The sequence below is a fragment of the Aeribacillus sp. SP014 genome, from assembly GCF_054055575.1.
In genome coordinates, this window is sequence record NZ_JBSRXI010000001.1 from 1681100 (window position 1) to 1738770 (window position 57671).

A 57671-nucleotide genomic window follows, 5' to 3' on the forward strand; every position below is an offset into this window, starting at 1 on the left:
GAATTTTCTTGGCCATATCTGGATCGATCATGCAGGGAATGACGAGGAACTATCTTGCCTCCCCTTCGATTTTGGGAGTTTCTGACGGATCGGTTTTCGCTATTACACTTTGCATGATTTTCATGCCGGATGCATCATCTTTGAGCATGATAATATTTTCACTACTCGGTTCAGCCATTGCTGTTGGCTTCGTCTTCGGCGTGGCGTCGCTTATGCCAAACGGAATGTCACCCGTTCGAATGGCGATCATCGGAACTATTATTGGAACGTTTCTCAGCAGTATTTCCGCTGCCTTGTCAACGTATTTTCAAGTATCGCAAAACATCAGTTTTTGGTATAATGCCCGGCTGCATCAGATGGATCCCTTTCTAATAAAACTTGCGATTCCTTTTGCAATTGTCGGGATCATAATGGCTCTTTATATTTCCAAATCGCTCACAATTCTTTCTTTAGGTGAAGAAGTTTCTGTGAGTTTAGGACAGAAAACGGTGTTGGTCAAAGCGTTAGCAATGGCCAGCACCGTCATTTTGACTGGTATTTCTGTTGCCTTGGCAGGAAATATTGGATTTGTTGGTTTAATCATTCCGCACATAACCCGATTTTTAATTGGAATCGATTATAGGTGGGTTATTCCTTGCGCCGGAGTACTTGGAGGTATTTTTTTAGCACTGTCCGATATTTTAAGCAGATTTTTGAATTACCCGTTTGAAACTCCTATTGGAGTTGTCACTTCCCTAATCGGAGTTCCTTTCTTCCTCTATTTAATTTACAAGAGAGGAGGAGGAACATATGCATAAACAAATGGCGAGACGATTTTGGACAGTGATGCTGATCAGTATAGTCTTTATTTTTGCTGCAATATATGTCAGCTTAACAAACGGTGAATTTGATATTAAAGTTATCGATATAGTAAAGACTTTGTTGCGGGTTGATCCCAATTCTGAGCATGATTTGGTCATATTTGAATTTCGCTTGCCCCGTATTTTAATAGCTTCATTGATTGGATTTGGTTTCGCAGTGGCGGGTGCAACCTTACAGGGGATCAGCAGAAATGGACTTGCAGACCCTGGCGTTTTAGGAATCAATTCAGGGGCAGGAGCCGCTATCGTTATTTTTATGCTCTTTTTTGAAGGGCAAATAACGGGAAGCGGATGGCTGTCAACTTTGGCAATGCCGCTGTTTGGTTGGATAGGCGGACTGGCTTCAGCACTATTGATTTATTTATTCTCATGGCGAAATGGAAAACTAGATTCCGAACGAGCGATTTTGGTTGGAATTGCAATAGGATTTGGGTTTGGGGCCTTGTCTATGTTTTTATCCTTGAAAATGAACCCTCAGGATTTTGAAATGGCGACAGTTTGGCTGAATGGAAGTATATGGAATGCTAATTGGAAATACATTGTCTCTATTTTGCCTTGGCTCGTCATATTAGTTCCTATTATTATAAAAAAATCGTATATACTCGACTTGCTTCAATTAGGAGAAGATAGAGCAATAGGACTGGGAATTCGTACGGAAAAAGAAAAAAATGTGTTCCTTTTATGCAGTATCGGAATTGTGAGCGCTTGTGTCTCTGTGGCAGGAAACATTGTATTTGTCGGTTTGATAGCACCGCACATCGCCAAGCGTTTGGTCGGAATCCATCATTTTTGGCTAATTCCCGTCAGCGGAACGGTCGGCATGCTTATGGTCATTGTCTCCGATTATATTGCCAGAACTGTTTTTTCTCCAGCTGAATTGCCAGTCGGGATTGTCATTTCCATCATCGGTGTTCCTTATTTCATTTATTTATTATTTAAAGATAGTAAAAAATGAAACGTGGAATTGTGTAAATGATTCATAAGTTCAAAGGTCATCCCGCATCATCTGACCTAATTATTTTCATATAGATGAGAATCATCGTTCGGCACCATTTTGGCATTACTAAGCGATGTCTTAAATACTAGGTAAAGTCTTATGAACCATAGAAGGTGATCCATTCAAAAAATCGGCTACCCATCAGGTTGTTTTAATGAAGGAAGAGCCCGTTTTGCCCGTCAGAGAATAGAGTACCAGTTGCGAATACATATGTTTGTCGGCTTTGGAAAAGAGGTTGAAATGTTCATTTGGAGGGTTGTAATTTTTGCCCCGATGATATCAATCAATGATATGGAGGCGTTTAACCATGCATAGGAAAAAAGATAAACAAGCTGATGTGATGGACAAAGATACTGCTGGCCGAGAAGTTAGCATTCCGAGTACTGAACAATTTTTAATACGTTCAAAAGAAAATCGGCAATACAAAATTTTGCTTGGTATACCTGATGTGCCTCCTCCTCCTTCAGGCTTTCCAGTTATTTATTTCTTGGATGCTAATGCTATATTCGGAACAATGTTTGAGGCAGTCCGTATCCAATCAAGGCGGCCCGAAAGGACAGGAATCGTTCCAGCACTAGTAGTCGGCATCGGTTACCATATCGAAAAACCGTTTTCTCCTGAACGCTATTATGATTTTACACTGACTCCGCCAGCTTCGGAATTGTATTCGAGACGAGAGGGGACAGACAGACCAGAATATGGCGGAGCGGAACAGTTTTTGCAATTTATTGATGGGGAGCTTAAACCGCTGATCGAAAGCAGGTTCAAAATTGATAAAGACAGACAAGCGATTTTTGGTCATTCACTCGGCGGCCTCTTCGTATTACAAACATTGTTTACAAAGCCGTACGCCTTCAATACGTATATCGCAGGCAGCCCGTCCATTCATTGGAATAAATCGCTTCTACTTGATGCAGAGCAAAAATTTATCTCTAGTCTAGAAAATGATAAGCATCATATACGATTATTAATCACTGTAGGAGAATTGGAAAAATTCCATAAAAGCGGCATGAATGCGAACGCTAAAGAGCTTGCAGAACGACTATTACGACTCGGTCAAAACAATTTTCACGTGGAATTTAAAGAATTTGAGGATGAAGGCCATGTGTCCGTGCTGCCGGCGTTGATTAACCGTGCTGTGAGGTTTGCACTAAGCGAAAAGCAGGGCCCATAATCTGTCAAGGCTCTTATCATGCTTAATAAAGAGAGCGAACTTTTTTCAAAAATTTGAACTGAACCCAAAAAGTTAGACACGGAAATTTAGGCAACTGTTTGGGCATGAATTCGGTATTACACCGGACTCATGCCTTTTAATTTTGCCTTATATGTGATTCAGGATGGAATTTTTGGAAGAAACTCATCAATTTTTTGAAGTGGGAATGTCGAGAAATAAATGGACATTTCAAAAATATGTGATTTTGAATTATTTTTGTTCGAAATAATATTTACAAAAATAGCGAATATATGTATGATAGGAAAATAAAAATAGTAATCATTACGATTTAGGAAGGTGAGAAAATGTTTCGATATTTTAAAAGCATATTAATACTTTTAACAACAATTTTTTTGCTTGTCGGATGCTCACAGTCTTCCTCAAAAGAAAAGGAGAAGAGCAGTAAAGAATTAACATTGCTTTTTAACTTTCCAACCAACACGCTCGATCCGCATTTAGACACGAACTATACGATAGTTCGTGCGGGAGTAGGAGAGACGCTTGTCAAAATTAGTGAACAGCAAAAAATTGAACCTTGGCTAGCAGAAGAATGGAAAAGTAAAGATGGGAAAAACTGGACGTTTAAAATTAGAGAAGGTGTTACATTCCATAATGGGAAAAAAGTTGATGCTCAAGCGGTGAAGGCCTCGTTAGAAAGAGCAATCAACGATAGTCCATCTGTTCAAGCGGCATTAAAAATCAGCAAAATGAAAGCCGATGGTCAATTGTTAACGATTCAAACGGAAGAAGTATTCCCGCAATTTCCTTCAGAGCTCGTACATCCAAATACAGCGATCGTCGATGTTGATGAAAAAGATATTGATAAAAGGCCAATCGGTACGGGGCCATTTAAAATTTCTTCTTTTGAGCCTGGGGTAGAGCTGAAGGTCGAACGATTTGAAAAGTATTGGGATGGCAAAGCAAAGCTTGAAAAAGCAACATTTGCTTTCAATGAGGATGCCAATGCACGGAAAATGGCGCTTCAATCAGGAGATGCGGACATTATTTTTAGACCGCCGGTAGAAAATCTTGAAAAATTAAAAGAAGAAAATGTAAAAATAGAATCAGTTCCAAGTTTGCGTACACATCAGCTGTTTTATAATATGAAGAGCTCCTATATGAAAGATGAAAATGTGCGGAAGGCGATGGATGCTTTAATAGATCGGAAGGAAATTGTTGAACATATTTTAAATGGACATGCCGTTGAAGCGAAAGGTCCTTTTTTGGCTGGTTCTCCGTTTGCGCCATCCTATGAAGAAAAGGAAAGCGGAATAGAGGCGGCGAAACAGTATTTTAGTAATGCAGGCTTTCAAGTAGAAGACGGAAAAGTTACGAAAGACGGAAAGGCCGTTCGGCTTAAAGTGCTAACATACGCATCGCGTCCTGAACTTCCTTTAATTGTACAAATTCTCCAATCAAAGGCGAAGGAACTTGGCATAGAGATGTCGATTCAGCAAGTGGAAAATATTGATGAGTATTTAGCGGCCAATGATGATTGGGATTTTGCTACATACAGCAGTGTGACGGCTCCGCGCGGAGATGCGGCATACTTTTTGAATGCGACATACATGCCGAACGGAGCGCTGAACTACGCGAGTATTAACCATCCAGAATTAACAGCTAGCATTCAACAATTGAACCAAACGGTAGACGTGAACGAACGGAACAATTTGGCGAAGAAAGCATTAAAAATCATTGATCAGAAGACTCTCCATTCCTTTATCGTACATCCAAATATTATTGTTGCCTATCGTGACGGAGTAAAAAATTGGGTAACTAGTAAAAGCGAGTATTATATGTTAACAAAAGATTTGGATGTGGAAGGGTAAATGATTCAAGTAGCGAAACGATTCATAGAGTTCATCATATTTTTACTTCTGCTGTCTTTCATTAGTTTTATATTTATAAAACTAGCACCTGGCGATCCTGTCAAACAGATGCTTCAAGTAGATGAAGTGTCCGTTACGAAAGAACAAATTGAAGCGCTAAGAGAAGAACTGAAGTTACATGAACCTATATACGTTCAATATTGGTATTGGTTGAAACGATTTTTCGAGTTTGATTTAGGCCATTCCTATATAACAAAGCAGCCGGTAGTTTCTGAGTTGTTATCAAGGTTTCCTGCGACCATTACGCTCACATGCACTTCTTTAATCGTAATGATTCTGATTTCTATTCCTTTAGGCACTCTATCTGCACTCTATAAAAATAAATGGGTGGACTATATATGCCGTTTGTTTGCACTAGTCGGTTCATCCATCCCCAGCTTTTGGCTGGGGCTCCTTTTCATTGAATTATTTGCCGTTCAATTAGGGATATTGCCAAGCATGGGAAAGGGAACGATTCAACACGTCATCCTGCCATCCCTTACGTTAGGAATCGCGATGTCAGCTGTTTATGTCAGATTGCTGCGTTCCAGTTTACTAGAAAGCTTGAATGAGGACTATGTGAAAGCGGCAAGGGCAAGAGGGATTAGCGAAAAACGGATATTTTTATTCCACGTTTTCCGCCGTTCTTTAATTCCTGTCATAACGATTTTTGGTATGAGTCTTGGGAGTTTAATAAGCGGCACAGTTGTCATTGAAGTACTGTTTGCATACCCGGGAATTGGAAAAATGGTGGTAGATGCAATTATTCGCCGGGATTACCCGGTCATTCAAGGGTATGTATTGTTTATTACGATTTTGATTGTCTTGATTAATATCTTCGTTGATATTTGCTGCCGTTATTTAAACCCTGAGATACGTTTAAAAGGAGTAGAGAGACGTTGAAAATGTTTAGACAAATGTATTGGACGCACTCACGAACGCTTCTTTTTATACTATTTGCCTTTTTTCTTGTCATCTTGACAGCTCCGCTGCTTGCTCCATATGATCCGTTGCAAATCAATATGAATGAACGTCTGCTGAAACCAAGTGCGGAGCATTTTTTCGGAACGGATTATTTGGGGCGAGACTTATTTTCTCGCATCCTAGCGGGAGGGCAAGTAACGGTCGGAACGAGTATTCTCGTATTGGGCATTGTTTTGTTGATCGGCGTTCCGTTAGGCATGTTTTCAGGATTTGTCGGAGGCCGTTTCGATCGTTATTTGATGAGAATCATAGACGCTTTTCTAGCTTTCCCTGATTTTATTGTCGCAATTGTACTGAGCGGTATTTTAGGCCCCGGTATGTTAAATTTAATTTTTGCAATCGTTGTAGCGAAATGGGGAAGCTATGTGCGGCTTGTCCGCAGCACGGTGTTATCTGAGAGAGAAAAAGATTACATTTTAATGGCGGTTGTCAATGGTTTAAGCACATTTCAAATTATTCGTAAGCATTTGCTGCCCCATGTCGTGGGAAATGTGTTCGTTTTAGCGACGTTGGATCTTGGAAAAATTATTTTGTTGATCGCTTCCTTATCTTACATCGGCTTAGGAGCGCAGCCGCCAACTCCTGAATGGGGGGCGATGTTGAACGAAAGTACACCATATTTTCACACCTCGCCATATTTAATGTTTATTCCTGGAATTGCCATTATGTTTACTGTTCTAGTTTCTAATTTAGCTGGTGATGTATTGCGAGACCGTTTTGATGTAAAAGGATAAAGGGGAGATGGTATGTCATTATTAACTATTGATCAAATGCAAATTAATTTTCGAAATAAGCCGATTGTTGAAAATGTGAATATAACTGCCAGAAAAGGAGAATGGTTTACATTAATTGGAGAAAGCGGCAGCGGCAAAAGCATCACAGCTTCTGCGATTGGAGGGCTTCTGCCGAAAGAAATGTGGATAGCCGCCGGGCATATTCAGTTTGACAACAAGGATATGACTCATTTATCGAAAAAAGAATTTCAGAATTTACGGGGAAAAGAAATATCTTATGTCTTCCAAGACTATCAAAGCTCGTTTACTCCTTTTATAAAAATCGGTAAGCAAATGGATGAAATGATCCAAGCTCATAGTTCTTTAACTAAAAACGAAAGAAAAGAAATCGCTTTTCAAGCATTGGAAGACGTACAACTCCCTGCAAAACGCGTCTACAATAGTTACCCTTTTCAATTAAGTGGCGGACAGCTGCAGCGTGCATCCATTGCTATGGCCATTATGCTGAATCCGAAATTGCTTATTGCTGATGAGCCTACCACTGCGCTTGACAGTATGACAGCAGCACATGTGTTAGAGGTCATCGCGAATATCAAAGAGAAAATCAATTGTGCAATATTATTTATTACACATGATTTGAGGCTTGCTAGGAAATATTCCGATACTGTTGCAGTAATGAAGAAAGGGGAGATTGTCGAAACAGGGACGAAAACAAATGTTATTCACCATCCTCGTCATCCTTATACCAAGCAATTATTGAGTGCCGCTCCAACCTTGCCGAATAAAATGCATGAAGTGATCACGTGAAGGCCGAGCGGTCATTCAGCGTTGTACCAGCGATTAGGCGTATTGCCTCGCCTGTTAAACTGGATTTTGCAATGGAAAGGAATATGTCATAATGGCAGATCTATTATTGGCCAAAAATATCAAAAAAATTTATGCTTCAGGTCATCAAGCAGTCAACGGGGTGTCGATATCGATACAAAAAGGCGAATGCGTCGGGCTTGTCGGTGAAAGCGGCAGCGGGAAAAGTACATTGGCGCGCTGCTTGCTTATGTTAGAAAAAATAAGCGAAGGCGAAATTTTTTTACATGACCAACCATTGCATAAAATGACTAAAAGAGAAATTCGAAAAATTCGCCATTGTATGCAAGCGGTGTTTCAAAATCCGGCAGCGGCTTTAAATCCAAAACGAAAGATCATCGATTCTGTCATGGAGGCATTAGATACACATCGTAATATCTGCCCCATTTATTTGCAGGATGTAAGAGAGCACCGTGAATTATGCGCAAAGCGGCTGCTAGAGATGGTTGGGATGGCGGACCGCTATCTTTATCGCTATCCCCACGAGTTAAGCGGAGGGCAAAAACAACGTGTTGCCATTGCTCGTGCGATTAGCATCCAGCCGTCTTTGATCATTTTAGATGAACCGACAGCAAGCTTAGATGTCTATACACAAGGGCAAATATTAACTCTTTTAAAGGAGCTGCAAAAACAATTGGAATTATCCTATCTATTTATTTCCCATGATCTCCCGTCGGTTCATTTTTTAAGCGAGCGCATTTTGGTAATGAAAGATGGGGCTTTTATTGACTGCTTTCAAAAGAATGATATATTCTCTCAAGCCCGCCACCCATATACAAAAATGCTCATTCACTTGTTTGAAGGTTAAGGGGGATAATAATGACTCACCGAACTTATCTATCTTTGGCGATTCCGCTTATCATTTCAACGATCACCACCCCGTTATTAGGAGCTGTCGATACGGCAGTAGTGGGACAGCTTCCTGATCCAGCGTATATTGGCGGCGTAGCTGTAGGGACGATGATTTTTAATACGATGTATTGGTTGTTTGGCTTTTTGCGGGTCAGTACGTCCGGCTTTGCCGCACAAGCTTATGGTGCGCAAGATGCCAAGCAATGTTTTTTATATTTCGTAAGACCGTTCCTCATTGCGTTAGCCGTCGGCATTCTATTTATCCTCGTTCAATGGCCGATGAAACATATCGCATTAACGCTTATTCATCCGGATGAGAAAGTCATGACTTTCACGGACGAATATTTTTCGATCCGCATTTGGGGAGCCCCGTTTACGCTGGCGAATTACGTCATTCTAGGATGGCTCATGGGAATGTCTCGTGTTAAAATTTCGCTATTTTTACAAGTATTTATGAATCTATTAAATGTTGTACTTGATTTGTTGTTTGTGAACGTTTTTCATCAAGATGTGAATGGTGTAGCTGCCGCTACATTGATTTCAGAAGTGGCTGCATTTCTCATTGGAATGTATATCGTGTTAAAGTCTTCCGATCTTCGCCTTTTCTCCATTCCTAGCAGCGAGCTGTGGAATGCAGGAGAATTTAAGAAGATGATGGCGGTCAATCGGGATTTGCTTATTCGCACGATTTGTTTGTTAACCGTGTTTAATCTTTTTACAGCGAGAGGTGCCTCTTTTGGTACCGAAATACTGGCAGCCAATGCCGTTCTCATTCAAATTCATTACATCATGGCGTACTTTTTAGACGGATTTGCCAATGCCAGCAGTATTCTCGTCGGAAAAGCTGTCGGTGCAAAGGATGAAGCTTTGTATAAACGCACTTTATCGTTGACAGGGCAATGGGCGATAATTTCCCCCTTGTTTATGATGCTTATTTATATACTGTTTAAAGATTCGATCATTCCTGTTTTTACGAAAAATCAGAATGTGATCGAACTGGCCAGCTCCTACAGTATTTGGGTCACGATATTTCCACTTGCGGCAAGCTTCGGTTTAATTCTCTACGGTGTTTTTACAGGAGCGACCATGACCAATCCGATTCGCAATTCCATGCTGATTTCTCTTGCAGTATATATTGTTTGTCTTTTCATTTTGATTCCGATGTATTATAACCACGGTTTGTGGCTTGCTTTTATTGTTTTCAGCCTCAGTCGGTCCGTGTTTTTAGCTATGTATGTTCCAGTATTAAACAGAACTTTATTCCAAAAATGAGGTGCCGTTGATGCTAAGTGCTGAGTCTATCAAACGATTGGAAACATAAAGATATGCCTTAACTTACAGATCACGATGCACTGTATATGCGGGATTTTTCATTTAGCAAAGAAACATAGCAATTATTTTTGATCATCTCGTGCATCATGATACTAGCGGAAAATGAAGGATGTTATAATACTTCAGTCATTATCAATTTTTGAAAAGGGAGCATGAATGAGTTGGAAATAAATCATCGTTGTTGAAACAGTAGAATCCAACCAAAAAGATTTCCGTGTAAAAATGTTGGAAAAGAATCATCATTGTTGGAACGGCAAGCAATGTCGGGGAATTGGCATTATGTAGGAGAGTTAAAAATGTGTGACAAAAAAGCAAGCAAGAGACCGACTTTCCCGTGGAATGTAGGTGATGATTCGTCAAAGATCTGCTGCAAAAAATTTACCTGAATTGATCGGTGTGATCAATGAAAAAAATAGCCACCGTGTTTATTTTTCGAGGATAAATGATTTACATGCGGTCCTGATTTATTGGCCCGCCTTTTCATACGGCGGTGCTTCATACCCGGAATTTGCGAAACATTTGTGAATGCTTGTGAGAGGAGAAAAACAGATGAATAAAGCATTGCCCATCATGATTCAAGGTACGCATTCCGATGCGGGAAAAAGCGTGATTGCGACAGGTTTTTGCCGAATTTTTGCGCAGGACGGATATCGGACGGCGCCGTTTAAATCACAAAATATGTCACTCAATTCGTATATTACCGTTGACGGCAAGGAAATCGGCCGCGCCCAAGGAGTGCAGGCGGAGGCGGCAAGAACGGTCGCAACGGCGGATATGAACCCGATTTTGATCAAGCCTGTGAGCGATCACACTTCACAAATTGTTGTGAACGGTAAGCCGTATCAAAATTATAAGGCAGCAGCGTATCGGCAGGAGTTTTTTGAACTTGGTTTGCAGGTGATTAAAGAAGCGTATCATCATTTGGCAAGTACATATGAGCGAATCGTTATAGAAGGAGCGGGGAGCCCTGCGGAAATTAACCTAAATGATCGCGAGCTTGTCAATATGCGCATTGCCCGGTTAACAAACGCTCCTGTCATTCTTGTCGGCGACATTGACAGAGGCGGTGTATTTGCGAGTTTAGTAGGAACATTGCAGCTGCTTGAGCCTGAAGATCGCGATCGCGTAATTGGGGTAGTGATTAACAAGTTTCGCGGGGATATTTCCTTGCTGGAGCCGGGACTTCGCTGGTTTGAAGAGTATACAGGCAAACCGGTTTTAGGGGTCGTACCATATATTTCTAATTTAAACATTGAGGCGGAAGACGCCGTCATATTAGATGCGTTTCCACGTACAAATGAGAAAACTAGCGAGATTGATATTGCTGTTATTCATGTTCCTCACATTTCGAACTTTACCGATGTTGACCCGTTTCTATATGAAAAGGATTGCCATGTTCGCTATGTAAAGGAGGCAAACGAACTCAGAGAACCGGATGTTGTCATTTTGCCGGGAACGAAAAATACAATTGAGGACTTATTGCTTTTGCGAAAATCCGGCTTTGTGGATGCGATAGAAAAGCTTTATCGTGCGAAAAAATCAGTCATTGTCGGCATATGCGGCGGTTATCAAATGCTCGGAAGGGAGATTTCAGACCCTTATCACGTAGAAACATCGATAGGGAGCGCAAACGGATTCGGTTTTTTCCCGATTCGCACCGCCATGATGAAAGAGAAAAGGACGACTCTTACAACAGGGATGGCCCACTTGGCTGATTGTAATATGCCGGTGGAAGGCTATGAAATTCATATGGGAACAACTTCTTATGAAGGGGACGTATCGCCATTTATTACGACGGAAGAAGGAGTTGACGGCTGCATAAGCCAAGACAGCCTCCTGATTGGAACGTATTTTCATGGCATATTTCATAACGATGAGTTTCGGACGGCATTTTTGAATTTGATAAGAAAAAGAAAAGGTCTTCCGGCGATTTATGAGCGGCCATCAATGAAAAACATTCGTGAAGAAGCATTTGACCGGCTTGCCGATTGTCTCCGGAAGCATGTGGACATCGAGTGTATTTATCGGGAAATGGAACGGTTTCAAAGCAAATCTTTTTTCTAAGAAAATAAACGGAAATCTGATATGTTTGTTCGCCTCTTTATATTCATATGGCAATCTTTTTTGCACTGTGATTTTAGCTGTCTGTTTTTTTATAAAAATCCGGGAGGAAACGGTCATGCGGTTAACAGATGAAGAAGTGCAATCTCTTTTACAAGAGATGGAAGATTGGAAGCTTCTTGAAGAGCGATGGATTGCAAGAAAGTACCTCTTTCAAGACGATTTGCAAGAAATCGAATTCGTGCGGCAAATTTCGGACATTTCTGAAGAAGTAAACCATCATCCCTTCATTTCTATTGACTATAAGTTCATCACGGTAAAAATTTCGTCTCAGAGAGCGAAAGGACTCACAAAGCTTGATTTCGAACTGGCGAAAAAATATGATGAAGCTTATGAAAAAATAAAAGCAGGGTAAGAACGGAAAAAAGTGGATTATATGTGAAGCGGATGACGTGAAGAAAGCCGCATTTTCCGCCGCACCATAAGTTACGATATAAGGGACTTCTTTCCTCTTGAGAAGGAGAGCGGTTTTCAAAAAAATGATGCGATTTAAAAGGCATCCTGTTTTTCTCGAATAGATGGGCAGCTGAAATGATGCGGAGCTGCAAGAAGCGTGTATATGGTCTTTTTGGGGAAAATCTGCATTTATGGATAAAAAAAATGACGAAATTTTGCACACACAAAGCAGGCAACAAGGATGTTAGTTGATGTTGTTGAAGGAAAACTTTTAAGTGATCGGATCATGTCATAGCACCATTCAAAATATCAATTGACAATGTTGAAGGAAAACAACCTGCCGAATTTAATCGTATGACCATGACCGAAGCGCTGCACAAAGAAAATTCTCTATGTTTTTGATTCATGTAAACAAGTACTTCCCGACTTCATTCAATAATAGAAAAGCGTATCGGCAATGCCATGTCTAAAGATGAACAAAATTACGATTTTCTTGTTATATGATGTATTTCGACTTACATTTCACAAAATCCCTCATATGTGAAGTCAATAGTATGTCAATCAAGAGGTTTCACTGGGACTTCCAACTGGCCTCGGCCAACGGTTATGAATATTTTGTATCTTGTTCCGAAAGCTTTTTTGCTTCAGCACTAGCTTCGGCGAAAAATAAGAAAGAGAAAAAAGCACTAGTGTTGCATTAATTTAATTTTAATATTAAAAAGACTCACAATCTTCACTTATTTTATTTTGTGAAAAGAAAAAGTCCTTTATAATGGATAAGTCAGGTGGTAACCCGTCCAAATCCACTAAAAAGGACCAAACTCATGGACAAGATTACACGAAAAACTTCATTTGGACAATGGTTTTCGCCAATAAATCTTCAATTATTTGAAGAACAGGTGAAAACGATGAAATTAGATTACTATACGAAAAAATTAACGACAGAGTCATTTCTAAAATTACTGCTTTTTGCGCAATTGGAAGAAATCGAAAGTCTCCATGCGCTAAGCGATTGCCTTTTTGATGACCAACTTCAAAAAGGGGTCGACCTTAATTCTATTAGTATTTCACAGTTGTCACGGCGATTAAATGGTATAAACCCAGATCTATTTCAAAAGCTTTTTCTTGATTTAGTCGCAAAAATTCATGCCAAAACACAATACACAAAACGGGTCATGCCTTTAAAAATCATTGATTCAAGCACATTGCCACTTAATTTGACCAATCATAAATGGGCGAAGTTTCGCAAAACAAAGGCTGGTGTAAAGCTGCATTTGCGCCTTGTGTTTATGGAAAAGGGGATATCCTATCCTGAAAAAGCTTTGATGACAACGGCAAGAGAACATGACCGTGGACAGCTTGAAATCATGGTGGATGACAAGGAATGCATGTATGTGTTTGACCGTGGCTATCTAGACTATGAGCGCTTTGATCGTATGACGGATGACGGCTACTTCTTTCTTTCCAGACTACGGAAAAACGCTGTTATACGGGAAGTTTATGATTTTAAACTACCCGAAGATACGAGTGTTTTGTCGGATCAAATGGTATTGATTGGCACAACTCAAAACCGTGCTGAAAATTACTTTCGCCTTCTAAAAGTGATGGATTCAAAAGGAAATGAACTCCATTTAATCACAAATCGTTTTGATTTAAGCGCCGAAGAAATTTCCGAGATGTACAAATCACGATGGGCTATTGAACTGTTTTTTAAATGGGTCAAACAACATCTCAGCATCAAAAAATTCTATGGTCAAAGTGAATGGGCGATTCAAAATCAAGTATTTATCGCACTTATTGTTTTTTGCCTACATGTTCTGGCACAAATCGAAACAAATAGTACGCGAAAAACCTTACAAATTAGCCGTTATTTAAGGGCTGCATTGTGGAAACCAGCGCATATCTGGCTTCGAAAAATTGAAGGAAAAGCCATCCCTTAATAAGTAAATTGTCGTCGTCGCACAGGTCTAATTGTCAATAAATTTCCAAATGGATGGGGTCACCTTTAATTGGGTACTTACCTTTTTGGCTCTAAACAGGAAAAATAATAAAACTGAAAATTACGACAATATTTATGCAACACTAGTGAGAAAAAAGCTCTTTAAAAAATCAATGTAAAAAATTCTGCAAGTATGCCCAAAAATAGAGTTATTGTAATTATCCAATTAAGGTGCGCCGATATCAATCTAGGATACTTTATTTTTTCAATATCTTAGTTCAAAATCTAATTTTGCAAAATCCTCAAGTAAATGACGAGAAAAGATGTTCTTGTCCAAACCGCTTGATCCTTTACGAGTAAATGAGAGCATGTTCAACCTCACTGTAAAGGATTTTTTTCTGTATATAAAATCAAAAACTGAAATATTCTAAAGTTTTAGGTTATCAAATAGAATCAAATGTTATTATTATTTTTTGAATTTATAAAATATTCCTTAAATTAAAGAAGTTGAAAGCGCTTTTTTCCTTAAATATCGGGTTAATTAATAAACAGAATCATTATAATATTAGGACTAACAAGGTGTAAAAAAATGTGATAGAACAGGGGAGGATTTTAAATGGCAGGAAAGGTAAAGAACCTTTTAATTGTCCTTGTTGCTTTTGTCCTATTTGCCGCCGGATGCAGCAGCCAGCAGAGTAGTAAAACCACTGATAAAGGTGGGGAAAGTTCAAGCGATACAATAAAAATTGGAGTCATCGTTGCGGAAACGGGACCGGCTTCTTCCCTCGGCAAACCTGAGGCGGATGCTGCCCGGTTATTGAATGAACAACTGGCGGGTAAAACATTTGACGGCAAAAAAGTTGAATTAATTGTCGAAGATTATGAAACAGATGATACAAACGCAGTGGTGATCATGAAAAAATTAATTTCCGAGCATAATGTTGCAGCAGTAGTCGGTGGAACGCAAACTAGCACAAGTATAGCACTCAGCGGTGTGGCAGCTGAAAATCAAATCCCGTTTGTGGCATTAGGTGTACTGAACGACGATCAGTTTAACGAGTACACGATCCAAGTTCCGCCAAGTAATGAAACCGTTTTACGGACCGCAATTGATTATTTGCTAAAACATAACATAAAAACGGTGGCATGGATTAATGCGCGGGATGGTTTCGGACAAACGGGACTTCCAGTTTTTGAAAAGTTGGCGAAGGAAAACGGAATTGAAATTGTAGCGGTGGAAGATTTTGATGCGGAATCAACAGATATGACCGTTCAGCTTACAAAAATTAAGCCGAAAAAGCCTGGTGCAATCATCGTTTGGTCAAGACCTCCAGGTGCTGGTATTGTCGCGAAAAACTACAGTCAACTAGGATTTAAAGTACCGATGATTCAAAGTCATGCTGTCAGCAATCAAGGATTTTTAGATCAAGTGGGGGAAAGCGGTATCGGTGTTCATGTGCTTGGAAGCAAGTTAAACGTTTTAGATTTCCTTGAAGATTCGGAACAAAAGCAATTAATAAACAAATTTGTTTCAGAGTTTGAAAAAAAATATAATTACAATCCGGGGCCGTTCGGAGGATATCTGTATGACGGGGTTCAAATGGTGGTTCAAGGCATTTCAGAAGGAAAGCACACACCGCAAGAATTGAAAGAATATTTAGAAAATATTGAATATAAAGGAGTGACTGGCACATTTAAATTTACGCCGGAAGATCGGAATGCGGTGCAAGGAGACGGAATAGCACTGTTGACTGTAGGAAAAAATGGATGGGAACTTGCAAAATAGATAGACCAGCTCATATTTTTAACTTCTTTTGAAAGGGCATGTACGGTACCTTCGTACATGCTTGCTCTCCCGTTATGTCAATGCCTATTCATGTGAAGGAAAGGAGAAGATTGTTTTGGATGTAAGCCAAATTCTTCAGTTTGTCATAACAGGTTTGACAACAGGAAGTATTTATGCGTTGATTGCAATTGGTTTTTTAACGATTTATAACGTTACGGGCATCGTGAATTTTTCCCAAGGGGAATTTACGATGTTAGGCGCAATGTTCAGTGTAACTTTTTATAATATGGGAATGTCTGTTTATTTAGCTGGTCTGCTTGCGGTCATCTTGACAGCATTGATCGGCTTAGTCATTGAAAGATTGGTGATTATGCCAAACAAAAATACAAAATTTTTAAATTTGATTATTATTACGATCGGACTTTCCGTTTTGCTCAGAGCAGCGGGATTGTTAATTTGGGGAACATATCCTAAATCGCTTCCGCCCTTTTCAAACAATGACTCGATTGTGATTTTGGATGCGGTGATTGTTCCGCAAAGTCTTTGGGTAATAGGAACACTTATTTTCTTATTGCTTGTTCTATATATTTTCTTTGAAAAAACAATGATCGGTTCAGCCTTAAAAGCGTGCGTGATAAACAAAACCGCTGCCAAGTTAATGGGAATTAATCCATATTCAATGTCAGCTTTAGCTTTTTTGATAAGTGCAGCGATAGGGGCGATTGCCGGAGTGGTGGTGGCACCCATTACAAGCGCTACGTATGATATGGGACTCATGCTCGGGTTGAAAGGATTTATGGCAACAGTGATCGGCGGGATGACGAATGTTCCGAGTGTTGTTGCGGCAGGCTTTTTGATTGGACTTCTGGAAGCCTTTTCAGCGGGATATATTTCAACCTCGTACAGTGAAGCGATCAGCTTTGCAATTTTGCTGCTCGTGCTATTTATTGCGCCAAATGGAATTATGTCAAAAATGACCGGAAAAAGGGTTTAAGGAGGTGGCAAGATGAATGAGAAGCAAGCATTGTACCCAAGCCGTAAAAAACCGTTTCTCGCACTGATCGTACTTATTTTTTGTGCACCTTTGTTATTTTCTTCATCATATACGCTCAGCCTGTTTGTGTTAATCGGTATTTACTCCATGATTACAATTGGGTTAAGCCTTTTAATGGGATATGCGGGGCAGATTTCCCTCGGACATGCTGGCTTTTTTGCCATTGGAGCGTATATGTCGGCTGTGCTGACAACGATGTACGATGTTCCATCGTGGATTGCGATGATCGCTGGGATGGCGCTTACGGCATTTTTATCTTTTCTTATCGGGATCCCCATTTTAAAATTGAAAGAACATTTTTTAGCTTTTGCGACGATCGGCGTTAATGTCATTATTTATATTTTTTTGCTCGGCAAGACGGATTTAACAAAAGGAGCAGCTGGATTGTCCGGAATTCCAAACTTAACGATCTTCGGCTATGAGTTTCGGAATGAACTGAGCTTTTATTTTCTCGTTTGGGGCATTGTACTTTTAATTGTGCTGTTTTCTTTAAATATCGTTCAATCTCACGTTGGAAGAGTGCTTAGAGGGATTCATGATAGTGAAATTGCAACCTTAACACAAGGAGTCAATGTAGCAAAGTATAAGCTGCATATTTTTGTGATCAGCGCTGTGTTCGCTTCTCTAGCAGGAAGCTTATATGCCCACTTTATGAATTTTATTACACCTCACATGTTTCATGTGCTCGTTTCCATACAGTTTCTTGTCATGGTTGTTGTCGGAGGATCCCAATCCATCTGGGGGGCCATCTGTGGAGCTTTTCTCATGACGATGCTTGGCGAGTGGGTCAGAAAGTACCTTCCGATGGTGATGGATACAAGTGGTGAAATTGAAATTATGGTGTACGGAGCGGTTCTCATTCTTGTCATTATGTTTATGCCGAAAGGATTGATCCCGACAGCCTCTTCAATATACGAAAAAATTAAAAAGCCCAGGAATGAGGTGGAAAGGAAGGAGGAGTATCAAAATGGTCAAACCGATTATGCAAATAAAAGGGCTAACTAAGAAATTCGGAGGTATTGTAGCGGTAAATGATGTTTCATTTGATGTAGGGGAAAGGGAAATTGTTGCGGTTATTGGTCCAAACGGCGCAGGGAAAACGACATTATTTAATCTCATTTCATCTATTCTGCCGCAAACAGAAGGGGAAGTATGGTTTTTAGGTGAAAAGATTACAGGAAAACCTCTTCACAGTCTGGCAGCAAAAGGCTTAACAAGAACATTTCAAAATCTGCAAGTATTTGAAAATATGACAGTTTTAGAAAATGTTATGCTTGGAGCCCATTCCAAAATCAAAACAAATGTTTTATCTGCAGGTTTTCGGTTAAAAAGTGCAAAAGAGGACGATGAACTGGCAAGAACATTGGCGGAAGGCGCACTGCAAAAGGTTGGCATGACAGCATATATGAATCAGCTGGCAGGCAATCTTCCGTACGGCTTGCAAAAATTACTGGAATTAGCCAGGGCAATCGTATCGGATCCGAAATTAATTCTGCTGGACGAACCAATGGCAGGATTAAATGACGGGGAGAAAGCAAAAGTGGCCAATTTCATTGTAAGGATGAAGCATGAAGGCTATTCCTTTTTATTCGTTGAACACGATATGACGACCGTCATGAAAATTGCAGATAAAATAGTTGTCATCGATTTTGGAAATAAAATTGCAGAGGGCACGCCGGAAGAAATTAAAGAAAATCCGAAAGTCATCGCTGCGTACTTAGGGGAGGAAGCTGTATGACCCTGTTAGTTGAAAACGTAAGCACATACCACGGAAAAATATGCGCTGTTCACCAGGTCAATTTTCATGTGGAAGATGGGGAAATCGTCTCCATTATTGGGGCAAATGGAGCAGGAAAGAGTACTTTGTTGGGCACAATTTCAGGAATCTATAAACCTAGCGAGGGAAAAATCACACTGAACGGTAAAAATATTTCTGGATTGCCGGCTTATAAGGTTGTGCGGAATGGAGTAAGTTTAGTGCCGGAAGGAAGACAAATTTTTTCAAGCTTGTCAGTAAAGGAAAACTTGATTCTCGGAATGTTTCATCAATATCGAAACGATAGAAAAACGGTCCGTGAAAGGATTGAAAAGATGCTTAACATGTTTCCCGGATTGGTCAAACATTTAAATAATCCGGCAGGGAATTTAAGCGGCGGGGAGCAGCAAATGCTGGCCATCGCCAGGTCCTTAATGTCGAATCCTCAAGTTATTTTACTTGATGAACCTTCAATGGGGCTGGCGCCAATGATTGTCAAAGAAATTATGGATATTATGAAAAAAATTAAAAATGATCTAGGAACGAAGGTCTTGCTCGTCGAGCAAAACGTTAAAGCAGCTCTCAATGTGGCGGATCGCGCTTACGTAATGGATCAAGGGCATTTTATTTTGGAAGGAAAAGCGTTGGAACTTCTTCACAATCCGATGGTACAACAATCATATCTTGGCAAGTCATCGGGTGAAGGAGAAATGATTCCTGCAAAATAATTGTTCCATAACGCTTTGAAATGGGTAAAAATTTAAAGGAGCGATTAAAATGGGAGGAATCATTTCGAAACAAAAGCTTAGAGATCGAATTGAAAAACACCTTCGCGATTTGACAAGAAAGTTAATTTCATTTGATACAGTACAGGAAACGTTAAATTATTTATTAGAGTCTTTTTATCGTGAATATACATGTGATCTTGTCGCTGTTCTTTTACAAGAGAAAGACAGGCTCGTTCCGGTTGTTTGGATTGGGGAAGGCTTACACATTAATGAGACGTTAAATTTATCGATGCATGAATGCGGCAGCGACCTGTTTGAATCCGCCCTTTGTATGACAAATAAAAGACAAAAACAATGCGCTTTCATCGAAGCATTAAAAAAAGAAAAAATCTCCACTTGGTTTACAGTTCCGCTAAAAAATCAAGAAAAAAGTCTAGGTCTGTTCGTCATTGGATTTCGTCATGAAGTTCAACTTCTGTTAGAAGCACAACAGGACTTTACGGAATTTGGACATGATGTGGTCGCAGCGATTGATTTAGCACAAGAAAAAGAAGAGCAGAAACGAAAAATAAAAGGTATTGAATGGATTAGAGAAACAACGTTTTCTGATATTTCCATTGAATCGATCATCACAAAGGTAGTCGAACGGGCGGCAAAAGGAACAAACGCAAAAGGCGCCTGCATTTATATCTATGATGAGGTCAATCAATGCTTTACCCTTACTCCGCCTGTATATGGTGAAGTATCTCTAAAGGAAAAAATCTACATTAATTCTGTTCAAGAGGTTGATTATTATTTTCCTTCAGTAGAAAAGGCAGGCGGAAGTGAACTGACAATTCCTCTCGTTGTAAATTTAAAAACAATTGGCATGTTGTATGTATGTCAAGAGCAGCATCGTCCATTTTATTCGGAAGATTTGGAATTTTTGAAATTCGTCTCCACCTTTGTTTCGATGCAATTAGAAAATACCAGATTGTATCAAGAAGAATATGAAAGCAAGCGGAGATTAGAAAAAATATTGTCTTATCATCAGTCGCTGATGAAAAAAACAGTAGAAGGGGATGATCTCAAGGCTATTACGTCAATTGTCGGGTCCATGCTGGAAATATCCGTTTTATTATTTGACCGCTTTTTACGGCTTGTCACTTCCCATTTTCAAAAGGAGAAAGCTCATCTTTCCGGCTTGTACGAAGAAAAAATTTTATCCAAGAAATCAGAAATAATCCAAATGCATACGAAAAAACTGTGGGTAGAAGAAGAAGTTTCTTTTTCTGTTTGGCCGATTGTCGTAGGAAGGGATGTCCTTGGCTATTTCGTCATTTGTTTAGAAAAAAAAGAAATGGATCAAGTTCTTTTTCTAACACTTGATTACACGATAAATGTGTATGCAATCGAGTTTATTAAACAAAAGCTCGTAGTTGATGCTAGAGAACAAGAGAAGGAAAAATTTATCAATCAATTGTTTTCGGAAAAGGTCGAAGATCAAGAAAAAGTTATTACTTATGCCGCGTTAATAAATTGGAACGTATTAGAAAGTCATAGAGTTGCTGTTTTATCCATTGATGTCAGTAAGCTCGATGAAGATTCAATCGCTATGGACGGATACAAATCTTGGCTGTGGGATCAAATTAAAACAGAGCTGATTCGATTTCATCCAAGCATCATTTATACACGCAAAGATGACGAATATATTTTAATGGTCAAAAAAGCTGAAGAAAAAAAGGCACCTTATGATTATTGGGAAAATCTATTTAAAAAAATCAAACGAATTGTTGAAAAAGCAAATCATGAAGTGAAGGTTTTTCTAGGCATTGGAGATTTTACCGAGTCGATTAAAGATTATTATTACTGCTATATGAAAGCGTTGAAAGCAAAAAATGTTGTAAGAAACCGTATGGCAGATGAAGGCTATGCATATTATGATGATTTAGGTCCTTATATCATTTTGCACAATTCCAGCGATCAGTTGGCTGCTGAACTGTTTGTTAAAAAACATCTTGCCCCTCTTATTCAATATTCAGAGAAAAACAATGTAGACTTATTTCATACTCTTTATGTATTTTTGCAAAATAATGGAAATTACCGCGAAGCTTCGAAAGAATTATTTATACACCGCAGCACACTTGAATATCGCATTGAACGTGTTGAAGAAATACTCAATGTTGATTTAAATCATGCAGATATGCGCTTTGAGCTCATGATGGCATACAAGCTGTATAATTTGTTTGATTTTGACCGAAGCGAGCTGGCAAAAAGGTGAATTCTATTGATCGAGCAAAGGATTTTGGAACGGGATAAAGTCCGGCGGAAAAAACGGTTAAGCTATCGGGCAAGCGTGTAAAAAACATCTCGTGCGAATTTATGAATGAATCATTTCTGACACGTATTGGAAAGCTTTAGCAAGCTTAAAGAATTTAAACTCTAAGCGAAAAAAGGCAAATGAAACTCCGGCAGATGAGCCAATCTCCCTTGCCGGAGTTTTCTTTTTTTATGTGTTTTGCTGCCCATACAATCATTTTTTGCACGATATTTAAACGCCGTGCTCGGCTGCAACTTCTATGTGCTGAAACGTTGTGACGTCAAATAATCCTAAATCTGTAATTTTGAGCTCTGGAATGACAGGCAAACTTAAAAAAGAGAGCGTGAGGAAGAGATTGAAATGCCGATGTTTGCTCACTTTGTGCAGGCTGCTGTTCAATTCATCGAGTTGATGGGCGACGATTGGATATGCTTGATCTGACATTAATCCGCCGATCACAAGCGGCAAAGAGGCGAGCGTTTTTCCATCATTCACAACTACTAGCCCACCGCCGATTCTCTTTATCTCTTGAATGGAGCAGATCATATCCTCATCGTTTGTGCCGGCAACGATCACATTATGGGAATCGTGGGCGACGGTTGTGGCGACTGCACCGCCGATTAAGCCTAATCCTTTTACAATGGCAAGGCCAATGTTTCCAGTATTTTTATGGCGTTCGAGTACAGCCAGTTTTGCCAAATCTTTTTCAATGGAAGGGATGAAGCAAACACCGTCGCTCGGTACTTCCATCATTCTTTTAACCGTTTCAATTTGATTCGGAATAATTTCTATTACATGCGCTTTTTGGTTATTTTTCACGTGTATGGCCAACCGTTCTTTTGTAACCTCGTTTATGTTTAGATTGACAGAATTTCTTGATAAAACGGAAGGTTTTGGTTGGTCTATAGATCCGATATATTGACCGTTTTCCGCAATCACTTTTCCGGCTTTCAAAACTTTTTCAATCGTAAAAGCTTTGAAATTATCTACTATGACTAGATCTGCTCTATATCCAGGTGCGATCGCTCCTGTTTGCGTTAGTCCGAAACATTGGGCGGCATTAATCGTCGCCATTTGAATCGCTATGAGAGGATCAAGTCCATGCTCGATGGCAAGACGAATATTGTAGTCAATGCTTCCTTCAGCAATTAAGTCGTCTAAATGCTTGTCATCCGTACAAAATAGACAGCGGTGGCTATTTTTTTCATTGACCACGCCGATTAGTTCTGGCAAATTTTTTGCAGCAGATCCTTGACGGATCATGACGTACATTCCGCGAGCAAGGCGGTCTTTTGCTTGCTCTTTTGTCACACATTCATGATCTGTTTGAATGCCGGCCGCTCTGTAAACATTGATTCCTTCAATGCCAAGACCTGCGCCGTGTCCGTCGATCTTATATGCTGATGCCGTTAAAAGCTTGTCAATGATGCGGTCATCTAAATTTTGAACACCTGGGAAATCCATCACTTCCGCAAGCCCGATCACCCGAGGATGCTTGTAAAAAGGTGCAAGTTCATCATCATTTAACACAGCGCCGGCATTTTCAAACGAAGTCGCCGGAACGCAGGAAGGCAGCATGCAATACACATCTAAATCTAAGCCTTCTGAATCCTCCAGCATAAAAGATATACCTTTCGTCCCGGCGACATTCGCAATTTCATGCGGATCTATAATAACGGTTGTCACACCGTGGGGCAGAACTGCTTTGGAGAACTCCTTCGGTGTCACCATCGAAGATTCAATATGGACATGAGAGTCGATGAAACCTGGAACGATGAATTTATTCTCGGCATCAATGATGTTTACCCCATCATATTCTCCGATTCCAGCAATCACTCCGTCCGCAATGGCGATGTCTCCATGCAAAATTTCCAAATTGAAAACATCGGCAATTTTTCCGTTTTTAATCACAATGTCTGCCGGAATTTGTTTGCTAGCCACTTGGATTCTTTTCTTTAACATGTTTTTGTCCATTCTCACTTTTCCCTTCTGTAGTAAACTCGCGCGTTGAGTTTGACAGGGAGAGTTGTGTATCGTCTCTCGTAGTCAAACTATTTACGGTAGTTTGGTAGAAACGTTTGGACCGTATTTCCAAACTTATACGAGAAAATCATTCGTATTTTTAAAAAGAGATTATACGACTCTAATTGAAACAAAGCAAGATAGTTGGCGCATTACTTGACAGAAAAATTTTCTCAGGTATTGCGAAAAGCTGAGAATCACAGTTTCTCGGGTGCTCCAAACAGACCCGTTTTAAAAATTGGGCAGAACAACTCCTCCATAAACAAAGGAAATCATAATGAGAATGGCAGGGTGAACCTTCCATTTTTCTAAGGCAAAGAACGATACAGCAGCAATAATGAGCGATTGGATAATTCCGAGCGAATGGACAGAGTCTTCTATCATTTCCCAAGTTAAAAGCAGCATCATGACCGCAATAACAGGCTGTACAAGCAAGGTCATTCCTTTCACAACTAAAGATTCCCGGTGGCGTTGAATCAGTTTTAACAACAGAATCAAAGCGAAAGCTGACGGAAATACAGTCGCAAACAAGGCGATGAAAGCCCCCCACCATCCGTACACATCATAACCGACATAGGCGGCGATCTTCGTCGCAATAGGGCCCGGCAAAGAATTTCCCAGTGCGAGCATATTGGAAAATTCTGCATTTGTCAGCCATTTATAATGATTGACAATCTCCTCATACATAAGCGGAATGGAAGCGGGTCCTCCTCCATAACCGAGTATGTTGGCTAAAAAGAAACCGATGAATAAGCTGATCCAGATTTTCATGCAGACATCTCCTTACTTCTGCTCTTCCGTTTTAAATGGAAAGCTCCATATGTTAAAAACATTAGAATTACAATAGCTGGATGAATCGAAATCACTTGCAGCAGGCAAAACGAAACAATCATCAGCAGGACGCCAAGCCATTTTCCCAATCCTTTCACGGCCTTTGCGGAAAATTCGTAAGCCAACTGCCCAAGCATGGCGGCGATCACCGGCATAACAGCAGAAATCATACCGTGGATAACAGGTGAATCGCTTAAAGCTGTGACCATTTTGAATAATAGAATCATGGCCAAACATGTAGGCAAAATATGAGCTGCTACGCAAATAAAAGCGCCTAATGCCCCTTTTTGTTTATATCCTAAGTAAGCGGCCATTTTTGTCGCGATCGGACCGGGCAGGGTATTGGCAATCGCCAATATTTCTGCAAATTCTTCATCTTTTACCCAACGGTATCTGGAAACTGCTTCATAACGGAACAGCGGTATGACGGAAGGGCCGCCTCCGAATCCAAAAATTCCGGTTCTCAGCATAGCCATGATAAGACTTTTATAAGAAGTTTGCATGTTTCTCCCCCTCATTCTTTATAATTTCATTCCCATGCGGCTCTTGTATCGTTTAATGAGAATTTGACAGTCAACGCTGACGACACCGCGCATCGGATACAATTTTTTGGTTAAAAAATTTTCCATTTCTTGATTATTTTTAAAGATTCCATGCATATGGAGCTTGCTTGGTCCTGTCATATGGTACAAGCTTGTAACGGCATGCTCCTCCGCCAATTGTTCTGCCACTTCCTCTAAATATTGCGGTTCCACTTCAACGTTGAAAAAGGCGGAAACATGAATGCCGATTTTCGTCGGATTGATAACCGTCGTAAATTTCTCGATAATTCCTTTTTCAATTAAGTTGTTTATCCTCGCCTGAACGGCAACTCGAGACAAACCGATTTCTTTTCCGAGATCGGTATACGATATCCGGCTGTTTTCATGCAGCTTCTCTAAAATTTGTTTATCAATATGGTCTATGTCTAAATTCGGAATGTTGTATTCGAATGCCATTCATACCACCCTTTATTTCGTTATGTAGTTAATTTTCTAATTATAATTTCTTTTAGTATACAAAATATGTTTTATGATTTCTATAAAAAAATGAAAATATTTATTTGTTTACGAAACGAAAAAAACTTTGTTAAAAAAATTTACAAATTCAAGGAACTTTCCTCGGCAGCTTTCTATAATGGAATCAAATTTTTTAAAAAAGCTTGCCAGAGGTGAAGAAAAAGAAACGCACACATCCAGCTATCGTTATTTTCTTATTTTTTCTAGGATGGGTATTTATGTATGCAGACCGGACTATTTTGTCGCCAGTGATGGGAGAAATAGGTGAGCAATGGAATTTAAACAATGCTCAATTAGGTTTAATGTCCACTGTGTTTTTCATTGCATATGCGGCCATGCAAATTCCAACCGGTTTTTTGGCTGATCGTTTTGGAAGGGTGAAAGTTTTAGTAATTGGCTACACATTATTTGGCATTACCACTTTTTTGAGCGGATTGGCATCTTCTTTTGCTTTGTTTTTGTTGATGCGTGCTTTAACGGGTATTGGAGAAGGAACCTATTACGGTTCGCAATACGGAATTTCTTCCAACATTATCCCTAAAAAATACAGAGGCCTTGGTTCGGCAGTGATCAACAGCGGAATGGCTTTCGGCATTTCTCTTGGTTTTATTGCTGCAAGCTACTTCACGTACACCTTAAACAAAGGATGGCAATTTTCATTTTATCTATTTGCGATTCCAACGATTTTTGTTGCCATCTTGATAGGATTGTGTGTTCGCGATCAATCCGGCCATGAAAAAAAACAAGAAGTTTCCAATGTTCAAGATGGCCAAAGCTTAAAACGGCTGTTTACAAAAAATCATCTTTTCGTCTACATTCTCATCTTCTGCTCTTTATATGGATTTTTCGGAATGCTTACTTGGCTGCCTTATTATTTGCAGACGGTAAAAGGGGTAGACGGTTCGCAAACAGGGATCATTTCTTCTTTGGTGCCGTGGGCTTCGATTCCGGGGGCTATTTTCTTCGGCTATGTTTCAGATAAAGTAAAAAATAAAAAGCCGTTGATCATTTTTTTAGCTGTTGCTGGAGCTGTTTGCCAATTTGTCATCCCTTATGCGGAAAATTATTCGTTGCTGATAGCAGGATTAGTTTTTTACGGGCTGCTAGGAAAACTGGCACTCGATCCCGTATTAATATCTTATATGGCTGAAATTACGCCGTCATCCATGTACTCCAAAGTGTATGGTTTTTTCAATTTCAGCGGAATGCTTTCTTCCATTTTTGCCCCTTATATTACGGGCTATTTTGCCGATATCACCGGCAAGCTTGAAATCGGTTTTTATTTGTCAGGTGTTTTGCTAATCATCGGTGCAGTCTTATTTCTGTTTACTGAAAGTTCAAATCGCATGTCCGATTTCGTTCAAAACAATAAACCGAGGGAGGAACAAGCAATATGAGCCAATCAATGATCGGAACCAAAAATATGGTTGTCAGTCCGCATTATTTGGCATCGGCAGCCGGTTGCCGCATACTACAAAAAGGGGGCAACGCCTTCGATGCAGCGGTAGCGGCCAGTGCCTGCTTAGCGGTCGTTTATCCACACATGACAGGGATCGGAGGAGACTCTTTTTGGCTGTTTTACAGCAAAAAGGATCAAGCAGTTCGTGCGTATAACGGCAGCGGCCGGTCAGGCTATAACGCCACGCCTGAAAAATACGAAGGTTTACCCGCCATTCCGTATCGAGGCATTCAAAGTGTTATCACCGTGCCGGGAATGGTTGACAGTTGGGATGCCATCATAAAAGAATACGGAAGACTTTCATTGGCGGAGGTTTTAGAGCCTGCTATCGAATATGCGGAAAATGGATTCCCTTTTTCAAAGGATCAATATGTCAACACGCAAAAAAATGTTCAAATTCTGCGAGAATTTCCGGAAACATCATCGATTTTCCTGCCTCATCATCGAATTCCGAGCATAAATGAAAAATTTATTCAGAAGCAATTGGCGGATACATTGAAAGAGTTAGCGAACAAAGGAAGAGATCATTTTTACAAAGGCAGTTTAACAAAACGCATTGTATCAAGCCTTCGAGAAAAAGGCGGGATTTTAATAGAGGATGATTTTGCGGATCATCACGGAGATTGGGTCGAACCGCTGAGCGGAACTTACCGCGGTTATACCATGTATCAGGTTCCGCCCAATTCACAAGGCTTTGCCGGGCTAATGGCGCTAAATATTTTAGAAAACTTTGATTTTAAAACGATTCCGCACGGTTCTTTTCAGTATTATCACCTTTTGACAGAATCATTGAAAAAAAGCTTTCAAGACCGAAACAAAGTATTGACAGATCCCGAATTCTACCAGATTCCGCTTGATAAATTGTTAAGCAAAACATATGCGAAAAAGCTGGCCGAATCGATCAGTCTGACAAATGCAAGCGAAGTGAAGACTCAGCCTGTCGGAAACGACACTGCCCATGCGGCTGTCGTGGATGAAGAGGGGAATGCGGTTTCCTTTATACAAAGTCTTTATTTTGAATTCGGTTCATGTGTTGTTGCTGGTGACACAGGGATTTTAATGCAAAACAGAGGATCGTTCTTTTCTCTTGATCGTTCGCATGTCAATTGCTTGGCGCCGAGAAAAAGAACGTTCCACACGCTGATGCCTGCAATGGCTTTTAAAGATGGAAAGCCGTATATTTTATACGGAACACAAGGAGGAGAAGGGCAGCCGCAAACACAAACAGCTATCATTACAAGAATGATTGATTATCGAATGAGCCCTGCAGAAGCAATATATGAGCCAAGGTTTGTGTGGGGAAGAACGTGGGGAGAAGAGACGGAAGAATTGAAGATGGAAGGCCGCATCTCAAAAGAAGTGATCGAATCGATGATCAAAGCTGGCCATCTTGTGAAAGTTGTTGAACCTATTGATAAAATAATGGGTCATGCCAACGCCATATTAATTGATGACCAAAGCTTTTTACATGGCGGGGTTGATCCAAGAGGAGACGGTGCGGCAATCGGTTGGTAACGACGAATTCATAAAAAGCGGGGATTTATGCTATCCGTTGTTTCATATTTAAATATATTGGAGAAGGGTAAGCCACAGGGGGCGGAAAGTATCCAGCTAGGGCAAAGCCTGCAGAATTCATTATTGGAATTCTACAGGCTTTTATCATTTGAAGAGGTTCTCACATCGGTATATTCAACCCAGGAAATAAATTAGGAGAAGTTACAGCCAAAAGAAAGGTTTTAGTAGAAATATATAGGGAAGCGAAAACACCAACGATTGCAACAAGCGGTTTCGCGGACTAAATCTTTCATCAAACATCCTTAACAAAACTTACATTGATTTCCAGCTGCTGCTTTTCGTCAAAAACAAACAGCAAAATGAAATTTTATATTCCGCAATACTGGTCCAATTTCCGTTATTTTTTTTCTTCGTTGACGAAGTCATTAAATATGGAATAAATAGGGGCTTAATGGTTGAATCCTCATGAAACAGAATGAAACACCGGGAAAGTTATTCTTCAGTTTAGGACTGTAGCCAATTGAGCAACATACATCTGAAAGTGAGTGCTGAAAATGTTTCAAAATAACAAAAAAACCGGAGAGCTTTGGAGTGCATGATAAATACCTTGGCTGTAGTATGGAAAACTTTGATTGGACGAGCAAACTGGACAGAGATCAAGAAGGAAATAACGTCCCCAGAGGATTATGCGGAGAAGGTCATAAGCATAATCAGATAATCTGCACGCGATAATGCCCAAATACGAAAATTAAAATAAATAGGCAAGACAACAATCCACTGAAAGTCGCTGCGCCAAATGCTAGATACGAGCTAAATCGGTTGAGAATGTACGTTCTTCTATAGTATGATAAAATAGTTATCTCGTTTATTTTTAAAAGGGTGTTTGGATATGGACACAGAAACTGCATCTGTGAGAACGTTTAAATATGGAAACAATCTCGAAGTAAAAATTGAACTAAATGATTGCATATCCTTTTTAAAGTCTTTAAAAGATGAAAGCATCGACTTGATTGTAACAGACCCTGCTTATTCTGGAATGAATAACAAGCTGAAGCTCGGGAAGGGCAGAATCGTCGGTGAATATAAGCAAAAGGGAACGGAAAATGGGAAATGGTTTGTGGAATTTGAAGACAGTGAAGAAAACTATCATCTCTTTTTACAAGAGTGCAAGAGGGTGCTGAAAAAAGATACAGGGCACATTTACATCATGTTTGATTCTTTTTCTTTATTAAGCTTAGGGCATTTAATGAGAGAGTACTTTGACGTAAAAAACATCATCACTTGGGATAAAATCAATATGGGAATGGGGCATTATTTTAGAAGAAGGCACGAATATATTATTTTTGCTACGAACGGAAACAACCGCAAAATTAGAAACCGGTCTTTTCCGGATGTATGGCGGTTTAAACGAATTCACCATTCGAAATATCCGACGCAAAAACCGGTTGAGCTGTTCCAAGCGATGATTTATGCAAGTGCCGAAGAGGGATTTACGGTTTGCGACCCGTTTTTAGGGAGCGGATCGTCAGCTATTGCAGCCATAAAAAACAACTGCCGCTTTTTAGGATGCGATATCGCAAGCAATGCTTTTACAGCCAATGTAGAAAGAATTCATCACTATCTTAAAACAAAAGAAGACATCTATCAGCCCAAGCCTTGCCATATCGAAGGCGAACCGGTATTTTGGGAATAAAGACCGATCATAACTACGCAGCTTGCAAATGTTATTCATCTTCACCAAATCATAAAAAATCGGCGTTTAGCCGATTTTTTTATTTTGATCATTGTCTGATCCAAGTCCATATTTCTTTTGGCGTGGCATTTTTTCCGTACATTAAGATGCCGACTTTAAATATTTTTCCAGCTAGTTTCATAAAGATCCAAACACTTATTGTTAAGATTGCAAGTGATATGACGATTTCCGCCCATGGCCATTCCTCTAATATCGACAAACGAAGAACGTAGGTAGAAGGACTGCAAAAAAATTGCAACTTCTGGAGCACAGGATGTAAATAAAAAAATTCGAAGCAGCTGATGAAAAAAATGTACGGAGAAACACGCAGCAAAATGGAACTGTAAAAAGGTCAACAGCAGATGAAAAATTTCTATGTAATTTTGCGACAGTCTTTTTTTAAATACTTTTTCCAGCGCATATTTGCTGAATCTATGGACAGAAGTGAAAAACTCGGGAATATTCATCCTCTTGTTTAGGAAGTATAAGAAAAAACAAGAGGAGATGTTGTGATGAGAAAATTTGTCATTTTGCTCTGCCTTTCGCTCGCTCTTTCTGGATGCGGAAATGGAAATGATAAAAAGCAGGGCGCTTCTTATGATCAACAGCAAGGAACGACAACTCAGAATGAAGGAGATAGCTCGCTCATTAGGATACAGCATAGCCAATCTCCAGCAAAACGAATACAAAAGGTAAACCCTGATCAGACGACCAGCGACAAAAGACCTATTAACTCAATTGGATTTCTTGAGCCGATCACTCCGCAGCAATCCGTTTCTGACTTAAAAGGTGTCAGCCAGCATTTATCATATGTAGCTTTTTTCAGTTACCGAGTGAACGCCGATGGAAGTCTTGTTCCAATTGAAGACAGTGAAGCACTCGCAGCTGTTAAAAAATCCGGTGCGATTCCGATGATGGTCATCACCAATTTTACAGAAGGAAATTTTTCACCGGATATTGCTCATCGTATCTTTACAGATAAAACAGCCTCTAAAAGTTTGATCAATGGCGTTATTCAGACGATGAAAGTAAAAGGATATAAAGCTTTAAATATCGATTTTGAACATATTCGGGAAAAGGATCGTGAGCTGTATAACGGCTTTCTCGAAACGATTTTGCCGCAGGTTCGCAAAGCTGGCTTTACGGTTTCAACTGCATTGGCCCCAAAAACGAGTGATGAACAAAGAGGACCATGGCACGGAGCCCATGATTATAAGAGACATGGAGAGTTAGCAGATTTTGTTATTTTGATGACGTCCCTGAATCCGTGACAAAACATCTTTACAATGGTCGCAAACCGTTGATACGATAAGGGAAAACGACGTTGACGATTCTTCATCAAGTAGGTGATGTGATGAAAGATTTCCCGATTCGGTTTGTATTGACAGATGAAGCGATTACCCCAAGTGCTGGGCTTGCTCTCGTTGGCTACTTACTCCATCGAACGAAACTGGATAAACGGGTAAACGCACTTCGGCTTCCAACGGTTCGTCGAGAAGTGCACATTTCCCATAGCGATGTCATTCGCTTGCTTGCCACAGGAAAAACGGATTTCGATCATATCGAAGCGTATCGTCAGGACGATATCTTTTCGGCATCGATGGGGATTCAGCACGTGCCTTCCTCTCCAACCTTGCGACAACGACTCGATCAGCTCGCTTGTCTTCCGATGACCGAAACGATTCTTTGGGAGGAGGCCATACGTCTGTTGATTCAACGACATGCCACTTTGTCCCCTTGTTGGACCAAAGGAAAGACGACATGGCTTCCCCTTGATATAGATGGTTCCCCATTTGACAACTCCGATACGAAAAAAGAAGGAGTCAGTCGAACGTATAAAGGATTTGACGGTTTTACACCGTTGTTTGCGTATGCAGGGAAGGAAGGGTATCTCGTTCATGCCGAGTTGCGTCCAGGGAAACAACATGTGCAAAACAACATGCCCTCGTTTTTAGTCACCGCTATCCGTCGAGCTCGTCAACTGACTTCATCTCGTCTGCTTGTTCGCATGGATGCAGGAAACGATGCAGAAGCGAATGTGCACGTATGCCTAAAGGAAGACGTGGACTTTGTCATCAAGCGAAACTTACGCCGAGAATCGAAAGCGCTTTGGTTCCAGATCGCTTCGCAAAAGGGCAAACGTGTCGATGATGGACAAAGCGAAGGAGTACAAACCTATGAGCTATGCCTTCCACAGAAGGCAGCGATCGATGGAAACACGTATACGTACGTTCAAGTCACCCAAGTGACGGAACGGACGATGGAACGCAATGGACAGCTGATGCTCGTTCCTGATTATGAAGTGGAAAGCTATTGGGTGCGGCTCAAAGGATACGAGCATGTTCGAATGAGCGATGTGCTCGCGTTGTATCATGATCATGCGACATGCGAACAGTTTCATAGCGAACTGAAGAGCGACTTAGATTTAGAGCGGCTTCCATCTGGGAAGATGAAAACGAATGCGCTCGTGTTGGTCATGGGAGCCTTCGTTTACAATCTTCTTCGTCTGATTGGACAAGATCTATTAAGCGATCCGAGACATCCGTTGCACCACAAAGTGAAACGCCGCCGCATCAAGACGATTATTCAGACGGTGATCACGATGGCAGGGCGACTCGTCCGTCGATCACGACAGATCTGGATGAAACTGACGCGAAGGAGTGGCTATAGCGAGCCCCTACTGAACGTCTATCAGAAATGGAGAGAGGCAAGGTAACGAACGAATGTTCGGGCACTGATGTCCAACGTCACTCCCTGTGCTTTTTTTTTTTTTTTTTTTTTGGTGCGCCCGGCATGTACATGAACTATAGGGTGTAAGTCCCGAACCCCGAAGACAGAAGTAGAGGTTAGCCAAGAGCAAGGGTGTCCGTGGTGACGCGGAATCTGAAGGAAGCTGGAGGCAAAACACCGGTCCGAGGAACACGAACCTCATATAAGGCTAGGTATGATTGAGTGAGTTTGCCAAACAAAACAAAGCTCTTTCTGTCGAAGGTCATATCGAGTAAATGAGGCGGATAGATGGTGTGAAAGTGCATGTACTTACCCGGGGAGGTCTGGCGGATAGGTGAAATACGCTTCATAACCTACTTAGTGATAAGTAGCTGAACCGTCAGAAGTCAGCAGAGGTCATAGTATTAGTTGGTTTAGAACTACTAAGAAGGACCGAACAATTAAGAGAGAATAGCCCTTGGCATTCAGTGAGTCATGATGAACACAGAAAACGTAGTACCTCACTTGAGGAAGGAAGCGGTGAATCCCGTGGGAGACCTCTTGGAGGGTGGAGTGACCACTGGCATAAAGAGAACAGCTATTCACGGAAGTTATAAAGACTTGCGTCAATTATCTTAATTGAACCGCCGTATACGGAACCGTACGTACGGTGGTGTGAGAGGACGGGAGTTAATCGCTCCCTCCTACTCGATTTTTGAAACTTGTGGTGTTAATATGATGATGCAAACATATGGCATTCAACTAACATCAAAGGTTCTTGAATTATTCGCATATCATCACATACAACTTCTACAAGCTAATTTGTAATGATTCATGTTGTTTAAGAAACATGTAAGCAACAAAGTATGATTATGATGACAGAGCCATTAGGCCATTAGAAATTCTAATCGATTTTTGAAAATATCTAATTACTAATGATAATTCGCGACAAAAATTTGTAAATGTTTATGAACACTTTCTCCATACTTTTCCTTTATTCTAAAACCAGAAAAGGATGGAGGTGTTGAAAATGAAAAAACTTATTTCAGGTTTGTTCGTCCTTGTTTCAGCTTTTGTATTAGCTACAGCTGTTTTTGCAGCAAATAAAAATGATAATAATGATTGGAAAGAAATGTTGCCAATGATGAAACAAATGCATCCAAATTTATCAGAGGAACAATTACAAAAAATGTATGAACAGTGTCGAAATACTAAAAATATGGATCAAATGATGGAACATATGATGAATAATAGCAAAACGAATCAACAAATGATGAAACAAGGATATATGATGTAAAGATCAGTTATTGAAACACTGTAGGCTTAAAACTACAGTGTTTTTTTCGTCCGCCTATTGTTGTATGATATTTGATATTTGCAAGGTAATATTCGTGTGTATTTTTCACTGTAAAATCCATCGATTCTGCAAATTTATGTTGTAAAATAAAAAGCGCTCTACATAAAAGCAATAATGAGCTCTTATAAGGAAGGGACAAAAGTGCGAAAAATTTCGTTTAAGTTAGGGCTATTATTTTTTGTCTTTGTGTTAGGAATCGAAACGGTTTTATTTGCGTCGTTATATGTGACACTCGTTAACGCTAGAATTAATGAAGAATTTGAGCAGCTGTTAGCGAGAGGGAACAATCACCGTGATGTATTGGAAAAAAGCTATCACCCTTCTACGTTAGAACATGTCACCATGATGGAGTCGGAAGCGGAGACCGACGTCGTTATTACCAATGACAAGGGGAAGATACTATATTTTTCAGATCATATTTTACCATTTGCTAAAAGAGTAATAAAAAAATCAAATAAAAACATTCCCTATGGCGGAATGATTGTGCAAAAAAATTGGCAAAGAGAGTCGTATATTTCGACAGTAAGCCCGATTCGGATTGACGGCAAGATCAAAGGGTATGTGTACATGTTTCAGCATACGGCTTCCATTCAAAACATGATTGATAGGCTAAAACATCATTTTCTAGTCGTGGGCATTCTTTCCGTCTTTTTGACCATTATGACGATTGCTTTTTTATCAAGAGTCATTACGATTCCGCTCATTCGGATGAAACAAGCGACCGAAAAACTGAGCAAGGGGGACTTTTCTGTCCGCCTGCAAGTAAAAGGAGAAGATGAGTTGGCACAGTTAGGAAAAGCGATTCAAACATTGGCAAAGGATTTAGAATACTTAAAAAAAGAAAGAAACGAATTTCTCGCTAGTATTTCTCATGAACTTCGTACTCCGCTCACGTATGTCAAAGGATATGCGGACATTGCAAGAAGGCCAACGCTCGAGGAGGAAGAAAGAGCAAAATATTTGTCCATTATTTATGAGGAAGCAGAGCATATGCAAAAATTAGTGAAAGACTTGTTTGAGCTTGCGAAAATGGATCAACATTCGTTTCAAATCGAGAAAGAGCCAACTCCACTGTGCCTTTTTTTAAAAAAAGTATACGTGAAAATGTATCCCGCGTTTCAGGCGAAAAATATGTCGCTTGTCTACCGCTGTGATGAAGACATTACTGTCCATATTGATCGACAGCGTTTTGAGCAAGTGATGATGAATCTTTTGGACAATGCGTTAAAATATTCTCATCAAGGTTCTACCGTTTCCATTGATGTAAGAATGGAGAAAAAGAACGTGATGATCATGATTTCCGACGAAGGAATAGGAATTCCTGAAGCAGATTTGCCGCATATTTTTGAACGATTTTACAGGGTGGATAAATCAAGATCGAGAACAGGCGGAGGGACGGGATTAGGCTTGGCGATTGTGAAAGAAATTGTCGAAGCGCACGGCGGTTCGATTTACGCAACGAGCCAATTCGGAAAAGGGACAAACATGATCATTACATTGCCAGGAGGGGATGAAGGTGTACACGGTTTTATTGGTTGATGACGAAAAACGAATGTTGGATTTATTAGAGCTGTATCTTGCACCGAAAGGGTACCGTTGTGTGAAATGCGAGTCAGGGGTAGCGGCGATCCGCTATTTGGAAAACAATAAAGCGGACCTCGTTTTGCTTGATGTGATGATGCCAGAGATGGACGGATGGGAAATGTGCAAACAAATACGAGAGTTTTCGAATGTCCCAATTATTATGGTAACAGCAAGAGGAGAAACGACAGATGTTGTTCAAGGGTTGAAAATCGGAGCAGATGATTATATTACAAAACCATTTGACGAATCTGAGCTGCTCGCTCGGATCGAAGCGGTATTGCGCCGTTCTGTAGGAAAACAAGCGAAACTGGAGTTTAACGGCTTAGTTTGGGATGAAGCGCAGCATAAAGTCCAATATGCTGGGCACGATATTTTTCTCACGCCAAAAGAGTTTGCCATTTTAGGACTTTTTCTCAAAAATCCAAACAGGGTATTTAGCCGAGAGCAACTCATCGTGACATTATGGGGGTATAACGCCAATACAGAAGAACGGACAATCGATTCGCATGTCAAAAATATTCGCGAGAAGCTCCGCCAAGCCGGTTTTCCGATCGATCAATTTCTGCAAACCGTTTGGGGTGTAGGATATAAATGGGGGGATAAGGTAAAAAGAAATGGAAGAGAAGCTCATTACATTGTTTCATACATATGAAAGCGTTGCTTATCTCATTAGTATTGCGATCAATATTGTGATCAGTATTTTAGGCGTTGTACCGAGCGTATTTCTCACTGCAGCTAACTTGGCGGTATTCGGTTTTTGGAAAGGCACCTTTTTATCGTTTGTAGGGGAAGCTGTTGGGGCGATTGTTTCTTTCGTTTTATATCGAAAAGGATTTCACAAACTTTCGGAAACGAAATGGTTTTCCTATCCGAAAGTGAAACGTTTGCTTGAGGCAGAAGGGGTAGAAGCCTTTTCGCTTATTTTGTCTTTGCGTCTTCTTCCTTTTGTTCCGTCGGGACTTGTGACGTTTGTGGCAGCGATCGGACACACCTCCTTACTGATCTTTATCATTGCCAGCTCGCTTGGAAAGCTGCCAGCACTTTTGTTAGAGGCATATTCGGTTTATCAAGTGATGAATTGGACATGGCAAGGGAAAGTGATATCGACACTTCTATCTGTTTTTTTATTTATATTTACTTGCACTAGCATTGCAGTAATTAAATCTGATGATTCAAAATACTAAGAATGTTCAATTTTTTATTGATTTCGAAACAAAAAAATCCTTTACAATGGAAGTACAGGTGGTTCCTGTCCAAATCCAATCGTAAAGGATAACCATTATGGACAAGAATACACTAATTTCATCATTTGGTAAATGGGTTTCACCCATAAATATTCAAAAACTTAGCGAACAAGTCAAAGAATTGAAACAGGACGATTACACAAAAAAGCTGACAACAGAAGCCTATATTAAACTTTTATTGGTAGCCCAGCTGCTCGAATTTACGAGCTTAGAGGAAATGAGTGATGCACTTGTAGACGAAGATCTTCAAAAAGCACTCGGATTTGAATCGATAAGTGCCTCTCAGCTATCCCGAAAAAACAATCAGATCCACCCACTCATTCTTGCCAATTTGTTCTTGGATCTTGTTTGGAAAATTCAACGGTACCATTATCAAAACGGAAAGAATATGCCACTGAAAATCATTGATTCAAGTACACTCCCGTTGAATTTGACCCATTATAAATGGGCAAAATTCCGTAAAACAAAAGCTGGTGTAAAGCTACACTTACGGCTCGTTTTCATGGATCAAGACACCGTCTATCCTGAAAAAGCAGTGATTACGACAGCAAAAGAACATGACCGAAATCAACTCGAAGTCCTAGTGGATGATCAAGAAGCCATGTATGTGTTTGACCGCGGTTATGTGGACTATGAACGTTTTGACCGGATGACAGATGATGGCTATTTCTTCGTTTCAAGACTGAAGAAAAACGCAGTCATTCGTGAAGTCTATACATTTTCACTTCCTGATGATTGTCACGTTCTATCCGATAAAATGGTCTACATTGGTACCACACAAAATCGTACTGAAAATGTCTATCGTCTACTAGAAGTTATGGACACAAAAGGGAACTTACTTCGTTTCATCACCAACCGATTTGATTTAAAACCAGAAGAGATAAGTGATATTTACCGATCTCGCTGGGCTATTGAACTCTTTTTCAAATGGCTCAAGCAACACGTAGAAATTAAGCACTTTTATGGAATGAGTGAAACAGCTATTCAAAATCAAATTTTCTTAGCCCTTATCACGTATTGCTTACATGTTCTCATTCAATTGGAGATGAAAAGTAAGAAATCCCTACTTCGAATTACTCGTTGGTTAAAGAGAGCTCTGTGGAAACCAGCTTATGTTTGGTTGCGAAAATTTGATGGGCGAGCCAGTCCATAATCTCCCTTTTGTCGTTGTCGCTCTGGTTTAACTGTATATATTTACCAAATGGGCAGTGCCACCTTTCTTTAGGTTTTGTCTTTTTGGCACAAATTCACAAAAATTAATTAACAGAAAATTCTAACTATATTTATGCAATGCTAATGATTTACTTGGAAGAAAATCACTCGAAAAAAGGCTTAAACGAATGAAAAAGGGGTTTGCAATTCCATACATTCTGCAAATATCTGTTATAAAATGTGCGAAATCTACATTATACAAAGGAGAGTCGACCATGACAAAAATGACGAAAGCAATCATCATTACATCATCCATTCTTCTTCTAAGCGCTTGTTCATCATCCAACGAAAAAGAGCAGGCCTTTATTACAAGCAAAGAACAAGCAAAATCGAATGTATCTGTTACCAATAATCCTTTCTTTCAAGAAAAAAAAGAAGGAAAGATCGAGCATTTACATGGAATCGGTTATGCAGGCAACCAAAATGCGATTTACTTTGCTACACATGAAGGTTTACTTGTTTACCAAAATAATAAGTGGTATGAAACGATTTCTAATAAGCATGATTATATGGGCTTTTCGGCTACAGACGACGGCTTTTATTCATCAGGGCATCCGGAAGAAGGTTCATCTTTAGGAAATCCACTTGGTCTTGTGAAAAGTTTTGATAATGGACAAACATTGATGAATTTAGGATTTTATAAAGAATCTGATTTTCATTATATGACAGTTGGCTATAAAAGCCATACCATTTATGTTGTGAACCAAGAAGAAAATAAAACGCTCGGACAAGGGGTATTTTACAGTAAAGACGACGGCAAAACGTGGTCGCCAAGTCAATTGAACGGCCTGCCGCAAACTGCAGCGGGAACGATTGCTGCCCATCCAACGGACGAAAATATGGTCGGAATTAGTACATCGGAAGGAATTTTTGTTTCGAGAGATAATGGGAATACGTTTGAACGGTTTACTCGAAAAATCAATACGACGACGTTTGCGTTCCAAGAAAAATTCATTGTATTTGCAGCTGTAGAGAACGATAAACCTATCCTAATCAAACAATCATTAGACACAAAACAAGAGGAAGTTCTTTCTGTTCCTACGCTCGATGAAAAAGACCATATCATGTATATGGCCTCTAATCCGAAAAATGAGAAGGAAATTGTGATCGCCACCATGAACGGGGATATTTTCATGACAAAAAATAACGGTGAAAGCTGGACAAGGATAGCATCGAAAGGGAAAATAAATTTTTAATAAAAGACATGCGGAGGCATGTCTTTTTGCTTAAAATATACCACTCCACAATTTCTGCAAAATTCATTGCTACAATATAGACATCAGATAGAGAAGAAGGTGAGAAGAAGGATGTATTCGTTCTTGAGTCAAATAAGTAACTTTCTAAGTCAACCGTTTCTTAATATGGCAAATAGCATGACAGAGATTCCCATTTTGTCAGCCTTTCTTCTTGGAATAGTGGGAGCGATGGCTCCGTGTCAACTCACTGGTAATTTAGGAGCGATCACTTTATACAGTAATCAGTCCTTGCAAAAAGGAATTGCGTGGAAAGAGTTGTTCCTATTTATTTTTGGTAAAATTATTGCTTTTTCCGGTTTAGGTTTCATCGTTTGGCTGATGGGGAAAGAGATTCAAAGTACGCTAACATTGTATTTTCCGTGGTTAAGAAAGCTTATTGGTCCCATTCTCATTCTTGTAGGCTTATATTTGTTAGGGCTTTTTAAAATGTATTGGAACGTTACCTTGTTCAAAGTGCCTGAGAGATGGCGAAAAGGAAAAATCGGTTCGTTTTTCATGGGATTTGGCTTTTCATTAGCTTTTTGTCCAACGATGTTTGTGCTGTTTTTTGTCACTCTCATGCCTCTCGTCTATTCAACGTCTTATGGGGTACTATTACCGAGCATCTTTGCCGTTGGAACTTCTGTACCTGTTATTTTCTTTATCTTTATCCTTTGGTACTTAGGATTTAGCGGCACTGTAATGAAAAAAGGAAGACAAGTAGGGGGGATTGTTCAGAAAACAGCCGGAATCGTGATGGTTTTACTTGGTATATTAGATACGATCACTTATTGGTTTTAAAGTTAGGAAAAGGAGGGAGGGAAACTCAATGATGTTTGGCGGTTCTTTCATGATGGTTGGGATCATGTTATTTTGGGTTGTATTAATCGCCGTTGGTTTTTATCTCTTATATCGTTTTATCAATGGTCGTAAAGAAGAACTCTCTCCGATAGAAATATTGAAAGTACGATTAGCCAAAGGAGAGATCTCTTTAGATGAATTTGAACAGCTATCCAAAAAATTGTAGTCGTTATATTGTATACAGGAGATGCGATTTACCATTGCTCCCCCCTTTTTTCATTTCATATAGATGAAGGAAGTTGTTGATTGCATTGTCAACAACTTCTTTTTATCTCCATAATAAATTCATATTTTTTATTTATAATAAGCCAACTACATAAAATTTTGGAGGGATGCGTATTGCAATTCGGCAATATTGTAGTTCAAGGCGAAAATCTTTTGCTCGTAAGCAGCTTACTGATTAGCTATGTTATGTTTTATTACGGCATTAAGATATTAAAAATAGAACGAAACATCATGGATTTAATTTTTAACAGTTTTATTAACGGTGTACTCATTTGGAAATTTAGTTATGTCTTTTTACATCCGAATTCAGTTTTACAAAATCCGATGACAATCCTTTATTTTAACGGGGGATATGTTGGCATTAGTATGGGGATTGTTTTTATCACGGTCTATACTTGGTTATACGTAAAAAAGCAGAATATTCCTGTGGCTTCTTACACACGAGCAGTAGTTCCGGTATATTTTGGCTATTTTAGTACTTTTGCATGGATTCGAGTAATGGAAAATTCCCAAAATTATTTCATCATTTTGCAAGCAATAGTAGCGATTTGTTTTTTTATAGTAGCATCACGAGTCAAAATTCAAAAAACTTTATTGCAACTTCTTATATGGTTCCATCTCATTCAATTCGAACTAGCCCTGTATAAAAAATATTTTGTAAATACAGGAATCATATCAAAAGAAGTATGGTTGTATGGCTCTCTCGTTATCGTTTTTATATGTATTTCATATTGGTTAGAGAGGCGAGAAAGAGAAGCGGCTCTTGGGGACGAGAACAAGGGGCGGAGAAACGCAATGACCCAACTCGCTTTAGGTGTGATGATGGTAAGTATTGCTGTAGCTTCTGTTTTTAACAATCAACAGGAAGAAGGAAAGATCAAACCAAAGCCGGTCGTGTCTACTTCATTGGATTCGGGAAAAATCGGCACGAATAAAGGAGAAGTTGCCCCGGATTTTGAATTACTTTCAATTACAGGGGATAAAATAAAATTGTCTGATTTGCGTGGAAAAACGGTGATATTGAATTTTTGGGCTACTTGGTGTCCGCCTTGTAGAGCTGAAATGCCAGAAATGCAAAAGTTCTACGAAAACAATAAAAATAACAATGTAGAAATTTTAGCAGTCAACTTAACGAATAGCGAAAGAGGTCCTGATGCGGTGAACGATTTTGTGAAAAATAAGGGAGTGACATTTAAAGTTGTGCTTGATGAGCAAGGGGAAATTGGAAATCTATACGGTGCAATAACGATCCCCACTTCGTATATCATCGATAAAAACGGGGTTATTAGAGATAAGTATATAGGTCCTATGTCTTATGAAACGATGGATCGCATGATCTCGAATATTCAATAAAAACTAAATAATGATCCCTCCTGAGTGGACAGTAACAAGAATTGTTGCTATTCACTCAAGGGGGGATTTCGGGAGTATATTAAAAACCTGTGAACCCACCAAACAAACCTGTAAAAAAGATAATGATCTTTGTCATCCAATCAAAAAACAGCATAATTCCCATGATAATCATAAGAACCCCTCCGACTTTGACGATGACAGCGTTATATCTTTTTATCCAATTCAACTTGCTGATAAAAAATGACATGATGAAAAAAGGTACAGCAAACCCTAATACATATGCGAACATATATAACATAGCTGCACTCGGTTTGGTAGCTGCTAACGCGATCACTGATACAAGAATTGGACCTGAGCAGGGAGTCCAGCCCGCTGCGAATCCTATGCCAATTAAAATAGAGCCAAAATAACCGGAAGGCTTGTTGCGGAAAACTAACCGTTTATCTTTCATCATAAAGGAAGGTGAAAATACACCTAAAATGACGAGACCAAAAAAGATAATGAACAAGGCACTAATTTGTCTGATTAAATCTTGGTAATCAACGAATAGTTTTCCTATTACAGAAGTACCAAAACCAATAGCGATGAAGATGACGGAAAAACCGAGCAAGAAAAAGAATGTATGGAGTATTGCGCGTTTTTGAAGCATCCCATTTTCTTTCTTTATTTCATCAACGGATACCCCAGTAATGTAAGATAAAAAAGCTGGATATAGCGGTAAACAACAAGGGGATATAAAAGACAGTAATCCCGCTCCGAAAGCTAGAAATACATTGATATCGTTCATATTGATCGATCCTCTCTCTTCAATCTTGATAACGATACTGTAAAATAAAATTGTGAATTTTTTGTGGAAAATTGGATTTTTCCTACTTAGTGTTTATTATGGATTGTTGGCGAACATGATTTGTGAGATATCCTAGTTGCGCTTTATACCCATTACCGGTATAATGTAATTGAAGAGGTGATGTTTTATGAACCATTGTGAAGATCATAATATGGATAAAAAAATGGTTCCACGAACGGAACAGGAAATCGAAAGCATTATCAAGCGCTTGAAGCGCATTGAAGGACAAGTGCGCGGTGTGCAAAAAATGGTGGAGGACAATCGTTATTGTATTGATATTTTAGTGCAAATTTCAGCGATCACGGCAGCGTTAAATAAAGTAGGATTGAACTTGCTAGAACGTCATGTTGGCCATTGTGTGTCGAAAGCGATTCGCGAAGGAAGCGGAGAAGAATCCATTCGCGAATTAATGGATGTCATTAAACAGTTCTCAAAGTGAAAGGAGTGGGAAGCATTATGAGTGAACAAAAGCATGTCACACTTAGAGTGACCGGCATGACATGTGCCGCGTGTGCCAATCGGATTGAGAAAGTATTAAATAAGATGGATGGAGTAGAAGCCAATGTCAATTTGGCAATGGAAAAAGCAACGATTAAATATGATCCATCGAAGCAAACGATCGCCGATATCGAAACGAAAATTGAGAATTTGGGGTATGGTGTCGCGACAGAAAAAGTGACGCTTGATATTGAAGGAATGACATGTGCGGCATGTGCGACACGGATTGAAAAAGGGTTAAATCGGATGGAAGGTGTTACAAGCGCTGCTGTAAACTTGGCGACAAACAGTGCTGTTGTCGAATACAAGGAAGGCGTTACATCTGTCGAAGACATTTTAGAAAAAATCAAAAAGCTTGGGTACAAGGGGCAGATTCGAAACGAAGAACAAGACGATGCTGGCCGGAAAGAAGAGCGGCTGAAACGAAAACAACGGCAACTCGCGATTTCTATCATCTTATCGTTGCCGCTGCTTTATACGATGCTTGCCCATATGCCGTTTGATATAGGCTTGCCGATGCCGCATCTGCTGATGAATCCGTGGTTCCAGCTTCTTTTAGCTACACCGGTTCAGTTCTACATCGGCGGTCCTTTCTATGTCGGGGCGTACCGGGCGTTACGAAACAAGAGCGCTAACATGGACGTCCTAGTGGCGCTTGGAACATCAGCCGCGTACTTTTACAGCTTGTATGAAGCTTTTCGGACGCTTGGGAATCCTGAATATATGCCAAGATTATATTTTGAAACGAGTGCCGTCTTGATTACGCTTGTGCTTGTCGGCAAATACTTTGAGGATCTTGCGAAAGGGAGAACAACAGAAGCTATCTCTAAGCTGTTGAGCCTTCAGGCAAAGGAAGCGACTGTCATCCGTAATGGGGAGGAAAGAAAGGTTCCGCTCGAGGAAGTGGTGATCGGCGATACGATTCTTGTCAAGCCAGGAGAAAAAATCCCGGTAGACGGTACGGTCATCGCCGGGGCATCTTCCGTAGATGAATCGATGATTACTGGTGAATCGATTCCAGTTGATAAGAAGGAAGGCGACTATGTGATCGGGGCGACGATGAATACGAATGGCGTACTGACCATTCGTGCCGAAAAAGTCGGAAAAGATACCGCGCTGGCCAATATCATTAAAATCGTTGAAGAGGCGCAAGGGTCGAAAGCCCCGATTCAGCGGATGGCGGATACCATTTCCGGCATTTTCGTACCGATTGTTGTCGGAATTGCTGTCGTTGCATTCATTATATGGTACTTCTTTGTTGCGCCGGGTGATTTGGCAAAAGCGCTTGAAGTGGCCATCGCCGTTCTTGTCATTGCGTGTCCTTGTGCGCTCGGTCTTGCCACGCCGACATCGATTATGGTCGGTACAGGCAAAGGGGCAGAACAAGGAATTCTCTTTAAAGGAGGTGAGTACCTAGAGGGAACGCATAAAATCAATGCCGTATTACTGGATAAAACAGGAACAGTGACAAAAGGAAAACCGGAAGTGACAGATGTGTTACAATTCCAAGAAAACATGCTTGACTATGCCGTTTCAGCCGAGAGCGCTTCGGAACATCCGTTGGCTCATGCGATTGTTGAATACGGGAAGAAACAAGCAATTTCTATTAAGCCATTGGAGCATTTCTCTGCCATTACCGGCCACGGAATTGAAGCTGTCATTGACGGAAAAAGCATCCTTATTGGAACGCGAAAATTGATGAAGGAGCGCTCTGTAGAGATTTCTGTGCATGAAGATAAAATGGTAGAGCTTGAAAAACAAGGGAAAACAGTCATGCTCGTTGCCATCGATGGACAGCTTGCCGGCATCATTGCTGTCGCGGATACAGTAAAAGAAAGCTCCAAAGAAGCGATTCAAACATTAAAACAAATGGGTATCGAAGTGTACATGGTAACGGGAGACAATAAACGGACAGCGGAAGCGATCGCAAACCAAGTGCACATTGATCATGTCTATGCAGAGGTGCTGCCGGAAGACAAAGCGAAAATCGTCGAGGAATTGCAAAAACAAGGGAAACGAGTCGCGATGGTCGGTGATGGAATTAATGACGCTCCAGCTCTTGCGAAAGCGGATATTGGGATGGCGATTGGCACAGGAGCGGATGTCGCGATCGAAACGGCCGATGTTACCTTGGTCGGTGGGGATTTAGCCCATATTCCGAAAGCGATTGAGTTAAGCCGCAAAACAATGAAAAACATTCGGCAAAATCTGTTCTGGGCTTTGTTCTATAATACAGTTGGCATTCCTGTAGCCGCTCTCGGGCTGTTGGAACCTTGGATCGCTGGGGCAGCGATGGCATTTAGCTCTGTATCGGTTGTGACAAACGCGCTTCGTTTGAAACGCGTGAAAATATAAACATTTAAGGAGGAATGGATGATGACGATTACATTACAAGTACAAGGAATGACATGCGGACATTGCAAAGCGGCGGTGACAAATGCACTTCAAACGTTAGATGGCGTCAGCCGCGTCGAAGTACATTTGCAAGAAGGTACAGTCGATGTAGATTATGATGAAACAAAAGTAAGCGTAGAAAAACTGAAAGAAGCGATTGAAGAGCAAGGTTACGATGTGAAATAACATAAAGAGGGTGTCCCAAAAGTGTTCGGTAGCTGTTCGCTTTTCGGACACCCTCCTTTTTTCGCAAAAAAATAAGAAAACTGTTCCTCTTTTGGTATCATAGAGTCACCACCGCTCACTGCAAAAAAAGGAACGATTTTCTTATATACATTCATTATACACCACATCAACATCAACTAGTTCTTCCAATGGATATTGAAGTATTGATCCCAAAACATCATCTTTGCCGTATTGTGGATATGGCAGTGGAAAAAATGAGCCTCCACTCTTTTTACTTCCCTCTACCCTGGCGGAGGGCGCCCTCTTATCATCCGAAAATGATGTTCAAAGTCATCTTGTATGCGTATGCCAATCCCATTTACTCTTCCCGCTAGATCGCCAAACAGCTGAAAGAAAACATTTATTTCATATGGCTGTCCGGCAGCCAGACTCCGGATTTCCGGACGGTTAACCGGTTCCGATCAGAACGGATGAAGGAAGTCATTTACGAAACCTTTTTCTCCATTGTCGATCCGCTTCGTCAAGAAGGGTTGGTTAAGTTAGAGGATTATTTTCTGGATGGAACAAAAATCGAGGCCAACGCCAACCAGTACACGTTTGTTTGGCGAAAGTCGACGGAAGGATACGATCGGAAGTTGGATGAAAAGTTCCAACAATTGTAGCGTCGATTGAGCAAGTAACCAAAGAGGATGAAAAGGCGGAACAGGAGCTGGATTTTCAAGAAAAGCTGGAAGCAGCACCGATTACATCCGAAGCGATCGAGGCGACGATGGAACAAGTCGAGCAACGCCTCAAGAAAGATCCAAAGAATCGAACGTTAAAGAAAGCGAAACGACAATTGGAACAAGATCTTCTCCCCTGTAAGAAGAAATATGAAGAATACAAAAAAGTGTTAGGCGAACGGAACAGTTTTTCGAAAACGGATCGGAATGCGACCTTTATGCGGATGAAAGAGGACCATATGAAAAACGGTCAGCTAAAACCGGGATACAATGTGCAGATTGGGACAGAAAACCAATTCGTCATTGGATTTAGCGTTCATCAACGTGCCGGAGATACCGGATGTTTGATTCCACATTTTCAACCGTTATCATCGTATGGACGGCCCATGCAAAAACAAGTCATCGCGGATTCGGGATATGGGTGGGAGGAAAACTACACGTATTGCGAAGAAAAGAAGATCGCAGCGCTGATCAAGTACAATACGTTGGAACGGGAATAAACGAAAGCATGGCAGAAAGAAATCGGCCGAGCAGAGAATATGACGTATGACAAGGAGTTGGATAAGTGGGTTTGTGCCAAAGGAGAGCGATTGGTTTTCGTTTATGAATGGAAGCAGAAGACAGATAACAGCTATGAATCGATCAAACGCACGTATCGCTGTACCGCTTGCATGGGATGTCCGTTTCAGACGGAGTGTGCGAAAGGAAAAGAAACGAAAACCATCACCGTCTCCCTCCAAAACCAAAAACAACGCAGGAAATCCGAGAACGGTTGGCAACCGAGGAAGGAGCCACGAAGTACCGGAAGCGACAAACAGAAGCAGAGCCGGTGTTTGGGCAAATCAAGCATAATCAGCAATTTCAGCGGTTTTCATTGAGAGGCCTCCCAAAAATCACGTTGGAATGGGGTCTAGTTTGTGCTGCCCACAATCTGAAAAAGTGGGCGGCAGCCACTGATCCGACAAGGAAAAAACAGTGAGAAAAAGAAAGAGGCAGAAGCAATTTTTCTCGACAAATATCCAATAATAACCAAAAAAGAGAAAAAAGAAAGAAGATGCTGGCTTCAAAAGGTCGATTCAGCGACCTTTTGAGTCAGCCTCTCACAATAGTATTATGATGACATTTTACGGCATTCTTCAGCGCACTGACGGCATAAACTAGCACATTCCTGACAGTGTGTATCTTGGAATTTTGCACATTCAACCGCACAAGCATCGCAAATTGTCGCACAAAGTTGACAAAACTGTTTCGCATACATACTTCCACGGGACATCCATTGGGATGCCATAGCACAAATGTCCGCACAGTCCCGAAGTATGTTGATACAATGAGTTCTGGCTTGCACATCAGCTTCTTTTAAACATGAAGTCAGACATTCTTCACATGCTTGCACACATTTGTTACAAGCATCAATACACGTTTGAAATTGTTGAAATGATGAATCAATAACCGTTGTCATATATAATCACTCCTCGTATACTAAGTTTCAGAAAGTTTTTTTATCGAATTTCCAGTCCGATACGCTCCTTGACAATCGCATATCTTGGGTGGTTGCCTTTGTGGGAGGGGCGCGCCCCTCCCACAAAGGGTTGAGCGTACCGGGGTTGGACTTTTCGCAATGTTCCTGGATAATGGTCTTAGGATCATCGGGGATACTCTTCTCACTCCTGTAGCTTTGACTACTTGTAAAGTCTGTCTCCTCGGCCCCTGTTTGGACGTCTAACCCGCAGGCTGTTCCCGTTGGTTTTCCCCATGCTGGAAGGAGCAGCTTCCAGGGCAGCCCATGGTCCAACGTGAGTTCTCATATGCGAGGGTGACTGGTCAACAGGCGCGATCCGGGGGCATCCCGAAGAGTCCTACCCCTCGATCCTACAACAATAGGAGGTGATCTCATGAAACTCTACGTCGGGATCGACGTGAGCTCACGCGACTTAGCCACCTGCATTATGGATCATGAAGGAAATACGTGCGCACGCTTCAAAGTGGATAATCATCTTCTGGGCGCCACCTTCCTTCGGGATCAAATCCTCCTGTGGGCTAACAAGCGAAAGCCAACCGAAATTCTGATCGGGATGGAAGCCACCTCGGTCTACAGTTGGCATCCAGCTATGTTTTTCCACCAGCAGGAGGCCTTGCAGGCTTGGAACGTCAAGGTGTTTACGATCAATCCAAAGCTCATTCGCAAGTTTAAAGAAGCCTATGTCGACTTGGAGAAAACGGATGACATCGATGCTTGGATCATTGCGGATCGGCTTCGCTTCGGCCGTCTGAAGATGACGGCTGTCCTCAAGGAGCAGTTTCTCGCGCTTCAGCGACTGACACGCATGCGATATCATCTCGTCCACCAGTTAACCCGTGAGAAACAGTATTTTCTCCAGCACTTGTTTTACAAATGCAGTTCCTTTACCCAAGAGGTGGACAGTTCGATCTTCGGACATGCCATTCTCGAACTGCTGCTTGAGTCGTGGAGCCTCGATGACATCTGCCAAATGGATGTCAAGCAGTTGGCCGACTTCCTGCGCCAAAAAGGGCGCAATCGCTTTGCCGATCCGGAATGCATCGCCAAGTCGATTCAAAAGGCGGCCCGTTCGTCGTATCGGTTGTCCAAGTGTGTCGAGGATTCCATCGACTTGCTGTTAGGGCTGTCGATTCAATCAATCCGCAGCCTGCAATCGCAGCTCAAAGAGCTCGATAAAGCCATTACCCGCCATCTTGAAGGCATTCCGAACACACTGCAAACCATCCCAGGCATCGGACCGGTTTATACCGCAGGCATCCTGGCCGAAATCGGGCAAATCGAGCGGTTTCACAACCAGGCCGCCTTGGCAAAATATGCCGGCTTGACATGGTCCAAGCACCAATCGGGCCGTTTTCAAGCCGAGGACACCTCCCTCATTCGTTCCGGCAATCGCTATCTCCGTTACTACCTAGTGGAGGCTGCCAACTCGGTGCAACGGCATGATGCGACGTTTCGTGCGTACTACCGGAAGAAGTATGAGGAAGTGCCCAAACACCAACATAAACGAGCCCTCGTCCTCACCGCTAGAAAACTCGTGCGTGTGATCGATGCGCTGCTACGCAACGGTCAAATCTACACGCCAAGAAAGGGGGAAGATCGATAAGAGGATCGATCTGGTATACCAATATCAACCTTTAGACCCAGTTTATTACATGTACCAATACTGGGTTTCTTCAGTATTGCCTTTTTTCGGATCATCGGACAAGGGAATTTCCAATTTCTATGATTTTTCACCTTGACATATTACCGCAGGACTTTTGATTTAAATTCATTTTTATTTTTTTCTAACTAAAAAATAATATACTGGAAATACGAACCAAGGACAAAAAATAAGAGGCTGTCTCAAAAGGTTGCTAAATCGACCTTTTGAAATCAGCCTCTTTTACTTACTACAATAAGCCGTTATTCACCTTTATTCGTTGTGTCATTCGGATCTGGGGTATAGTCCGATTTGTAATCGGTATATTTTACTTCTGTGACCATTCCGGCTGAAGCATGGTGCAAGTCATGGCAATGGAACATCCAATTTCCCGGATTATCCGCTTTAAACGCGACGACATATTCTTCACCAGGGTTTACATTTAAGGAATCCTTTATCAATGGAGAGCCTGTGACCGGCTTGCCGTTTTTGCTTAATACTTGGAAGAAATGTCCGTGTAAATGCATCGGATGTACATCCATAGGTGAATTGTTCACTATTTTTACTTTTACTAAATCTCCTGTCTTCACATTGATCGGCGCTGTGTCAGGATACGTTTTCCCATTAATCGTGTAGACCATGCCATCTTTGCCCATGGCTGTTCCTAAATCCATTGTGTACTCTACATCATATTTTTGGTCTAGTGTAAATTGACCTACTTCATATTTTCCGTATGTTGTCATATCCACAACAGGGAGGTTTTCTTTTGCATTTTCTTTATCCGTATTGTTTGTCTGGTCTTCGTATTGAATTTTCACTTTCATGCCATCGGTACCTTCCATATCACCATGACATTCTAATAACCATTCACCCGGGTTATTCGCGATAAATTCAATATCATAACGTTCACCCGGAGCAATATTTAAAAGTTCATCTTTGATTGGTTGCGGATCTTTTAACGGCTGCCCGTCAGTTGCGACAATTTTAAACTCATGACCATGCAGGTGAAGTTTGTGGGCCATGTATCCTGCGTTTACAAGGCGAAGCCGCACCTTTTCGCCTTTCTTCACTTTTAAAGGTTTGACAGCGGAACCGCTTTTCCCGTTAATCGTGAAAATATCATACATATTCATATCATGGCCCATGCTGCTCATATCCATTTGTTGATTATCAGAGCTATTTCCATTATTCATATTACTATGATCCATTCCACTCATATCCATATTTCCTTCATCCGGATTGCTCATCCATTCATCTAACACAAGTGTATAATCTCGATCTACTTTTTCTTCATTTTTCGGTTCTACGATTAATGTACCGTATAATCCCTTGTCCACTTGCTCGGCGCTTTTTTGATGGGAATGATAAAAATACGTTCCCGGCACGGTTGCTGTAAATTCATACGTAAACGTTTCACCCGGTTTAATGGCGTCCATCGTGACACCCGGTACTCCATCTTGGTTATTTGGAACAGGGTAGCCGTGCCAGTGAATCGTGATCGGTTCTGGCAATTCATTTTTTAAAACAATTTTCACATTATCCCCTTGCTTTACGCGGATTTGCGCACCGGGTACCGATCCATTGTACGTGTAGACCGGAAGTTTGACTTGATCGTTGATTTGTAATAACGCTTCCTTAGCAGTAAGATTAATCTCTTTACCGGATAAAACTTCTGTATTGGTTGCCAAAGGCAGTTTCTTACTGGAGTCCTGTGCGGTGTTTTCTTCCTTCATATTCATGTTGGACATGTCGTGTCCTTGCATCGAAGAATTATTTGAGCAAGCTGCACCAATCGCAACAACTCCTGCCAAAACAGTTCCTAACAATAATTTCTTCATCGCTTTCCCTCCATAAACTTGTGATGTAAGTCATAGTAACATCATCATAAAAAATAAATGTGCAAAATTTGTGGAGAAAAAATTATTATATTAAAATTTTTTTCAAACGAAGAAGTTCGAAGATTAAATCATTGTTTGACATTAATAGGAGTCAGATAAAATTTTGAAACTACTTATAATCGATTAATTGCGGTTATAGGTAATAGCTTGTTTACCCATTTGTATCCAAGCTAGAATAAATTCAGACTTAGGTGCTTTTTTATTTTTCGTACCTGTCAACGGGTCATTAAAATAAATATATTTCTCATCGTATCCGGTGATTAACACGGAATGCTCCTGGTATGTTATTTTTATAAGGACCTTGCGGGGTCTGCCATTCCATAAATTCAGACGGAGGGAGTACACGAAAGGTTGTGTTGGTAATAACCCAAACTGGGGTACCTTTAGACAAATATTTATATATTTCTTCAAATGATTGTCCTGTTAAATCAACGATTTGGTTAGGTAAATAAATCTCGGCTAATTCTTTTATAGGTTTATGATAGACACCGTATCCCGGTTTCTTTTTTGTATACATGTCACCAACAAATCCTTCATTTGGATGTCCATAAAATACCTTTCCATTATGTATTCGATAAGGGGTTGGATTTTTCTTTATTTGCTTCGCTAGTGTCATCTTGTCTACATTGATTCCCGCTTGATTCAAAAGCATTGCCAGACTTGTTACCTCGCACCCCCTTGGTAGTTCTGGAAGTTGTGAGAGAAGGGGAGCATCAATGAGAGCTGATTTAACCGGGACTTGTTCTTTTGAATTAGATGACGAATTTCTCTCTTCAACTTTATTTTTATATGATGTTTTCTGTACTAGATTTTTTATAGCATCGACCATGTTTTCAGAATTTACATAATAGACAAATAGAGTTAAAAACAATAAGAAAAAAGCGATATAGGATCCTAGTGCTAGTTTATATAACTTCTTATTGGTTGGGTTTCGCAAAAGAAAAATAGAAAGTGAAACAATCATAAAATCTAAAAAAAATATAATCCCTAACATGGCAGCTGCAACCTCTTTGTTAAACATGCTGTTTTTATATTATCGACTAAATTTGCAGAAACAATGGAGATGATTCTTATCATGTAATTATGTAACAATCTCAAAAGAATCCATAATTTCTCCATATTTTATTGTTTTAATATGTTAGAGGAATGAGAATATCGCAACAGATTTTCAGGAGGAATAATTTATATTAAAAGTTCATTTACAGGAACCTATAGTTTATTAAGTTTTAAAATATAATATTTTGCTAGCTCAAACCTTGATACAATTTATAAAATTAAATTTGATAAAGTGGAGGAATAACAACATAATGTGCGGTTTTATTGGTTGCATTCATGATCATCCAAGAATCATCGATGAAAAATGGAAAGAAACGTTTCAAGAAATGAATAATATCATTACTCATCGCGGTCCTGACGATGATGGTTATTTTTTTGATGAATACGTGAATTTTGGATTTCGACGCTTGAGTATTATTGATCTTGAGGCAGGGCATCAGCCATTGTCCTATGAAAATGAGCGATATTGGATCATATTTAATGGGGAAATCTACAACTATGTGGAATTGCGAGAAGAATTGCTTGCAAAGGGATATAAATTTACTACTCATTCCGATACCGAAGTCATTATTGCTCTTTATAGTGCGGAAAAAGAAAAAGCTGTAGAAAAGCTTCGGGGTATGTTTGCTTTCGTCATCTGGGACAAACAAGAGAAAACCATTTTTGCGGCACGTGACCCGTTTGGCATAAAACCATTTTTCTACATGGAACAGGGAGACCGTACGTTTTTTGCTTCCGAAAAGAAAAGTATTTTGCTCGCGCTTGAAAATGATTTACTAGATTATGATTCACTGCAGCATTATTTGACATTTCAATATGTACCTGAGCCAATGACGATGTCTGTTGGCATTCGAAAGTTGGAGCCGGGTCACTATATAAAGAAAAAAATCGGTGAAAAATTAACCATTCATCGCTACTGGAAAGCCAAATTCCAACCTATCATCCAATCAGAAGATGAACTTGTCAAAGAAATTCGCGACGCGCTGTTCGATTCCGTGAAGGTACATATGCGCAGCGATGTACCGGTCGGCTCGTTTTTATCAGGAGGAATTGATTCATCCTTCATTGCAGCGATTGCGAAACAATTCAATCCTCATCTCAAGACGTTTTCTGTCGGTTTTGAGCGGGAAGGCTTTAGTGAAATTGATGTGGCAAAGGAAACAGCGGAAAAGCTGGGCGTTGAGAATATTAGCTATGTCATTTCACCAGAGGAATATATGGAGGAATTGCCGAAAATTATGTGGCATATGGATGATCCACTTGCCGATCCCGCTGCAGTGCCGCTTTATTTTGTTGCCCGAGAAGCAAGAAAGCATGTAACGGTCGTTCTTTCCGGTGAAGGAGCAGACGAGTTATTTGGCGGTTACAACATTTACCGTGAGCCGCAGTCATTGGAACTTTTTGAACGAATGCCAAGTGCGGTTAAATCAGCTTTGAGAGTGATTGCAGGACTACTCCCGGAAGGAATAAAAGGAAAAAGCTTTATTGAGCGCGGTACGACACCAATGGAAGAACGATATATCGGCAATGCGAAAATGTATAGCGAGACAGAAAAACAAGAGCTGCTAAAAGGATATAAGAGGGAATTAGAACATACAAATATTACAGCTCCTTTTTATAGAGAAACAACTCATTATCCTCCTGTAAACCGGATGCAATATATTGACATTCATACATGGCTGCGAGGCGATATTTTATTAAAAGCGGACAAAATGACGATGGCCCATTCATTAGAGTTGCGGGTTCCATTTTTAGATAAAAAGGTATTTGAAGTAGCGGCAAAAATCGTTCCAGAAATGAAAACGGCAAACAGCACGACGAAATATATTTTACGAAAAGCAGCAGAAGGAATTGTTCCAGATCATGTTTTAAATCGCAAAAAACTAGGATTTCCGGTGCCAATTCGTCATTGGTTAAAAAATGAAATGCACGACTGGGCGAAAAATATGATAAAAGAAAGCGAAACCGATCATTTATTTAATAAAGATGTATTGTATCGTTTACTAGACGAACATTGCAGAAATAAAGCAGACCATAGCCGGAAAATCTGGACCGTCCTTGTTTTTATGATTTGGCATCAAGTATACATGGAAAAGAAATACGATTTTACAAATGTAGATAAGCAGTCGCTATCAATCTAATTTGACTGATTTGCGATTGTCTGCCTTTCTTATTTGCACCCAAGCTTCTAAAAATTTAGTTTTGGGTGCTTTTCTATTTTTTTGGAATTGTTACCATAATTAGTAAGATTAGTATTACCGTTTCTTAACATGAAGATGAGCCGATTGAGTATAAAATATGAGTTATTTTTATTATTTTGTTACTTTTTCTACATATTTTCTACAAATTTATTTATTAAGATACATTTATCTAGTTGTTAGAATAATTGATTTAGGAGAGGATATGAAAACTGTAAGAACCAAAAATTGAAACAGCAAGAGTCAGGAGTACGGATTCTGTAATTTTTAATGAAATCATCTATGATGTTAGTCAAACAGTTGATTTTATTGTGGAAGGGCAGAAAGAAGTCACAACCGGCATCCATATAATTGAAGAAACTGCTTCTGTATTTCAACAAATTGTAAAAGCTATAAGCTGTTTATTTGCAAGAGGTGGTGCTAAACACGAACAATATTTGGTCTCAATCATAAACAATTAATATAAATCAAATCAAGAACTTTACTTTTGAAGCGTCTTCACTGACAGAATAAGTACAAGTATTAAATCATCTAAACTTAAGATATCGGTCAATAACTTAACTTTACACTGCCAAATGAGGTGGTTGGAATCGAATGAATAATGAAAAGCGAGTTCTTCAAATCGTAAATCGTCTTAGAGCGATGGGCATACCAGCAGAAATAACGAAATCAAGACTAGCTATATTAGCTTATATATTAGAAAATTCAGAAAAAAGGTCAGGAAGGAGGTTTTAGTAAATGGAACCCATTAAACCTTTAAATCCAATTGCACTGGAATTAGGTCCTTTAAGTATTCATTGGTACGGAATTATTATTGGTACAGGACTCTTGTTAGGATTGTATATTGCTACTAATGAAGCAGTAAAAAGGGGATTACAAAAAGAAGTATTTACCGACCTTGTATTATGGGCTGTCCCTATAGCTTTAATATGTGCCAGAATTTATTATGTCATCTTTAATTGGTCATATTATTCGCAACACCCCGATGAGATTATAGCGATATGGAAAGGCGGAATTGCCATTCATGGGGCTTTAATAGGTGCTATTGTCACAACTGTCGTTTTTGCAAAGAAAAAAAATTTGAGTTTTTGGAAATTGGCAGATATCGCAGCACCAAGCATTATACTGGGGCAGGCGATTGGACGTTGGGGAAACTTCATAAATCAGGAAGCACATGGGGGCCCCGTATCAAGAGAGTTTTTAGAAAGCCTTCAACTGCCCGATTTTATCATTAATCAAATGTACATTGAAGAAAGTTATTATCATCCAACATTTTTGTATGAGTCTCTATGGAACTTGATAGGGTTTCTAATTTTATTGATATTACAACGTTTAAACTTAAAACGTGGAGAAGTATTCTTGACTTATGTTATATGGTATTCGATTGGTAGATTCTTTATTGAAGGGATGAGAACAGATAGTTTAATGCTAACGGACAGTTTAAGAATGGCTCAAGTTTTATCTGTTGTTTTAGTGATTACAAGCACAGTTCTTATATTATACAGACGAACTAGAAAAGGTTTGACGGCTAGGTATAAAGATTAGATTAAACTGTTTTTTAGGCTATCGAAAAAAGATCGATAGCCTCTTTTTAATCCTGTGTATCTAATTAATAAAAAACTTGTAGCCAAAAATCCTGTCTGTGATAAGCTAAACAAATACTTGCTCTTGCCGCTAACACACTATGTTTTAATTTATAATTTTTAGATTGATGGGTTTAGTGGCGGAGTATAACGAAATAGTGCCGAATAAGGTATCAAAACTTTTATGTTTATGAATTTTTTCGAACCCTGCCCCTTTCATATATCTTTCAATTTGCCCTTGTATATTTCCATTTGTACTCTCAAAGCCATCTAACAATTGAATTGGCAGAAAGGCTGCTCTCATAAAAAGGTTAGAGGGTGGCCCATAATCTGCTATATGAACTTCTCCACCGGGTTTTAAAACCCGAAATATCTCATGGAATGTAGCTTCCTTCTCTGTTGAATCAAGATGGTGGAAGAAAAGAGTTGAAAGTATGCGATCGAATGTATCGGAATCGAAGGGAAGAGCTGTAGAGAAACCTTGAATAAAGGTTATATTGTTTGTACTATCGTTTTTTTGTCTGGCTATTTCTATAATTGAAGGATCTGCATCAAGCCCGTAAAGAGTTGTTTGAGGATATAACTTGCTAATTTGCAAAAGAAGAGTTCCAGTTCCGCAGCCAATATCAAGAATCTCATGGTTAGGTCGAAGCAAAGCCTGCTCAATAAGAGCAGTTTTAAATGTGTTTTCTCTCGTAGTCCATTTTATGATGAAATCATAAAAGGAAGTCAGCCATTCAAAACGCAAAGCTCGTTTAAAAGATTTATCGTTATTCATTAAATTTCACCTCACTTATTTAAATAGATAAACGATAAGCACAATGATACTGATTACTCCAAAACAAGATATTATACGGAACAGAAACGTGATTTTCTTTTTCGTTCTTTCACAATCGGTTGTTTCATCATTCACCTAGATAACTAGATAAAATATGAACAATTGTTATTATA

At 40.1% G+C, this 57671-nt stretch carries 51 protein-coding genes, 3 pseudogenes and 1 riboswitch (1 of these 55 cut by a window edge); of the genes and pseudogenes, 44 read left to right on the forward strand and 10 right to left on the reverse strand.

Features of this window, described 5'->3' with window-relative positions:
• The 19 genes from ACVIJU_RS08270 to ACVIJU_RS08360 all read left to right on the forward strand — a co-directional run.
• On the forward strand, positions 1 to 797 hold the 3' portion of the coding sequence (locus tag ACVIJU_RS08270; RefSeq protein ID WP_063388262.1) for a FecCD family ABC transporter permease. 211 nt of this gene lie to the left of the window's left edge; the window shows 797 of its 1008 coding nt (coding positions 212-1008); its start codon lies off the left edge, out of view; the stop codon is at positions 795 to 797.
• Positions 790 to 1815 (forward strand): FecCD family ABC transporter permease, encoded by a 1026-nt coding sequence (locus tag ACVIJU_RS08275; protein WP_063388261.1) that lies wholly within the window; start codon positions 790 to 792, stop codon positions 1813 to 1815. The genes ACVIJU_RS08270 and ACVIJU_RS08275 overlap by 8 nt, the downstream gene beginning before the upstream one ends.
• 349 nt (positions 1816 to 2164) lie before the next feature.
• Positions 2165 to 3031: an alpha/beta hydrolase gene (locus tag ACVIJU_RS08280; protein WP_063388260.1), complete on the forward strand. Its 867-nt coding sequence runs from the start codon at positions 2165 to 2167 to the stop codon at positions 3029 to 3031.
• Positions 3032 to 3375: 344 nt separating this feature from the next.
• Positions 3376 to 4899: a nickel ABC transporter substrate-binding protein gene (gene nikA / locus ACVIJU_RS08285; protein ID WP_063388259.1), complete on the forward strand. Its 1524-nt coding sequence runs from the start codon at positions 3376 to 3378 to the stop codon at positions 4897 to 4899.
• Positions 4900 to 5841: a nickel ABC transporter permease gene (gene nikB, locus ACVIJU_RS08290; RefSeq protein WP_063388258.1), complete on the forward strand. Its 942-nt coding sequence runs from the start codon at positions 4900 to 4902 to the stop codon at positions 5839 to 5841. It abuts the gene before it with no gap.
• A 2-nt stretch (positions 5842 to 5843) separates the two neighbouring features.
• Positions 5844 to 6656: a nickel transporter permease gene (nikC, locus tag ACVIJU_RS08295; protein WP_456687927.1), complete on the forward strand. Its 813-nt coding sequence runs from the start codon at positions 5844 to 5846 to the stop codon at positions 6654 to 6656.
• A 12-nt stretch (positions 6657 to 6668) separates the two neighbouring features.
• Complete coding sequence (locus ACVIJU_RS08300; protein WP_063388256.1) at positions 6669 to 7463, forward strand: ABC transporter ATP-binding protein; 795 nt, start codon at positions 6669 to 6671, stop codon at positions 7461 to 7463.
• Between the two features lie 91 nt (positions 7464 to 7554).
• A complete protein-coding gene (locus ACVIJU_RS08305) occupies positions 7555 to 8328 on the forward strand; it encodes an ABC transporter ATP-binding protein (RefSeq protein ID WP_063388255.1) in 774 nt (257 codons plus the stop codon).
• Positions 8329 to 8339: 11 nt separating this feature from the next.
• On the forward strand, positions 8340 to 9644 hold the full coding sequence (locus ACVIJU_RS08310; protein WP_063388254.1) for an MATE family efflux transporter: 1305 nt from the start codon (positions 8340 to 8342) through the stop codon (positions 9642 to 9644).
• A gap of 408 nt (positions 9645 to 10052) precedes the next feature.
• Complete coding sequence (locus ACVIJU_RS08315) at positions 10053 to 10229, forward strand: hypothetical protein (protein ID WP_157727936.1); 177 nt, start codon at positions 10053 to 10055, stop codon at positions 10227 to 10229.
• A 24-nt stretch (positions 10230 to 10253) separates the two neighbouring features.
• On the forward strand, positions 10254 to 11768 hold the full coding sequence (locus tag ACVIJU_RS08320) for a cobyric acid synthase (protein WP_063388253.1): 1515 nt from the start codon (positions 10254 to 10256) through the stop codon (positions 11766 to 11768).
• 115 nt (positions 11769 to 11883) lie between these two features.
• Positions 11884 to 12180: a 4a-hydroxytetrahydrobiopterin dehydratase gene (locus ACVIJU_RS08325; protein WP_063388252.1), complete on the forward strand. Its 297-nt coding sequence runs from the start codon at positions 11884 to 11886 to the stop codon at positions 12178 to 12180.
• A gap of 865 nt (positions 12181 to 13045) precedes the next feature.
• The gene (locus ACVIJU_RS08330; protein ID WP_456687346.1) at positions 13046 to 14161 is read left to right on the forward strand and encodes an IS4 family transposase; all 1116 of its coding nucleotides are present in this window, start codon (positions 13046 to 13048) and stop codon (positions 14159 to 14161) included.
• Between the two features lie 615 nt (positions 14162 to 14776).
• The gene (locus ACVIJU_RS08335; RefSeq protein WP_456687469.1) at positions 14777 to 15946 is read left to right on the forward strand and encodes an ABC transporter substrate-binding protein; all 1170 of its coding nucleotides are present in this window, start codon (positions 14777 to 14779) and stop codon (positions 15944 to 15946) included.
• Positions 15947 to 16061: 115 nt separating this feature from the next.
• A complete protein-coding gene (locus ACVIJU_RS08340; RefSeq protein ID WP_456687470.1) occupies positions 16062 to 16940 on the forward strand; it encodes a branched-chain amino acid ABC transporter permease in 879 nt (292 codons plus the stop codon).
• Positions 16941 to 16952: 12 nt separating this feature from the next.
• Positions 16953 to 18005 (forward strand): branched-chain amino acid ABC transporter permease, encoded by a 1053-nt coding sequence (locus ACVIJU_RS08345; protein ID WP_456687471.1) that lies wholly within the window; start codon positions 16953 to 16955, stop codon positions 18003 to 18005.
• A complete protein-coding gene (locus ACVIJU_RS08350; RefSeq protein WP_456687472.1) occupies positions 17968 to 18738 on the forward strand; it encodes an ABC transporter ATP-binding protein in 771 nt (256 codons plus the stop codon). Before ACVIJU_RS08345 ends, ACVIJU_RS08350 begins: the two co-directional genes overlap by 38 nt.
• Positions 18735 to 19484 (forward strand): ABC transporter ATP-binding protein, encoded by a 750-nt coding sequence (locus ACVIJU_RS08355; protein WP_456687473.1) that lies wholly within the window; start codon positions 18735 to 18737, stop codon positions 19482 to 19484. Before ACVIJU_RS08350 ends, ACVIJU_RS08355 begins: the two co-directional genes overlap by 4 nt.
• Before the next feature lie 49 nt (positions 19485 to 19533).
• On the forward strand, positions 19534 to 21744 hold the full coding sequence (locus ACVIJU_RS08360; RefSeq protein WP_456687474.1) for a helix-turn-helix domain-containing protein: 2211 nt from the start codon (positions 19534 to 19536) through the stop codon (positions 21742 to 21744).
• 270 nt (positions 21745 to 22014) lie between these two features.
• Here ACVIJU_RS08360 and ade read toward each other — a convergent pair whose 3' ends face one another.
• From ade to ACVIJU_RS08380, 4 genes are all read right to left on the reverse strand, one after another.
• On the reverse strand, positions 22015 to 23757 hold the full coding sequence (gene ade, locus ACVIJU_RS08365) for an adenine deaminase (protein WP_456687475.1): 1743 nt from the start codon (positions 23755 to 23757) through the stop codon (positions 22015 to 22017).
• A gap of 49 nt (positions 23758 to 23806) precedes the next feature.
• A riboswitch (purine riboswitch) is annotated at positions 23807 to 23908 on the reverse strand.
• Between the two features lie 128 nt (positions 23909 to 24036).
• A complete protein-coding gene (locus ACVIJU_RS08370; protein WP_094245607.1) occupies positions 24037 to 24576 on the reverse strand; it encodes a chromate transporter in 540 nt (179 codons plus the stop codon).
• Positions 24573 to 25139, reverse strand: a complete 567-nt coding sequence (locus tag ACVIJU_RS08375; RefSeq protein ID WP_063388248.1) for a chromate transporter — start codon at positions 25137 to 25139, stop codon at positions 24573 to 24575. Before ACVIJU_RS08375 ends, ACVIJU_RS08370 begins: the two co-directional genes overlap by 4 nt.
• A gap of 18 nt (positions 25140 to 25157) precedes the next feature.
• A complete protein-coding gene (locus ACVIJU_RS08380) occupies positions 25158 to 25634 on the reverse strand; it encodes an Lrp/AsnC family transcriptional regulator (RefSeq protein WP_063388247.1) in 477 nt (158 codons plus the stop codon).
• A gap of 278 nt (positions 25635 to 25912) precedes the next feature.
• On the opposite strand from ACVIJU_RS08380, the gene ACVIJU_RS08385 reads away from it, so the two are divergent.
• The 3 genes from ACVIJU_RS08385 to ACVIJU_RS08395 all read left to right on the forward strand — a co-directional run bounded on the left by ACVIJU_RS08385 (position 25913) and on the right by ACVIJU_RS08395 (position 30361).
• On the forward strand, positions 25913 to 27091 hold the full coding sequence (locus ACVIJU_RS08385; protein ID WP_456687476.1) for an MFS transporter: 1179 nt from the start codon (positions 25913 to 25915) through the stop codon (positions 27089 to 27091).
• The gene (gene ggt / locus ACVIJU_RS08390; RefSeq protein WP_456687477.1) at positions 27088 to 28668 is read left to right on the forward strand and encodes a gamma-glutamyltransferase; all 1581 of its coding nucleotides are present in this window, start codon (positions 27088 to 27090) and stop codon (positions 28666 to 28668) included. The genes ACVIJU_RS08385 and ggt overlap by 4 nt, the downstream gene beginning before the upstream one ends.
• An 889-nt stretch (positions 28669 to 29557) precedes the next feature.
• On the forward strand, positions 29558 to 30361 hold the full coding sequence (locus ACVIJU_RS08395; RefSeq protein WP_063388244.1) for a DNA-methyltransferase: 804 nt from the start codon (positions 29558 to 29560) through the stop codon (positions 30359 to 30361).
• An 88-nt stretch (positions 30362 to 30449) separates the two neighbouring features.
• On the opposite strand, the pseudogene ACVIJU_RS08400 reads toward ACVIJU_RS08395, so the two are convergent.
• Positions 30450 to 30635, reverse strand: a pseudogene (locus ACVIJU_RS08400) (ABC transporter permease); the annotation flags it as partial.
• Between the two features lie 277 nt (positions 30636 to 30912).
• Here ACVIJU_RS08400 and ACVIJU_RS08405 point away from each other — a divergent pair.
• The 11 genes from ACVIJU_RS08405 to ACVIJU_RS08455 all read left to right on the forward strand — a co-directional run bounded on the left by ACVIJU_RS08405 (position 30913) and on the right by ACVIJU_RS08455 (position 42180).
• Entirely contained in the window at positions 30913 to 31671 is a 759-nt protein-coding gene (locus tag ACVIJU_RS08405; RefSeq protein ID WP_201108611.1) for a glycoside hydrolase family 18 protein, read from the forward strand.
• 83 nt (positions 31672 to 31754) lie between these two features.
• The gene (locus ACVIJU_RS08410) at positions 31755 to 33116 is read left to right on the forward strand and encodes an IS1380 family transposase (RefSeq protein WP_456687928.1); all 1362 of its coding nucleotides are present in this window, start codon (positions 31755 to 31757) and stop codon (positions 33114 to 33116) included.
• 1023 nt (positions 33117 to 34139) lie between these two features.
• Positions 34140 to 34406, forward strand: a complete 267-nt coding sequence (locus ACVIJU_RS08415; protein WP_043968129.1) for a hypothetical protein — start codon at positions 34140 to 34142, stop codon at positions 34404 to 34406.
• A 201-nt stretch (positions 34407 to 34607) separates the two neighbouring features.
• A complete protein-coding gene (locus ACVIJU_RS08420) occupies positions 34608 to 36005 on the forward strand; it encodes a sensor histidine kinase (protein WP_063389158.1) in 1398 nt (465 codons plus the stop codon).
• Positions 35983 to 36702, forward strand: a complete 720-nt coding sequence (locus ACVIJU_RS08425; protein ID WP_063389157.1) for a response regulator transcription factor — start codon at positions 35983 to 35985, stop codon at positions 36700 to 36702. The genes ACVIJU_RS08420 and ACVIJU_RS08425 overlap by 23 nt, the downstream gene beginning before the upstream one ends.
• On the forward strand, positions 36665 to 37234 hold the full coding sequence (locus tag ACVIJU_RS08430) for a TVP38/TMEM64 family protein (protein ID WP_063389156.1): 570 nt from the start codon (positions 36665 to 36667) through the stop codon (positions 37232 to 37234). The genes ACVIJU_RS08425 and ACVIJU_RS08430 overlap by 38 nt, the downstream gene beginning before the upstream one ends.
• 97 nt (positions 37235 to 37331) lie before the next feature.
• Complete coding sequence (locus ACVIJU_RS08435) at positions 37332 to 38447, forward strand: IS4 family transposase (protein ID WP_456687478.1); 1116 nt, start codon at positions 37332 to 37334, stop codon at positions 38445 to 38447.
• Positions 38448 to 38721: 274 nt separating this feature from the next.
• Positions 38722 to 39702 (forward strand): F510_1955 family glycosylhydrolase, encoded by a 981-nt coding sequence (locus ACVIJU_RS08440; protein WP_063389313.1) that lies wholly within the window; start codon positions 38722 to 38724, stop codon positions 39700 to 39702.
• A gap of 111 nt (positions 39703 to 39813) precedes the next feature.
• Entirely contained in the window at positions 39814 to 40542 is a 729-nt protein-coding gene (locus tag ACVIJU_RS08445; RefSeq protein ID WP_047817979.1) for an urease accessory protein UreH domain-containing protein, read from the forward strand.
• A 28-nt stretch (positions 40543 to 40570) separates the two neighbouring features.
• Positions 40571 to 40768, forward strand: a complete 198-nt coding sequence (locus ACVIJU_RS08450; RefSeq protein WP_047817980.1) for an SHOCT domain-containing protein — start codon at positions 40571 to 40573, stop codon at positions 40766 to 40768.
• A gap of 158 nt (positions 40769 to 40926) precedes the next feature.
• Positions 40927 to 42180: a TlpA disulfide reductase family protein gene (locus tag ACVIJU_RS08455; RefSeq protein WP_117017596.1), complete on the forward strand. Its 1254-nt coding sequence runs from the start codon at positions 40927 to 40929 to the stop codon at positions 42178 to 42180.
• A 79-nt stretch (positions 42181 to 42259) separates the two neighbouring features.
• Here the strand turns inward: ACVIJU_RS08455 and ACVIJU_RS08460 are convergent, their stop codons facing one another.
• Positions 42260 to 42967, reverse strand: coding sequence for a cytochrome c biogenesis protein CcdA (locus ACVIJU_RS08460; protein ID WP_063389301.1), 708 nt, complete (start codon positions 42965 to 42967; stop codon positions 42260 to 42262).
• A gap of 187 nt (positions 42968 to 43154) precedes the next feature.
• Between ACVIJU_RS08460 and ACVIJU_RS08465 the strand changes: the two genes are divergently transcribed.
• The 7 genes and pseudogenes from ACVIJU_RS08465 (at position 43155) to ACVIJU_RS08495 (ending at position 47806) form a co-directional block, all read left to right on the forward strand.
• Positions 43155 to 43466 (forward strand): metal-sensing transcriptional repressor, encoded by a 312-nt coding sequence (locus tag ACVIJU_RS08465; protein WP_043968499.1) that lies wholly within the window; start codon positions 43155 to 43157, stop codon positions 43464 to 43466.
• 17 nt (positions 43467 to 43483) lie between these two features.
• The gene (locus tag ACVIJU_RS08470) at positions 43484 to 45880 is read left to right on the forward strand and encodes a heavy metal translocating P-type ATPase (protein ID WP_456687479.1); all 2397 of its coding nucleotides are present in this window, start codon (positions 43484 to 43486) and stop codon (positions 45878 to 45880) included.
• Positions 45881 to 45901: 21 nt separating this feature from the next.
• Positions 45902 to 46105 carry a copper chaperone CopZ gene (gene copZ, locus ACVIJU_RS08475; protein ID WP_035019187.1) on the forward strand — a complete coding sequence of 68 codons (204 nt, stop codon included), beginning with the start codon at positions 45902 to 45904 and terminating at the stop codon, positions 46103 to 46105.
• Positions 46106 to 46575: 470 nt separating this feature from the next.
• The gene (locus tag ACVIJU_RS08480) at positions 46576 to 46767 is read left to right on the forward strand and encodes a hypothetical protein (protein WP_430732325.1); all 192 of its coding nucleotides are present in this window, start codon (positions 46576 to 46578) and stop codon (positions 46765 to 46767) included.
• Positions 46768 to 46874: 107 nt separating this feature from the next.
• Entirely contained in the window at positions 46875 to 47327 is a 453-nt protein-coding gene (locus ACVIJU_RS08485) for a transposase (RefSeq protein ID WP_430732326.1), read from the forward strand.
• Between the two features lie 39 nt (positions 47328 to 47366).
• Positions 47367 to 47462 (forward strand): annotated as a pseudogene (locus ACVIJU_RS08490) (hypothetical protein); the annotation flags it as partial.
• Between the two features lie 41 nt (positions 47463 to 47503).
• On the forward strand, positions 47504 to 47806 hold the full coding sequence (locus ACVIJU_RS08495) for a transposase (protein WP_430732327.1): 303 nt from the start codon (positions 47504 to 47506) through the stop codon (positions 47804 to 47806).
• 132 nt (positions 47807 to 47938) lie between these two features.
• Here the strand turns inward: ACVIJU_RS08495 and ACVIJU_RS08500 are convergent, their stop codons facing one another.
• The gene (locus tag ACVIJU_RS08500) at positions 47939 to 48286 is read right to left on the reverse strand and encodes a four-helix bundle copper-binding protein (RefSeq protein ID WP_063389307.1); all 348 of its coding nucleotides are present in this window, start codon (positions 48284 to 48286) and stop codon (positions 47939 to 47941) included.
• 433 nt (positions 48287 to 48719) lie between these two features.
• Between ACVIJU_RS08500 and ACVIJU_RS08505 the strand changes: the two genes are divergently transcribed.
• Positions 48720 to 49949, forward strand: coding sequence for an IS110 family RNA-guided transposase (locus ACVIJU_RS08505; RefSeq protein ID WP_027725928.1), 1230 nt, complete (start codon positions 48720 to 48722; stop codon positions 49947 to 49949).
• A 299-nt stretch (positions 49950 to 50248) separates the two neighbouring features.
• Here the strand turns inward: ACVIJU_RS08505 and ACVIJU_RS08510 are convergent, their stop codons facing one another.
• Together ACVIJU_RS08510 and ACVIJU_RS08515 are read right to left on the reverse strand one after the other, a co-directional pair.
• Positions 50249 to 51823 (reverse strand): multicopper oxidase family protein, encoded by a 1575-nt coding sequence (locus ACVIJU_RS08510; protein ID WP_063388937.1) that lies wholly within the window; start codon positions 51821 to 51823, stop codon positions 50249 to 50251.
• 183 nt (positions 51824 to 52006) lie between these two features.
• Positions 52007 to 52877 (reverse strand): annotated as a pseudogene (locus ACVIJU_RS08515) (C39 family peptidase).
• A 313-nt stretch (positions 52878 to 53190) separates the two neighbouring features.
• Here ACVIJU_RS08515 and asnB point away from each other — a divergent pair.
• From asnB to lgt, 3 genes are all read left to right on the forward strand, one after another.
• The gene (gene asnB, locus ACVIJU_RS08520; protein ID WP_063388936.1) at positions 53191 to 55080 is read left to right on the forward strand and encodes an asparagine synthase (glutamine-hydrolyzing); all 1890 of its coding nucleotides are present in this window, start codon (positions 53191 to 53193) and stop codon (positions 55078 to 55080) included.
• A gap of 651 nt (positions 55081 to 55731) precedes the next feature.
• Positions 55732 to 55872 (forward strand): Lmo0850 family protein, encoded by a 141-nt coding sequence (locus ACVIJU_RS08525; protein WP_419177809.1) that lies wholly within the window; start codon positions 55732 to 55734, stop codon positions 55870 to 55872.
• A gap of 3 nt (positions 55873 to 55875) precedes the next feature.
• Entirely contained in the window at positions 55876 to 56682 is an 807-nt protein-coding gene (gene lgt / locus ACVIJU_RS08530; RefSeq protein ID WP_063388935.1) for a prolipoprotein diacylglyceryl transferase, read from the forward strand.
• A gap of 144 nt (positions 56683 to 56826) precedes the next feature.
• Here the strand turns inward: lgt and ACVIJU_RS08535 are convergent, their stop codons facing one another.
• The gene (locus ACVIJU_RS08535) at positions 56827 to 57498 is read right to left on the reverse strand and encodes a class I SAM-dependent methyltransferase (protein WP_042411710.1); all 672 of its coding nucleotides are present in this window, start codon (positions 57496 to 57498) and stop codon (positions 56827 to 56829) included.
• Positions 57499 to 57671: the final 173 nt, after the last annotated feature.

What these genes read in the sequence shown, in the direction of transcription:
- ACVIJU_RS08535 (WP_042411710.1), bottom strand. Translation starts at nt 57,498, where the DNA reads ATGAATAACGATAAATCTTTTAAACGAGCTTTGCGTTTTGAATGGCTG.
- asnB (WP_063388936.1), top strand. Translation starts at nt 53,191, where the DNA reads ATGTGCGGTTTTATTGGTTGCATTCATGATCATCCAAGAATCATCGAT.
- ACVIJU_RS08440 (WP_063389313.1), top strand. Translation starts at nt 38,722, where the DNA reads ATGACAAAAATGACGAAAGCAATCATCATTACATCATCCATTCTTCTT.
- ACVIJU_RS08380 (WP_063388247.1), bottom strand. Translation starts at nt 25,634, where the DNA reads ATGGCATTCGAATACAACATTCCGAATTTAGACATAGACCATATTGAT.
- ACVIJU_RS08315 (WP_157727936.1), top strand. Translation starts at nt 10,053, where the DNA reads ATGATTCGTCAAAGATCTGCTGCAAAAAATTTACCTGAATTGATCGGT.
- ACVIJU_RS08500 (WP_063389307.1), bottom strand. Translation starts at nt 48,286, where the DNA reads ATGACAACGGTTATTGATTCATCATTTCAACAATTTCAAACGTGTATT.
- ggt (WP_456687477.1), top strand. Translation starts at nt 27,088, where the DNA reads ATGAGCCAATCAATGATCGGAACCAAAAATATGGTTGTCAGTCCGCAT.
- ACVIJU_RS08410 (WP_456687928.1), top strand. Translation starts at nt 31,755, where the DNA reads ATGAAAGATTTCCCGATTCGGTTTGTATTGACAGATGAAGCGATTACC.
- ACVIJU_RS08430 (WP_063389156.1), top strand. Translation starts at nt 36,665, where the DNA reads ATGGAAGAGAAGCTCATTACATTGTTTCATACATATGAAAGCGTTGCT.
- ACVIJU_RS08435 (WP_456687478.1), top strand. Translation starts at nt 37,332, where the DNA reads ATGGACAAGAATACACTAATTTCATCATTTGGTAAATGGGTTTCACCC.
- ACVIJU_RS08280 (WP_063388260.1), top strand. Translation starts at nt 2,165, where the DNA reads ATGCATAGGAAAAAAGATAAACAAGCTGATGTGATGGACAAAGATACT.
- ACVIJU_RS08320 (WP_063388253.1), top strand. Translation starts at nt 10,254, where the DNA reads ATGAATAAAGCATTGCCCATCATGATTCAAGGTACGCATTCCGATGCG.
- ACVIJU_RS08465 (WP_043968499.1), top strand. Translation starts at nt 43,155, where the DNA reads ATGAACCATTGTGAAGATCATAATATGGATAAAAAAATGGTTCCACGA.
- ACVIJU_RS08310 (WP_063388254.1), top strand. Translation starts at nt 8,340, where the DNA reads ATGACTCACCGAACTTATCTATCTTTGGCGATTCCGCTTATCATTTCA.
- ACVIJU_RS08415 (WP_043968129.1), top strand. Translation starts at nt 34,140, where the DNA reads ATGAAAAAACTTATTTCAGGTTTGTTCGTCCTTGTTTCAGCTTTTGTA.
- ACVIJU_RS08335 (WP_456687469.1), top strand. Translation starts at nt 14,777, where the DNA reads ATGGCAGGAAAGGTAAAGAACCTTTTAATTGTCCTTGTTGCTTTTGTC.
- ACVIJU_RS08360 (WP_456687474.1), top strand. Translation starts at nt 19,534, where the DNA reads ATGGGAGGAATCATTTCGAAACAAAAGCTTAGAGATCGAATTGAAAAA.
- ACVIJU_RS08445 (WP_047817979.1), top strand. Translation starts at nt 39,814, where the DNA reads ATGTATTCGTTCTTGAGTCAAATAAGTAACTTTCTAAGTCAACCGTTT.
- ACVIJU_RS08405 (WP_201108611.1), top strand. Translation starts at nt 30,913, where the DNA reads ATGAGAAAATTTGTCATTTTGCTCTGCCTTTCGCTCGCTCTTTCTGGA.
- nikB (WP_063388258.1), top strand. Translation starts at nt 4,900, where the DNA reads ATGATTCAAGTAGCGAAACGATTCATAGAGTTCATCATATTTTTACTT.
- ACVIJU_RS08480 (WP_430732325.1), top strand. Translation starts at nt 46,576, where the DNA reads ATGAAGGAAGTCATTTACGAAACCTTTTTCTCCATTGTCGATCCGCTT.
- nikA (WP_063388259.1), top strand. Translation starts at nt 3,376, where the DNA reads ATGTTTCGATATTTTAAAAGCATATTAATACTTTTAACAACAATTTTT.
- ACVIJU_RS08370 (WP_094245607.1), bottom strand. Translation starts at nt 24,576, where the DNA reads ATGAAAATCTGGATCAGCTTATTCATCGGTTTCTTTTTAGCCAACATA.
- ACVIJU_RS08375 (WP_063388248.1), bottom strand. Translation starts at nt 25,139, where the DNA reads ATGCAAACTTCTTATAAAAGTCTTATCATGGCTATGCTGAGAACCGGA.
- ACVIJU_RS08355 (WP_456687473.1), top strand. Translation starts at nt 18,735, where the DNA reads ATGACCCTGTTAGTTGAAAACGTAAGCACATACCACGGAAAAATATGC.
- ACVIJU_RS08510 (WP_063388937.1), bottom strand. Translation starts at nt 51,823, where the DNA reads ATGAAGAAATTATTGTTAGGAACTGTTTTGGCAGGAGTTGTTGCGATT.
- ACVIJU_RS08495 (WP_430732327.1), top strand. Translation starts at nt 47,504, where the DNA reads ATGTCCGTTTCAGACGGAGTGTGCGAAAGGAAAAGAAACGAAAACCAT.
- copZ (WP_035019187.1), top strand. Translation starts at nt 45,902, where the DNA reads ATGACGATTACATTACAAGTACAAGGAATGACATGCGGACATTGCAAA.
- ACVIJU_RS08470 (WP_456687479.1), top strand. Translation starts at nt 43,484, where the DNA reads ATGAGTGAACAAAAGCATGTCACACTTAGAGTGACCGGCATGACATGT.
- ACVIJU_RS08525 (WP_419177809.1), top strand. Translation starts at nt 55,732, where the DNA reads ATGAATAATGAAAAGCGAGTTCTTCAAATCGTAAATCGTCTTAGAGCG.
- nikC (WP_456687927.1), top strand. Translation starts at nt 5,844, where the DNA reads ATGTTTAGACAAATGTATTGGACGCACTCACGAACGCTTCTTTTTATA.
- ACVIJU_RS08505 (WP_027725928.1), top strand. Translation starts at nt 48,720, where the DNA reads ATGAAACTCTACGTCGGGATCGACGTGAGCTCACGCGACTTAGCCACC.
- ACVIJU_RS08275 (WP_063388261.1), top strand. Translation starts at nt 790, where the DNA reads ATGCATAAACAAATGGCGAGACGATTTTGGACAGTGATGCTGATCAGT.
- ACVIJU_RS08305 (WP_063388255.1), top strand. Translation starts at nt 7,555, where the DNA reads ATGGCAGATCTATTATTGGCCAAAAATATCAAAAAAATTTATGCTTCA.
- ACVIJU_RS08485 (WP_430732326.1), top strand. Translation starts at nt 46,875, where the DNA reads ATGGAACAAGTCGAGCAACGCCTCAAGAAAGATCCAAAGAATCGAACG.
- ade (WP_456687475.1), bottom strand. Translation starts at nt 23,757, where the DNA reads ATGGACAAAAACATGTTAAAGAAAAGAATCCAAGTGGCTAGCAAACAA.
- lgt (WP_063388935.1), top strand. Translation starts at nt 55,876, where the DNA reads ATGGAACCCATTAAACCTTTAAATCCAATTGCACTGGAATTAGGTCCT.
- ACVIJU_RS08300 (WP_063388256.1), top strand. Translation starts at nt 6,669, where the DNA reads ATGTCATTATTAACTATTGATCAAATGCAAATTAATTTTCGAAATAAG.
- ACVIJU_RS08385 (WP_456687476.1), top strand. Translation starts at nt 25,913, where the DNA reads ATGTATGCAGACCGGACTATTTTGTCGCCAGTGATGGGAGAAATAGGT.
- ACVIJU_RS08460 (WP_063389301.1), bottom strand. Translation starts at nt 42,967, where the DNA reads ATGAACGATATCAATGTATTTCTAGCTTTCGGAGCGGGATTACTGTCT.
- ACVIJU_RS08450 (WP_047817980.1), top strand. Translation starts at nt 40,571, where the DNA reads ATGATGTTTGGCGGTTCTTTCATGATGGTTGGGATCATGTTATTTTGG.
- ACVIJU_RS08395 (WP_063388244.1), top strand. Translation starts at nt 29,558, where the DNA reads ATGGACACAGAAACTGCATCTGTGAGAACGTTTAAATATGGAAACAAT.
- ACVIJU_RS08330 (WP_456687346.1), top strand. Translation starts at nt 13,046, where the DNA reads ATGGACAAGATTACACGAAAAACTTCATTTGGACAATGGTTTTCGCCA.
- ACVIJU_RS08325 (WP_063388252.1), top strand. Translation starts at nt 11,884, where the DNA reads ATGCGGTTAACAGATGAAGAAGTGCAATCTCTTTTACAAGAGATGGAA.
- ACVIJU_RS08345 (WP_456687471.1), top strand. Translation starts at nt 16,953, where the DNA reads ATGAATGAGAAGCAAGCATTGTACCCAAGCCGTAAAAAACCGTTTCTC.
- ACVIJU_RS08350 (WP_456687472.1), top strand. Translation starts at nt 17,968, where the DNA reads ATGGTCAAACCGATTATGCAAATAAAAGGGCTAACTAAGAAATTCGGA.